The organism is Streptomyces pratensis (assembly GCF_037137275.1).
Classification (GTDB): domain Bacteria; phylum Actinomycetota; class Actinomycetes; order Streptomycetales; family Streptomycetaceae; genus Streptomyces; species Streptomyces pratensis_B.
The window spans coordinates 57,672-114,708 of sequence record NZ_JBBBEN010000100.1 but is presented as its reverse complement, the minus strand read 5'-3'; the positions used below and the strand labels follow the sequence as shown (position 1 = coordinate 114,708).

General features: G+C 72.3%; 51 protein-coding genes, 1 tRNA gene and 1 pseudogene (2 of these 53 only partly in view). 32 read left to right on the top strand and 21 right to left on the bottom strand.

Annotated features, from left to right (window positions below; translation table 11 throughout):
• A protein-coding gene (gene dnaN / locus V9U70_RS25950) for a DNA polymerase III subunit beta (RefSeq protein ID WP_336679070.1) crosses the window boundary here: on the bottom strand, positions 1–749 show its 5' portion. 469 nt of this gene lie to the left of the window's left edge; the window shows 749 of its 1,218 coding nt (coding positions 1–749); it begins with the start codon at positions 747–749; the stop codon falls past the left edge of the window.
• Between the two features lie 415 nt (positions 750–1,164).
• Between dnaN and V9U70_RS25945 the strand changes: the two genes are divergently transcribed.
• The 4 genes and pseudogenes from V9U70_RS25945 to V9U70_RS25930 form a co-directional block, all read left to right on the top strand.
• Positions 1,165–2,769 (top strand): helix-turn-helix domain-containing protein, encoded by a 1,605-nt coding sequence (locus V9U70_RS25945; protein WP_336679226.1) that lies wholly within the window; start codon positions 1,165–1,167, stop codon positions 2,767–2,769.
• 344 nt (positions 2,770–3,113) lie between these two features.
• Positions 3,114–3,581, top strand: a complete 468-nt coding sequence (locus V9U70_RS25940) for a nuclear transport factor 2 family protein (protein WP_336679068.1) — start codon at positions 3,114–3,116, stop codon at positions 3,579–3,581.
• A 133-nt stretch (positions 3,582–3,714) separates the two neighbouring features.
• Positions 3,715–4,269: a TetR/AcrR family transcriptional regulator gene (locus tag V9U70_RS25935; protein WP_336679066.1), complete on the top strand. Its 555-nt coding sequence runs from the start codon at positions 3,715–3,717 to the stop codon at positions 4,267–4,269.
• A gap of 305 nt (positions 4,270–4,574) precedes the next feature.
• Positions 4,575–4,892: pseudogene (locus V9U70_RS25930) on the top strand (transposase); the annotation flags it as partial.
• 32 nt (positions 4,893–4,924) lie between these two features.
• Here the strand turns inward: V9U70_RS25930 and V9U70_RS25925 are convergent.
• From V9U70_RS25925 to V9U70_RS25910, 4 genes are all read right to left on the bottom strand, one after another.
• Positions 4,925–5,326, bottom strand: a complete 402-nt coding sequence (locus V9U70_RS25925) for a thiol-disulfide oxidoreductase DCC family protein (protein WP_336679064.1) — start codon at positions 5,324–5,326, stop codon at positions 4,925–4,927.
• 9 nt (positions 5,327–5,335) lie between these two features.
• Complete coding sequence (locus V9U70_RS25920) at positions 5,336–5,512, bottom strand: DUF397 domain-containing protein (protein WP_336679225.1); 177 nt, start codon at positions 5,510–5,512, stop codon at positions 5,336–5,338.
• A gap of 36 nt (positions 5,513–5,548) precedes the next feature.
• Entirely contained in the window at positions 5,549–6,169 is a 621-nt protein-coding gene (locus V9U70_RS25915) for a GNAT family N-acetyltransferase (RefSeq protein WP_336679063.1), read from the bottom strand.
• A gap of 94 nt (positions 6,170–6,263) precedes the next feature.
• Positions 6,264–6,818: a TetR/AcrR family transcriptional regulator gene (locus V9U70_RS25910; protein ID WP_336679062.1), complete on the bottom strand. Its 555-nt coding sequence runs from the start codon at positions 6,816–6,818 to the stop codon at positions 6,264–6,266.
• Between the two features lie 270 nt (positions 6,819–7,088).
• On the opposite strand from V9U70_RS25910, the gene V9U70_RS25905 reads away from it, so the two are divergent.
• Positions 7,089–8,471, top strand: coding sequence for an MFS transporter (locus V9U70_RS25905; RefSeq protein ID WP_336679060.1), 1,383 nt, complete (start codon positions 7,089–7,091; stop codon positions 8,469–8,471).
• An 11-nt stretch (positions 8,472–8,482) separates the two neighbouring features.
• Here the strand turns inward: V9U70_RS25905 and V9U70_RS25900 are convergent, their stop codons facing one another.
• Positions 8,483–10,576, bottom strand: a complete 2,094-nt coding sequence (locus V9U70_RS25900; RefSeq protein WP_336679058.1) for a serine/threonine-protein kinase — start codon at positions 10,574–10,576, stop codon at positions 8,483–8,485.
• Positions 10,577–10,894: 318 nt separating this feature from the next.
• On the opposite strand from V9U70_RS25900, the gene V9U70_RS25895 reads away from it, so the two are divergent.
• The 3 genes from V9U70_RS25895 to V9U70_RS25885 all read left to right on the top strand — a co-directional run bounded on the left by V9U70_RS25895 (position 10,895) and on the right by V9U70_RS25885 (position 14,271).
• On the top strand, positions 10,895–12,268 hold the full coding sequence (locus V9U70_RS25895; protein WP_336679056.1) for an aspartate aminotransferase family protein: 1,374 nt from the start codon (positions 10,895–10,897) through the stop codon (positions 12,266–12,268).
• Between the two features lie 399 nt (positions 12,269–12,667).
• Positions 12,668–13,423, top strand: a complete 756-nt coding sequence (locus V9U70_RS25890; RefSeq protein WP_336679055.1) for a GntR family transcriptional regulator — start codon at positions 12,668–12,670, stop codon at positions 13,421–13,423.
• 197 nt (positions 13,424–13,620) lie between these two features.
• The gene (locus V9U70_RS25885; protein ID WP_336679054.1) at positions 13,621–14,271 is read left to right on the top strand and encodes a hypothetical protein; all 651 of its coding nucleotides are present in this window, start codon (positions 13,621–13,623) and stop codon (positions 14,269–14,271) included.
• A 45-nt stretch (positions 14,272–14,316) separates the two neighbouring features.
• Here the strand turns inward: V9U70_RS25885 and V9U70_RS25880 are convergent, their stop codons facing one another.
• Entirely contained in the window at positions 14,317–15,132 is an 816-nt protein-coding gene (locus V9U70_RS25880) for an SLATT domain-containing protein (RefSeq protein ID WP_336679052.1), read from the bottom strand.
• A gap of 577 nt (positions 15,133–15,709) precedes the next feature.
• Between V9U70_RS25880 and V9U70_RS25875 the strand changes: the two genes are divergently transcribed.
• From V9U70_RS25875 to V9U70_RS25835, 9 genes are all read left to right on the top strand, one after another.
• Positions 15,710–16,051: a YbaB/EbfC family nucleoid-associated protein gene (locus tag V9U70_RS25875; RefSeq protein WP_336679223.1), complete on the top strand. Its 342-nt coding sequence runs from the start codon at positions 15,710–15,712 to the stop codon at positions 16,049–16,051.
• A gap of 96 nt (positions 16,052–16,147) precedes the next feature.
• Positions 16,148–16,747, top strand: a complete 600-nt coding sequence (recR, locus tag V9U70_RS25870; protein ID WP_336679051.1) for a recombination mediator RecR — start codon at positions 16,148–16,150, stop codon at positions 16,745–16,747.
• A gap of 65 nt (positions 16,748–16,812) precedes the next feature.
• Positions 16,813–17,472: a DUF5063 domain-containing protein gene (locus tag V9U70_RS25865; protein WP_336679050.1), complete on the top strand. Its 660-nt coding sequence runs from the start codon at positions 16,813–16,815 to the stop codon at positions 17,470–17,472.
• A 109-nt stretch (positions 17,473–17,581) separates the two neighbouring features.
• On the top strand, positions 17,582–18,103 hold the full coding sequence (locus V9U70_RS25860) for an SgcJ/EcaC family oxidoreductase (RefSeq protein ID WP_336679049.1): 522 nt from the start codon (positions 17,582–17,584) through the stop codon (positions 18,101–18,103).
• A 331-nt stretch (positions 18,104–18,434) separates the two neighbouring features.
• A complete protein-coding gene (locus V9U70_RS25855) occupies positions 18,435–19,541 on the top strand; it encodes a hypothetical protein (RefSeq protein ID WP_419724032.1) in 1,107 nt (368 codons plus the stop codon).
• A gap of 324 nt (positions 19,542–19,865) precedes the next feature.
• A complete protein-coding gene (locus tag V9U70_RS25850; protein WP_336679047.1) occupies positions 19,866–21,137 on the top strand; it encodes an aspartate kinase in 1,272 nt (423 codons plus the stop codon).
• Positions 21,134–22,288, top strand: coding sequence for an aspartate-semialdehyde dehydrogenase (locus V9U70_RS25845; RefSeq protein ID WP_336679045.1), 1,155 nt, complete (start codon positions 21,134–21,136; stop codon positions 22,286–22,288). Before V9U70_RS25850 ends, V9U70_RS25845 begins: the two co-directional genes overlap by 4 nt.
• Before the next feature lie 365 nt (positions 22,289–22,653).
• The gene (locus V9U70_RS25840) at positions 22,654–23,229 is read left to right on the top strand and encodes a SigE family RNA polymerase sigma factor (protein WP_336679043.1); all 576 of its coding nucleotides are present in this window, start codon (positions 22,654–22,656) and stop codon (positions 23,227–23,229) included.
• 596 nt (positions 23,230–23,825) lie between these two features.
• Complete coding sequence (locus V9U70_RS25835) at positions 23,826–24,968, top strand: hypothetical protein (protein WP_336679041.1); 1,143 nt, start codon at positions 23,826–23,828, stop codon at positions 24,966–24,968.
• A 1,040-nt stretch (positions 24,969–26,008) separates the two neighbouring features.
• Here the strand turns inward: V9U70_RS25835 and V9U70_RS25830 are convergent.
• Entirely contained in the window at positions 26,009–26,887 is an 879-nt protein-coding gene (locus V9U70_RS25830) for an SURF1 family protein (RefSeq protein WP_336679039.1), read from the bottom strand.
• Between the two features lie 297 nt (positions 26,888–27,184).
• The gene (locus V9U70_RS25825; RefSeq protein WP_336679037.1) at positions 27,185–29,002 is read right to left on the bottom strand and encodes a S9 family peptidase; all 1,818 of its coding nucleotides are present in this window, start codon (positions 29,000–29,002) and stop codon (positions 27,185–27,187) included.
• A gap of 131 nt (positions 29,003–29,133) precedes the next feature.
• On the opposite strand from V9U70_RS25825, the gene V9U70_RS25820 reads away from it, so the two are divergent.
• On the top strand, positions 29,134–29,976 hold the full coding sequence (locus V9U70_RS25820; RefSeq protein WP_336679036.1) for a class I SAM-dependent methyltransferase: 843 nt from the start codon (positions 29,134–29,136) through the stop codon (positions 29,974–29,976).
• A 168-nt stretch (positions 29,977–30,144) separates the two neighbouring features.
• Positions 30,145–30,513, top strand: a complete 369-nt coding sequence (locus V9U70_RS25815; protein ID WP_336679221.1) for a nuclear transport factor 2 family protein — start codon at positions 30,145–30,147, stop codon at positions 30,511–30,513.
• 134 nt (positions 30,514–30,647) lie between these two features.
• Here V9U70_RS25815 and V9U70_RS25810 read toward each other — a convergent pair whose 3' ends face one another.
• Entirely contained in the window at positions 30,648–31,457 is an 810-nt protein-coding gene (locus V9U70_RS25810; RefSeq protein ID WP_336679034.1) for an SGNH/GDSL hydrolase family protein, read from the bottom strand.
• A gap of 1,163 nt (positions 31,458–32,620) precedes the next feature.
• On the opposite strand from V9U70_RS25810, the gene metG reads away from it, so the two are divergent.
• A complete protein-coding gene (metG, locus tag V9U70_RS25805; protein WP_336679032.1) occupies positions 32,621–34,342 on the top strand; it encodes a methionine--tRNA ligase in 1,722 nt (573 codons plus the stop codon).
• Between the two features lie 527 nt (positions 34,343–34,869).
• On the opposite strand, the gene V9U70_RS25800 is transcribed toward metG, so the two are convergent.
• Positions 34,870–36,159, bottom strand: coding sequence for a helix-turn-helix domain-containing protein (locus V9U70_RS25800; protein ID WP_336679030.1), 1,290 nt, complete (start codon positions 36,157–36,159; stop codon positions 34,870–34,872).
• A gap of 189 nt (positions 36,160–36,348) precedes the next feature.
• Between V9U70_RS25800 and V9U70_RS25795 the strand changes: the two genes are divergently transcribed.
• Both V9U70_RS25795 and V9U70_RS25790 read left to right on the top strand, forming a co-directional pair.
• A complete protein-coding gene (locus tag V9U70_RS25795) occupies positions 36,349–36,813 on the top strand; it encodes a glycine-rich domain-containing protein (RefSeq protein WP_336679028.1) in 465 nt (154 codons plus the stop codon).
• 107 nt (positions 36,814–36,920) lie between these two features.
• On the top strand, positions 36,921–37,622 hold the full coding sequence (locus tag V9U70_RS25790) for a class I SAM-dependent methyltransferase (RefSeq protein WP_419724031.1): 702 nt from the start codon (positions 36,921–36,923) through the stop codon (positions 37,620–37,622).
• 475 nt (positions 37,623–38,097) lie between these two features.
• Here the strand turns inward: V9U70_RS25790 and V9U70_RS25785 are convergent.
• Positions 38,098–38,171 (bottom strand) — tRNA-Pro (locus V9U70_RS25785).
• A 324-nt stretch (positions 38,172–38,495) separates the two neighbouring features.
• Positions 38,496–39,434 (bottom strand): metallophosphoesterase, encoded by a 939-nt coding sequence (locus V9U70_RS25780; protein ID WP_336679025.1) that lies wholly within the window; start codon positions 39,432–39,434, stop codon positions 38,496–38,498.
• A gap of 79 nt (positions 39,435–39,513) precedes the next feature.
• On the opposite strand from V9U70_RS25780, the gene V9U70_RS25775 reads away from it, so the two are divergent.
• Positions 39,514–39,978 (top strand): GatB/YqeY domain-containing protein, encoded by a 465-nt coding sequence (locus tag V9U70_RS25775; protein ID WP_336679023.1) that lies wholly within the window; start codon positions 39,514–39,516, stop codon positions 39,976–39,978.
• 85 nt (positions 39,979–40,063) lie between these two features.
• Here V9U70_RS25775 and V9U70_RS25770 read toward each other — a convergent pair whose 3' ends face one another.
• A complete protein-coding gene (locus V9U70_RS25770; RefSeq protein WP_336679021.1) occupies positions 40,064–42,304 on the bottom strand; it encodes a transglycosylase domain-containing protein in 2,241 nt (746 codons plus the stop codon).
• 185 nt (positions 42,305–42,489) lie between these two features.
• On the opposite strand from V9U70_RS25770, the gene V9U70_RS25765 reads away from it, so the two are divergent.
• Both V9U70_RS25765 and V9U70_RS25760 read left to right on the top strand, forming a co-directional pair.
• Positions 42,490–42,807: a hypothetical protein gene (locus V9U70_RS25765; protein ID WP_336679019.1), complete on the top strand. Its 318-nt coding sequence runs from the start codon at positions 42,490–42,492 to the stop codon at positions 42,805–42,807.
• Positions 42,808–43,264: 457 nt separating this feature from the next.
• Positions 43,265–43,615 carry a WhiB family transcriptional regulator gene (locus V9U70_RS25760; RefSeq protein WP_336679017.1) on the top strand — a complete coding sequence of 117 codons (351 nt, stop codon included), beginning with the start codon at positions 43,265–43,267 and terminating at the stop codon, positions 43,613–43,615.
• Positions 43,616–43,840: 225 nt separating this feature from the next.
• Here the strand turns inward: V9U70_RS25760 and bagB are convergent, their stop codons facing one another.
• Positions 43,841–45,439 (bottom strand): ATPase BagB, encoded by a 1,599-nt coding sequence (gene bagB, locus V9U70_RS25755; RefSeq protein WP_336679015.1) that lies wholly within the window; start codon positions 45,437–45,439, stop codon positions 43,841–43,843.
• Entirely contained in the window at positions 45,436–46,410 is a 975-nt protein-coding gene (gene bagA, locus V9U70_RS25750; protein WP_336679013.1) for an ATPase BagA, read from the bottom strand. Before bagA ends, bagB begins: the two co-directional genes overlap by 4 nt.
• A gap of 72 nt (positions 46,411–46,482) precedes the next feature.
• On the opposite strand from bagA, the gene V9U70_RS25745 reads away from it, so the two are divergent.
• From V9U70_RS25745 to V9U70_RS25730, 4 genes are all read left to right on the top strand, one after another.
• Positions 46,483–46,641: a Sp36 family protein gene (locus V9U70_RS25745; RefSeq protein WP_019992579.1), complete on the top strand. Its 159-nt coding sequence runs from the start codon at positions 46,483–46,485 to the stop codon at positions 46,639–46,641.
• Complete coding sequence (locus V9U70_RS25740; RefSeq protein ID WP_336679004.1) at positions 46,641–47,111, top strand: RidA family protein; 471 nt, start codon at positions 46,641–46,643, stop codon at positions 47,109–47,111. The genes V9U70_RS25745 and V9U70_RS25740 overlap by 1 nt, the downstream gene beginning before the upstream one ends.
• A 296-nt stretch (positions 47,112–47,407) precedes the next feature.
• Positions 47,408–48,304: an NUDIX hydrolase gene (locus V9U70_RS25735; RefSeq protein WP_336679002.1), complete on the top strand. Its 897-nt coding sequence runs from the start codon at positions 47,408–47,410 to the stop codon at positions 48,302–48,304.
• Entirely contained in the window at positions 48,301–49,149 is an 849-nt protein-coding gene (locus V9U70_RS25730) for an MBL fold metallo-hydrolase (protein ID WP_336679000.1), read from the top strand. The genes V9U70_RS25735 and V9U70_RS25730 overlap by 4 nt, the downstream gene beginning before the upstream one ends.
• Before the next feature lie 299 nt (positions 49,150–49,448).
• On the opposite strand, the gene V9U70_RS25725 is transcribed toward V9U70_RS25730, so the two are convergent.
• On the bottom strand, positions 49,449–50,123 hold the full coding sequence (locus V9U70_RS25725) for a Crp/Fnr family transcriptional regulator (RefSeq protein ID WP_018958851.1): 675 nt from the start codon (positions 50,121–50,123) through the stop codon (positions 49,449–49,451).
• Between the two features lie 370 nt (positions 50,124–50,493).
• On the opposite strand from V9U70_RS25725, the gene nth reads away from it, so the two are divergent.
• From nth to V9U70_RS25710, 3 genes are all read left to right on the top strand, one after another.
• A complete protein-coding gene (gene nth / locus V9U70_RS25720; RefSeq protein WP_336678998.1) occupies positions 50,494–51,363 on the top strand; it encodes an endonuclease III in 870 nt (289 codons plus the stop codon).
• 145 nt (positions 51,364–51,508) lie between these two features.
• The gene (locus V9U70_RS25715; protein WP_419724030.1) at positions 51,509–52,387 is read left to right on the top strand and encodes an NUDIX hydrolase; all 879 of its coding nucleotides are present in this window, start codon (positions 51,509–51,511) and stop codon (positions 52,385–52,387) included.
• 91 nt (positions 52,388–52,478) lie between these two features.
• Positions 52,479–53,684 carry a MarP family serine protease gene (locus V9U70_RS25710; protein WP_336678994.1) on the top strand — a complete coding sequence of 402 codons (1,206 nt, stop codon included), beginning with the start codon at positions 52,479–52,481 and terminating at the stop codon, positions 53,682–53,684.
• Between the two features lie 249 nt (positions 53,685–53,933).
• On the opposite strand, the gene V9U70_RS25705 is transcribed toward V9U70_RS25710, so the two are convergent.
• The 4 genes from V9U70_RS25705 to nhaA all read right to left on the bottom strand — a co-directional run.
• Entirely contained in the window at positions 53,934–54,137 is a 204-nt protein-coding gene (locus V9U70_RS25705; RefSeq protein ID WP_336678992.1) for a hypothetical protein, read from the bottom strand.
• 115 nt (positions 54,138–54,252) lie between these two features.
• On the bottom strand, positions 54,253–55,350 hold the full coding sequence (locus V9U70_RS25700; RefSeq protein WP_336678990.1) for an alpha/beta fold hydrolase: 1,098 nt from the start codon (positions 55,348–55,350) through the stop codon (positions 54,253–54,255).
• Entirely contained in the window at positions 55,347–55,874 is a 528-nt protein-coding gene (locus V9U70_RS25695) for a phage holin family protein (RefSeq protein ID WP_336678988.1), read from the bottom strand. The genes V9U70_RS25700 and V9U70_RS25695 overlap by 4 nt, the downstream gene beginning before the upstream one ends.
• A 40-nt stretch (positions 55,875–55,914) precedes the next feature.
• Positions 55,915–57,037 carry the 3' portion of a Na+/H+ antiporter NhaA gene (gene nhaA, locus V9U70_RS25690; protein WP_336678986.1) on the bottom strand. Its footprint extends 281 nt past the window's final position, so only the last 1,123 of its 1,404 coding nucleotides appear in the window; its start codon lies off the right edge, out of view; it ends in the stop codon at positions 55,915–55,917.

Here is a 57,037-nt window from a genome sequence, read left to right as displayed (position 1 = left end):
TCCCTCATCGCGAACAGCTTGTCGTGGCGCGGCAGCCGGCCCTCCAGCAGCCGCACGGTGGTCCGCGTCCCGGCGTGCTCGAAGCCGGCGGAACCGGTGTCCAGAGCGACGCTCACCTCTCCGGACCGGGCCAGCGAGCGGGCGATCTCGGTGAGCCGGCGCGCGGAGACGATGACGTCGGCCGGCCCGCCGGGGGCCGTCGGCCGCCACGGGATCGTCCGCACGGCGAAGCGGTACCGGTCGGTCGCGGCGAGCGTCATCGTGTCGCCGTCGAGCTCCAGCCGGATTCCGGTGAGCACGGGCAGCGTGTCGTCGCGCCCGGCGGCCACGGCGACGTCGGTGACGGCCGCCGCGAACCGCCGCGCGTCCACCGCCCCTCGTATCGGCGGGAGCGGGGGCGGTGCGGGATAGTCGTCCAGGGGCAGCACGGAGAGCCCGAACCGGGCCCCGTCACCCGACACCGTGAACCGTGGGCCCTCGACGGCGCATTCCACCGGCCCTTCGGGCAGCACCTTGCAGATGTCCAGCAGCCGGCGCCCCATGACGAGCACCTTCCCGGGCCGGGGGACGTCGGCGTCCACGTCGATGCGCGCGGACGCCTCGTAGTCCAGCCCGGAGATGCGCAGCCGGCCGCCCTCGGCCTCCAGCAGCAGGCCGCCCAGCAACGGGACCGGCGATCTGACGGGCAGGACGCGGGCGGCCCAGGCCACGGCGTCGGCCAGAGCACTGCGCTCGATGCGGAACTCCACGGCGGGGACCTCTCCTCGAAAGCCGGTGCCGGTTCCACCGGCTTCGACCGAGCCTAGGAGGCGCCACTGACAACCGGCCCCGACCACCGCCCCGCACACCCGCGGGGGCGTGGAGGGGACGCGGCGACAGCGACCACCCCCGTGAGCCGCTGCCGCCCCGTCCCCCGCGCTCCGGCGCCGCCCCCCGTCGTCCCCCGGAAGACCTCGGCGCCCCCGTCGTCCCCGACGTGCCGGAACAGTTGGGACCTTAGATCGACGGGTGGGGGGTCGGGGAGATTCAATACGCCCAGTGGAGCGGTCAGAGCGGTATCAGTCCGCACAGTCGCCCCGCGCGGCCCGGCCGCGCCGGGTGGTGCGCGGGGACGGGAGCGGGATACGGGTGCGAGCACGCGATCGGGCGGACGACCTGCTGCGGATGCACCGCGTGGCGCGGAACGGCGGTACGGCGGAACTGCTGCGCTGGCTGTCCGGCCGGGCCGAGGGCTGGGCCGGGCTCGTCCGGCCCGACGGGACCGTGCTGCACGCGGCGTCCCGCACGGCGTGGGAGGCGGTCCCCGACGTGGCCGGCCTGCTCGCGGAGGGGGCGACGGCCCTGACGGAGCGCGGGGCCCAGGCCTACTCCCTCGACACCGGCGCGCACACCGCCCTGCTCTTCCCGCTGCCCACCGGCGACGGCGCGCCCGTGCTCACCGTCGTCGCCCCCCGGCCGGTGGCCACCGGGCTCGCCACCCTGCTGGCCGACGTGGTGCTGCCGCTGGCCCTGTGCTGGCAGGCCGAGACGCTGGAGCGCAGGCGGCGCCGGGTGGACCTCGCGGAGGCACGGGGCCGGGAGGCGGTGCTGCACCTGCTGATGACGGGCCAGCTCTCCATCGCCCACCAGGTCGCCGGCGCGCTGCGGCCCCGTCTGCCCGATCCGGTCCGGGTCTGCGTGGTGGAGTGCTCCGCCGATGACCGGGACGAGGTGGCCCGGGTCTGCGCCGAGGCGGACGGCGGCCGGTCCTGGATCGTGCGGTGCCCCGTCTACGCCCGCCACCTCATCCTGGTGATGCCCGCGCCGGCGGTGCCCGGGGCGCGGGGGAGGAACCAGGACGGGGCGAGGGGGCAGAAAGGGAGCCGGGGGCCGGTGGCCGGGGGCGCGGACGAGGGCGTCGCCGTGGACCCCGGGGGCGCCGGGGACGCCGTGGGGACCGACGAGGCCGTCGCGGCGGCGGTGGGCGACTGCGTGGTGGGCGTCAGCGAACCGGTGCCGCTCTCCGACACCGCGACCGGCTACCGCCAGGCCTTCCACGCCCTGGCCGTCGCTCGCGAACTGCCCGACCGGCATGCCCGGTTCGGGGTCTCGCCGGAAGCCGCGCTCGTGGTCGGGCCCGCCGGGCGGCGATGGGCCGACGCCCTGCTGGCCCCGCTCCTGACCCATGTGCCGCGCCGCGCCCAGGACCCGGGGAGCCAGGAGCTGGCGGCCACCGCGGTGTCGTGGCTGGCGTTCTCGTCGCACGCGACCGACCACCTCAAGGTCCACCGCAACACCCTCGCCGCCCGCCTGAAGCTGATCGGCGAACTGCTCGGCCTCGATCTGCACCGGCTCGCCGACCAGGCCGCGCTGGACCTGGCCCTGCGCATCCGCGCGACCCCCGCCCCGGCGTGCACCCCGGCGTGCACGGACGCCCCCGCGCCCGTCGCCGTCGATGCCGCCCCCGGCGGGGGAGAGGCGGTGCGGGGCCTCGACGCGCTCCTGCGCCGCCCGGCCGTACGGGAATGGGCGGAGCAGCAACTGGCCCCGGTCACCTGCCCGGACGCGAGCCCGGCCGACCGGGCGGAGGTGGCCACGGAGACCCTGCGCACCTGGCTGGAGTGCGAGGGGCGGCTTGGGCCGACCGCCGCCGCGCTGGGCCTCTCGGTCCCCGGCATCCGCAAACGCCTCGCCCGGCTGGAGACCGTGCTCCAGCGCTCCCTGCTCCGGCCCCCGAGCGCCCGTTACGACCTGTGGCTGGCGCTGAGGTCCCGGGACCTCACTCCGTGAGCACGGGGCGATCGCTGCGGCCGCGCGCTTCGGCGACAGACCCCACCACGCCGCCGCCCCGGTCCCGGCGCGCCGGGAGGGGCGCCGGCTGGGTCCGAGTCGTGATCGACGCCCATGAGATGGGCCGCGAGAGCAGTACGCCCGAGGTCGTGCGCGTGCGCGGACGTGGGTGACTTCCCGGGACACAGCCGTCATCCAAACGGGGCCGCTCCTGCGCTGCACCTCCCAAACCGGAGTCGGACTACCGACGTCTGTCCTGGCTGGGCCGTGACGGCCCTCGGCCTTGCTCCTGGGAGGTCTCCCCGTACGTTTGTTATTGTTCAACCACTAACAAAGGAGTACTCATGAGCGTCAACCCGACCCGCGAGCTCACCCCCGCACAGCACGCACTGGCAGAGCACCTTCGGCTGGTGTCGTCCGGCCAGATCGACGAGTGGATCGAGCTGTACGCCGCGGACGGCACGGTCGAGTTCCCCTTCGCCCCCGCCGGTGTGCCTACCCTGGTGCGGGGACGCGAGGCGCTGATCGCCCACATGCGCGGCTTCCCGCAGACCTTCGACGTGAAGTTCGTCGACGTGAAGTTCATCGAGACGGCCGACCCCCGGACCGCGGTCGCCGAATACCGCTCGGAGGGAATCGCCCTCAGCACCGGCAAGCCGTACGAGCAGACAGTCATCACGGTGATCCGCCTCGACGAGGCGGGCCTGGTCGAGCAGTTCGTCGACTACTGGAATCCTCTCGTGGTCATCGAGGCCATGACCCCCGACGAGGCGGCCAGCGGCCAAGACGTGTCGTGGCCCTCGGAGCGTTGATCCCGGTTCGACGGGGTGAGACGGGGCACCCACCCGTCTTGCCCCGTCGCGCCCTGTCCCACTCCGCAGTGAGAGACTGGGAGGCATGCCCGCCCCTGGCTCCAGAGTGAAGAGCGATCAACGCCGTCGAGTCGTGCTGGACGCTGCCGTGGCCTGCTTTGCGCGCAAGGGTTACTACGGCACGACCACTGGTGAGATCGCCGAACGGGCCGAAATCTCTCAGCCCTACGTCTACCGCCTGTTCGCCAGCAAGGAGGCGTTGTTCGCCGGTGCCATCCTCCACGTGTCCGAGCTGATCTCGGATGCTCTGACCGGTGCCGAAGCCGGTGCTGATGAGGCCGGGCCGCACCGGCAGCCGGAGGCGGTGATGCGTGCGATCCGGTCCGCCTACAGCACCCTGATCGAGGACCGGGACGTCATGCGGTTCCTCATGCAGGCCAGTTGCGCAGCCGATGAGCCGCTCGTGGCTGAGGCGTTGCGCACGTGCTATGCCAGGCAGGTCGAACTCGTCAGTGAGCTCCTGAACCACGACGACGCTGCGGTCCGGCACTGGTTCGGCGCCGGTATGCTCGAAAATGTCACGCTGACCCTCGGCCTGGCCGACGTCGACGAGCCCTGGGCGCGGACCCTCAGCGGACAACGGTCTCGTGCGGACGGCGGTAGCTTCGCCCACCGGGAGTCGCCGTAGCTTCCGCCGAAAAACAGGCGGCTATGTAGGCGGCCGGCCAGGCCGTCCCACTTCCTTGGAACTGGGACGCCGTCCGACGCCGTCCGACGGTGTCGACATCGATCGACACTGCCCAGGTCAGGACCGCCCCAGAAGTTGTGCCACAAGTGCGTCCCGGATGAGTACTCCAGTCCGGTTTCGCGATCTTGTCGCGGACCCGGCTGGGCACGGATGCGGCCGCCGAGTGACCATCGGGGGTTGTGTGGACTCCTGAAGATCGTGCGGTGGCCGCGGGCCATAGCGGAGACCCTGCTCGCTGGCGGACGATGTTCTACCAGGTCATGGCCCGGGTCACGGGCCGCTTCGGGAGAGTTGAGCCGCGGGCCGCGGGCCGTGCCACCTGCTCTGGCTACTGTCGAACGTCGAGCGCAAGAACTGCTGGCAGCCGGCCGAACAGGCCGGCCACAGCCGACCCGGGCCGGATGCGGTGCCTGCTGCGCTACGCCCGCTGGGACGCCGATGCGGTCCGCGACGACCTGCGCGCGTACACCGCCGAACACCTCGGCGCCGACGGCGCCGTTCTCGTCGTCGACGAGAACGGCTTCCTGAAGAAGGGCCGGGCATCGGCCGGTGTGCAACGGCAGGCACCGTTCGACGGCGCACGTCAAAGATCGCGCTAGGGCACGGAGTGTGCGCCGGGCCTGCGGTCCGGGGGCAGCGCGCAGGCCGGGGAGCCGCCCGGCAGCCGGTGGCGATGGGTCGCGACGAGCCGGTAGACGCCGTGGGCGGCCCACCGTGCGGGAGGCAGGGTGAGCAGGCCGCCCAGCCACGCCCAGACCCCTCCGGCGTTGAGCAGCAGCTTGGCGACGGCCTGCGCGCCCCCGTACACCGTGCCGAGCGGCGAGACCCACAGCACCTCGTACTGGGCGCGCTCCGACGTCACGCCGAGCGCGTCCAGGTCCGCGAACTGCCACGGCGTGGCTGTGCAGTTCGGCCGCAGCAACCGCGTCAGGAAGGTCACCGAGGTCGTGCAGAACGCGCAGTCGCCGTCATAGACGAGCACAGGGCGGTGCGGCATGCGGCGCGCTCACTCCGCCCAGGTGAGGAACGTCGTCCAGGCGCCCGGCGCGACGGCGAAGGCGGGGCCCTCGGGCGCCTTGGAGTCCCGGACGTGGACGGCGTGTGGGCAGGCGGCGACCTCGACGCACTCGCCGCCGCTGGAGCTGCTGTAGGAGGACTTGTGCCAGTCGAAGGCGACCTCGATGCACTCGCCGCCGCTGGCTGTTCCGTTGAGGGGCGGTCAGAGGTCGACGGTCCGCCCGAGGTAGGTCACGGGCCCGGCGTCCGGGACCGCGATCTCGTGGAAGCCGACCCGGTCGTAGAAGGCGCGGGCCGCGGTGTTGCCGGTGGACATGCCCAGGTGGACCGCCGGGACGCCCCGCCCGTGCAGGGCGGCCAGGAAGGTCTCCATGAGCCGGCGGCCGTACCCGTGCCGCTGGTGGGTGGGCAGGAGGTCGATGTGGAGGTGGGCAGGGTAGGGCTCCAGCTCCGGCAGCACCATCCGCTCCGGGCGGTGCATCAGGTCGGTCATCACCTCGGCCGGGGTCGACGGGGGCTGTACGGGGGCCGGGTAGCGGTCCGCCAGGCCGGGGAGCCACTCGCTGCGGTAGCGGGAGACGAAGGACGCGGTGTCGGCCGTGCCGACGATGTAGCCGACCGCCCGCCCGCCGTTCTCCACGACGAAGGCCAGGCCCGGTTCGAGGACGGCATAGGGGGCGGCGAAGATGTTCGGCAGCAGCTCGGGGTCCGCGTAGAGGTGGCGGGAGTCGCCGCCTTCGTGCCCGGTCCGTACACAGATGTCGAAGAGGGCGTCGCGGTCCTCGGGACGGTAGGGGCGCAGGGGTGCGGCGGTCGAAGTCATGGACCCGATCCTTGGGGGTGCGGGAGCGCTCTCGCAAGAGTGTTCCCCGGTGGCGCCGGTGTTCCGGTGTTCCGGTGTTCCGGTGTTCCGGAGGCTACGAGCGGTCCGCCGCCGCCGTGATCCGGGCGATGGCCTCGGCCGTCAGGGCGCGCTCGTGGGGCTCGGTCTCCAGCGCACGGTGGATGGACAGGCCCTCGATGAGCGCGTCGAGCTGGCGGGCGGTCGCGGCGTCGAAGTGCCATTCCAGGGCGCGGCGGCTGCGGCTCATCCAGGCGCGGGTGAGCTCCCGGTAGGCCGGGCGGCGGGCGGCGAGGGTGTACAGCTCGTGGGTGAGGACCAGCTCGCGCTGGTTGCCGCCGGAGAGGTGGTGGACGAGGTCGGTCACCGCCTCGCGGGCCTCCTCTGGGTTGGCGGCCGCACCGAGGCGGTCCTCGAAGACGGCGACGATCGTGCCGGAGAAGCGGGCGAACGCCTCGTGCAGCAGTTCGTCCATGCCGGAGAAGTGATACGTCATCGAGCCGAGCGGAACGCCCGCGCGGGCGGCGACCTTGCGGTGGGACAGGCCTGCCACGCCCTCGTCGACGATGAGGTCCAGCGCCGCGTCGATGATGCGGTCCCGCCGCTCGGGGTCGGTGTGCCCTGTCGCCACCCGGCGCCTCCTGGTTCGGCCTGTTCCTCCTCGCAGCATAGAGCGCCGGTGCGGGGCGGGATCAGCCGCGACGGTACGGCCTCGAAGCCGCACGGGCCGCCCGGCCTCCGGGCCACCGGGGCGGCGTGGAGGGCGAGGGGGCGCGACGGGTGACGGCGGGCGACGGGGCGCGCCGGGCGCGCGGAGGTGAGGGCGTATACGCGGGCGGACGAGGAGCGTACGATCGTACGCTCCACTGGTTCCCACTGTGTCTGCCGAGGCGTTGCTCTCATGGAAGTCCCGCCGGTCCTGGATGCCCGCACCCGACGCTGGCGTGCGGCCCTCTTCCTCTTCATGCTCGCCACGGGCGTCAGCATGGCGTCCTGGGTCGCCCGCACCCCCGCGGTGCGGGACGCGCTGGACGTGTCCACCGGCTCCATGGGCCTGGTGCTGTTCGGGCTCTCCGTCGGGTCGATGGCGGGGGTGCTGGTCTCCGGCGGTCTCGTGCGTCGGCACGGCGGGCGGCCGGTGATCGCCGTGGGGGCGGGGCTGCTCGTCGCCGGGCTCCTGGTGGTCGCCGGGGGTGCGGCGCTGGAGGTGTCCGGCGGGGTGTTCGGCGGTCTCGCGCTGTTCGGGGCCGGGATGGGGCTGGCGGAGGTGGCGTTCAACATCGAGGGCGCGGCCGTCGAACGGACCGTCGGCCGCCCCGTCCTGCCGGTGCTGCACGGCTGCTTCAGCCTGGGGACCGTGGTCGGCGCACTGCTCGGGATGGGGCTGACGGCACTGCGGTTCCCGGTCGGCTGGCACCTCGCGGCGGTGGCCGCGGCGGTCGCGGCGGCCGCGGTGTGGACCGTACGCGCCGTCCCGGCGGGCACCGGCCGGCAGGCGGCGGACGGTGGGGTGGACGCGGGCGGCGAGGCCGGAGCCGGGGGGCTGCGCGCCCAGGTGGCGGTCTGGCGGGACCGGAGGCTGGTGCTGATCGGCCTGATCGTGCTCGCGATGGCCTTCGCGGAGGGCTCCGCCAACGACTGGCTGCCGCTGCTGATGGTGGACGGCCACGGGACGAGTGCGACGGCCGGCTCGCTGACGTTCATGCTGTTCGCCGTCGCGATGACGACGGGCCGGTTCGCGGGCGGGCCGCTGCTGGTGCGCTTCGGCCCGGCGGCCGTGGTCCGGGCCAGCGCGGTCGTGGCGGCGGTGGGCGTGGCGTTGGTGGTCTTCTCCTCCAGCGCGTTGCTCGCGGGCGCGGCGGTCGTGCTGTGGGGGCTCGGGGCCTCCTTGGGGTTCCCGGTCACCATCTCGGCGGCGGGGGAGGGGGCGAAGGACGCCGCCGCGCGGGTGAGCGCCGTGGCCACCGCCGGGTACGTGGCGTTCCTCGTCGGACCTCCGGCGCTGGGCTTCCTGGCCGACCAGGTGGGGCTGCGCAAGGCGATGGTGGTGGTCCTCGTGCTGCTGGGCGGCGCGGCTCTGATCACCCGGGCGCTCCGGCCGCCCGAGCCGCGGCCTGCCGCGTCGTCGGCGACCCGGGCGGCTGCCGAGGAGACGGGCGGGGAGATGGCCGAGGAGACGGGTGAGGAGACGCCGGAGGAGACGGCAGACGGGACGGTCGAGGGGACGGCCGTGCGAGTCGTCCGTTCCGAGCGGAGCGGCGGGGAGCGGCCGGCCAGAGGCTGATCGGCCTCTCGTCAGCCGGACTTGGTGTAGGTCAGGCTCTTGCCCGACCCGGTCGTGGACCGGCGCAGGGAGCCGTCCGGGAGCAGGGTCAGCTCGGTGGACTGCCCGGGGGCGCAGGAAGAGGCCGGCCGGCCCACGGAGACCGTGGAGGGGCCGATGCGTATCGGCCCGCCCGCGGAGGGCCGGGCGGCCAGACGTGCGGTGAACTCGCAGTGGTACGTGGAGCCCGCGCCGAGAGGGCCCTCGGCGATGAGGGAGAGGACCGGATCGCCGACCTCGCCCTGCCGGATCGTCAGCGTGCGGGAGGACGAGCCCCGGTCGCCGGGTAGGGAGCCGGTCCACGTGCCCACGTAGCCGCCGGGGATCGCCCCCTCGCTGTCGTCCGCCGTTTCGTCGGCGCCGCCCGTGCGTTCGCCGTCTCCCTCTCCTCCGTCTCCTTCGGCCCCTTCGCGCTCCTCGCCGTCCTTCTGGCCGCTGTTGCTGACCGGTGCGTCGGCAGAGGCGGACGGGACCGGCGCGGCGTTCCTGCCCTCGGCCCCGCCGCTCATGAACGCGTACACGGACCCGCCCGCGCCGAGCGCGACGGCCACGGCGACGGCGATGAGCGCGAGGGTCGGACCGAGGGGGCGGCGTTCCCGCGCGAGCGGCGACACGGGCGCGAAGTACGCCGGGGAGAAGGTCTGTTCGGCGGTACCGCTGTAGTGCTGCGGGTGCCCGGACGGAGAGACGGGGCCGTACGGGGGGTGGGGCTCCGCGTACGAGTGGGGCTGGGCGTACGGGTGGGGCTGCGGCGCGACGACGGGCCGGGCGCTCGCCGGAGCGACGGGGGCTCCGGGGGGCGGGGCCGCGGCCGCTGTGGGCGCGGAGTGCGGGCCCGAGTCGGTCGGCGGGCCTGGGACCGGGGCAGTGGGCGGTGAGGCGGCCGGGGCGGAGGCCGGGCCGGGGAGCGCGGGGGCCGGGGCGTCGAGGGGCCGGCCGGGCGGGGCGTGGCCGTCGGCGGCCGGCGTGCCCGGTCTCACGGCGTCCGCCGGTCTCGGGGCGGCCGCGGTGACCGCCGTCTGCGCCGGTCCTGCGGGCCCCGTCGGGCTTTCGCGGTCCGCCGGATGCGCGGGGCCCCGGGCCTCCTTTGCGCCCGGCGGCGCCATCGAGGCGTCGGGGTCCTCGGCGTCGAGCAGCCCCACGGCGTGACGGCCCAGTTGGGCGAGGAGGGACGCGGGCAGCCAGGGCTCGCCGCTCTCCGCCTGCGTACCGGCCTTTGCCCCTCCCAGCCGCTCCAGGATCTCGTCCGTGCCGGGGCGGGCCGCCGGCTCCTTCGCCAGGCAGTCCCCGACGAGGCCGGCCAGCTCCCCGGGCACGCCGGTCAGGTCCGGGTCCTCCTGGGCGATCCGGAACATCAGGGCATGCGCCCCGCCGCTCTCCGCCGAGCCGAAGGGCAGACGGCCGGACGCGGCGTAGGCGAGGACCGAGCCGAGACAGAACACGTCGCACGCGACGGTCACCCGCTCGCCGCGCACCTGCTCCGGCGCCATGAACCCAGGCGAGCCGATCAGCGCGCCGGTGCGGGTCAGGTCGCCGTCGGGCACGGACTCCAGGGCGCGGGCGATGCCGAAGTCGATGACCCTGGGGCCGTCGATGGTCATCAGGACGTTGGAGGGCTTCAGGTCCCTGTGGACGAGCCCCGCCCCGTGGATGTGCTGGAGGGCGTGCGCGAGGCCGGAGCCGAGGAACCGGACGGACCGCGTCGGCAGCGGCCCGTACGCCCCGGAGGCCGTGACGGGGGCCCCGGGGCGGCCGGACACGACGCGCTGAAGGGAGGGGCCCGCGACGTAACCGGTGGCGACCCAGGGCACCGGGGCCTCGGTGTCGGAGTCCAGCACGGGGGCGGTCCACGCGCCGCCGACGCGGTGGGCGGCGCGGACCTCCTGGCGGAAGCGGGCGCGGAACTGCGGCTGCTCCGCGAGCTCGGGGCGGACGAGCTTCAGGGCGACGGTGCGGCCACGGTCGGAACGGGCGAGGAAGACCTGTCCCATGCCGCCTTCACCGAGGCGGCCGAGGAGCCGGTACGCACCGATGCGGTGCGGGTCCCCGGACCCGAGCTCGTCCATGGCGCTTCCTCCCCCGGTCGGTGTCCCCCGCAGCCCGCACGAGGATAGCGCCGCCCCGGGGCGGGCCACCGGCTGCGGGCCTCCCGTCTACGACTCCGTGGTCCACGCTCCGGTTCCCTCCGCCCGCGGCGTCGCCCCTCGGCCCTCCCCGGGCCCGGCGCCCTCCTCCCCGAGCCCGGCGCCCTCCTCCCGGAGCCCGGCGCCCTCCTCCCGGAGCCCGGCGCCCTCCTCCCGGACCCGACACCCTGCCGATCCGTACGCCCCACGCCGTACAAGGTGGCCATGGAGGCGGCCCCGACCAGCGCCTACGCTCGCGGCATGACCCCTCATGCCCCTCGTGCCCCGTACGCCGACCCCGCGGCCGGTGCGGCCGTGAAGGCCGCGGACCGCGCCCACGTGTTCCACTCCTGGTCCGCCCAGGGCCTCATCGACCCGCTCGCCGTCGCCGGCGCCGAGGGGGCCTACTTCTGGGACTACGACGGCAACCGTTATCTGGACTTCACCAGCGGGCTCGTCTTCACGAACATCGGCTACCAGCACCCGACCGTGATCGCCGCGATCCAGGAGCAGGCGGGCAGGCTCGCCACCTTCGCGCCCGCGTTCGCCGTCGAGGCGCGTTCCGAAGCCGCACGCCTCATCGCCGAGCGCACCCCGGGCGACCTGGACAAGATCTTCTTCACCAACGGCGGGGCAGAGGCCGTCGAGAACGCCGTCCGCATGGCCCGGCTGCACACCGGCCGCGCGAAGGTGCTCTCCGCCTACCGCTCGTACCACGGGGGCACCTCCACCGCGATCAACCTCACCGGCGACCCCCGCCGCTGGGCCTCCGACAGCGGCTCGGCGGGCGTCGTCCGCTTCTGGGCCCCGTTCCTCTACCGCTCCCCCTTCCACGCCGCGACGGAGGAGGAGGAGTGCGCCCGCGCGCTCCAGCACCTGGAGGACACCCTCGCCTTCGAGGGGCCGGCCACCATCGCCGCGATCATCCTGGAGACCGTCCCGGGCACGGCGGGCATCATGCCCCCGCCGCCCGGCTACCTGGCCGGAGTGCGCGAGATCTGCGACCGGTACGGGATCGTCTTCGTGCTCGACGAGGTGATGGCCGGGTTCGGCCGCACCGGCGCCTGGTTCGCCGCCGACCACTTCGACGTGGTGCCGGACCTGTTGACCTTCGCCAAGGGCGTCAACTCCGGGTACGTTCCGCTCGGCGGCGTCGCGATCAGCGCCGAGATCGCCGCGACCTTCGAGACCCGCCCCTACCCCGGCGGCCTCACCTACTCCGGCCACCCGCTGGCCTGCGCCGCCGCCGTCGCCACCATCGGCGTGATGGAGGACGAGAAGGTCGTCGAGAACGCGGCCCGCATCGGTGAGCAGGTCCTCGGCCCCGGCCTGCGGGACCTCGCCGAACGCCACCCCTCGGTCGGCGAGGTCCGTGGCCTCGGCGCGTTCTGGGCGCTGGAGCTGGTCCGCGACCGGGAGACCCGTGAGCCGCTCGTCCCCTACAACGCCTCGGGCGAGGCCAACGCCCCGATGGCGGCCTTCGGCGCGGCGGCGAAGAAGAAGGGGCTGTGGCCGTTCGTGAACATGAACCGCACCCATGCCGTCCCTGCCTGCAACGTCACCGAGGCCGAGGCCGCGGAGGGGCTCGCGGCCCTGGACGCCGCTCTCTCCGTCGCCGACGAGCACACGGTGTAGGACGAGCACTCCGTACGGGGTGCGTCCACGGCCGCGGGGGCGCCTCCACGACCGTGAGGCGTCTCCACGGCCCAGGCGAGTCCAGGGCTCGCGGGGACCACGGCCGGGAGGCCTGTCCAGGACCGCGCGGGGAGTCCACGTGCGCGGGGGCCCTCGGTCACGCGGGGGCCTCGGCCGCGCCGGGCCCCGGACCCACGGGCCGTGCGGCGAGCGTGCCGGATCGGAAGGGGTGCGCACTCCGGGTAACCGGACGGTCTTGCTCCGTGTGCGTCGAGCCCCGGATATGCCCCCGCTGTGCCCGGAAACGGGCACGGCGGGGGCCCTGGCTTAAGGTGACCCGAACTGAAAGTGACCCTGCCGGAGGCAGCCGGCCGGCGGGGACGAACGGGAGGGGCCGACATGAGCCGGGGCGGAGGTGTGACCCGCAGTACCCTGCGCCAGCAGATCGCCGACGCGTTGCGCGACGAGGTGCTCGCTGGGCGGCTCCCGCCGGGCCGGGAGTTCACCGTCAAGCAGATAGCCGAGCAGTACGGGGTCTCCGCGACGCCCGTCCGTGAGGCCCTCTTCGACCTCTCCGCCCAGGGGCTCCTCGCCTCCGACCAGCACCGCGGCTTCCAGGTCAGGGAGTTCACCGTCGGCGACTTCCGGGCGATGGCCGAGGCCCGCGCCCTCATCGTCGAGGGCCTGTTCCGCAACCCCGCCGACCGGGTGGCGGTCCGGCCCGAGGGCCTCGCCTCGATCCGGCGGCGGGCCGCCGAGGCGGTCCGCGCGGCGAAGGGCGGCGAACTCGACGTCCTGATCGGGTACGACCTGCGGTTCTGGCGGGAGCTCGGCGGATTCGTTCGCAACCCCTACATAGCCGACTTCCTCACCAAGCTCCGTGTGCAGGCATGGGTCTTCGCCGTGCACCGGCTGCGCGGTGAGGACCCCGACGAGAGCGTGCTGTGGTTCGGGCACGAGGAGCTGGTGGAGGCCATCGCCTGCGGCGACCACGAGCGGGTCCACGCTCTCCTGTGCTCCTCCTACGCCCACGCGCTCGCCTGGGCCGACCGACTGGAGGCGAGGGAGACCGGTGCGGCGGGCGAGACCCGGGGGCTCCGGACGGCCCGGACCGAGGACCCCGAGCCCGGCCCCGGCCCCGCCGCCACCGCCTGACGGCGGCCCCGGCCCCGAACCTGTCTGCGACCCCGTCTCCCGCCCCGCCGCGACCGCCTGACGGCGGCCCGGCGTCCGGTCGGGGAGGGGCGACGGCACCCGTCCCGCGCTCCCCGCACGCACGGGCACTGTGCGCGGGGTCCCGCCCGCATTACGCTGGCCCGACGATCGCCCGAACCGTTGGAGAGCGAGACTTCGTGGCCTGTGACCTGTGGCTGGTCCCCCTCGTCGACGTGCTGTGCCACAGCGCCGACAATCCGTTCGCCGAAGAGATCGCCGTCTACGACAAGGCGCTGTACGACGCGGGGCTGCCGCCCGTCCCCGTCTACGCGTACATGCCGGGCCTCACCGGAGACGTCGCCCCCGTGGCCGGCTTCGACTACGAGGCCCTGCACTTCCTGCGCCGCGCCTACCTGCTCCGGATGAGCGGCCTCGCCGTCACCCCCGTCGAGGGCCTCGACGGTGAGTACGAACAGTTGCTGGAGATGTTCGAACAGGGTGCGCAGCAGTCGCACCTGGTCTGGCACTACGACCACGCCGGAGCGTACGTCCCCGTGGACTTCCCGGTGCCGCTCTCCGACGACACGCTGCTGGCGGGCGGCGGACCGCTGGGTTCCGCGCACGGGCTGCTGCGGGAGCTGACCTTCGTCGCCCCGTCCATCGGCATCGACCCGGCCAATCCGCCGGCCGCCCCGCAGCCGCCCCCCCGCCCCACCGACCTGGAGGAACCGGCGATCCCGGTCCCCTACGACGGCGGCCCGTTCGCCCGGGAACGCCATGTCTGGCTCGGCCTGCACGCGGCGGCGACCCGCAGCCTGGCCCAGGGCTCAATGATCATTTTCAGCTGAACGGAGCGGGGCCGGGGGCCGGTGAGCGGCCCCCGGCCCCGCCCTTCACCGCGGCGGCTCCGGCGGACGCTGCCGCGGCATGTTCGGGCGGGCCGCCACCGACGGCATCGAGTAGCGCCCCGGCGCGGCGGCCGAATCGCCGCGCCCCCCGGCGCTCCCGGACACCAGGGCCTGCGTGCCCATCGGAGCGGGCCCGGCCCGGAACTCCACCATCCAGTCCGCCGTCTCCGACCGCACCAGCTCGGTGACGTCCTCGGAGAACCGCCGCAGCACCCCCAGGCACCGCTCCGCGGCCTCGCTGGCCGTCCCCTCGGTCGGCCCGAGCATCTCCCGTACGCACTCAGAGGCCCAGTCGAACTGGAGCACCTGAAGCCGCCGCTGCACCGCCTGGGCCGTCGCCAGATTCCTTATCCAGCCGGAGGTGAGACCGAAGTACCGGTCGCAGGCCATGCAGGCGGCGCCCAGCAGCAGTGACAGATAGCCCCAGCCGGCCGACCCGCTCAGCGCCCCGGTCAGGTCGAGCAGCGGCAGGGCGGTCCCGACGACGACCCCGGCAGCGGTGCCCATCCGCAGGGCCCTGGCCCCTCTGCGCTTGCGGACGCGGTCGTGGAGATACCAGTCCGCGGTGTTCAGGGCGCCGGCCTCCACCCAGCGGTACAGCTCGTCGAGCCGCTCGGCCGGCTCGCCCCAGTCGCCGAGGGGAAAGTGCCGCCCGGTCAGATCGCGGCCCCCGGAGCTGCCTCCGCCGCCTCTGGGCCCGGCCCCGGGGCCGGGGGCGGAACTCTCTGCTCCGTTTTCACCGGAACCCGCGTCGGACTTCTTGCGGGGCGGCCCCTCGGGCTGCATCTCCGGCTGACTCACCGGGGCACTCCTCTGCTCTGCACTCTGACGGACGGGACGAACGGGCTGGACGGGACGGGGCGAAGGTATGGGGCGAAGGGGCGGGACGGGGTGACGGGCTGGACGTGGGAGAACGGGAGAACCGGGACGGACGCGACGGTACGAGGTGAACGAAAGGGATGAGCGGGATGGACAGGTGGTGCGAACAGGGTGAACGCGGCAGACGGGAACCGGAACCGGAGTCGGGGCTGACAGGGACGGACGGAGGTGGACGGAGGGGCGGGCGGACTTCCCGGGCTGGCTCGGGGAGGGCGGGGCGGCCCGTACGGCCGACGGCCCCCATGGGTAACTCTGCGTCACCGGTCAGGTGCTCACGCGTACCGGTGCCCACGCCCTTCCTACCGCCGAATGGTGGGCCGCGGGGTCGGAATCGCGGGATTCCCGTCTGTGCGGGGCCGCTGGTCAGGTATAGGAGTCCACACCTCGGTTCCCGAATCTCACCCGAAAGAGTTGGTCCCCGGTGGGTGAAGCGCGGTGACGAAGGAGCACGTAGGCTCGGCGTACCGAAACATCTGTCGTCGAAATGCCAGGAGTGACCGTGATTCCCGGTGGTGGCCAGCCCAATATGCAGCAGTTGCTCCAGCAGGCCCAGAAGATGCAGCAGGACCTTGCCGTGGCCCAGGAGGAACTCGCCAGGACCGAGGTCGAGGGACAGGCGGGCGGTGGCCTCGTGAAGGCGACCGTGACCGGTTCCGGAGACCTGCGCGCCCTGGTGATCGATCCGAAGGCGGTGGACCCGGAGGACACCGAGACGCTCGCCGACCTCGTCGTCGCGGCGGTGCAGGCGGCCAACGAGAACGCGCAGGCGCTCCAGCAGGAGAAGCTCGGCCCTCTGGCCCAGGGCCTGGGCGGCGGTGGCATGCCGGGTCTGCCGTTCTGACCCGGCGGCCGGCCGCCGGGGGCTGACTCCGGGGGCCTACTGGTACCGACCCGTACCCACTACGGTACGGAGCAGGAAGCGAAGAGAGGCGTTCCGTTGTACGAAGGCGTTGTTCAGGACCTCATCGACGAACTGGGCAGGCTGCCCGGCGTCGGTCCCAAGAGCGCGCAGCGGATCGCCTTCCACATCCTGCAGGCCGAGCCGACGGACGTCCGTCGGCTCGCCCACTCCCTCCTGGAGGTCAAGGACAAGGTCCGGTTCTGCGCGGTGTGCGGCAATGTCGCGCAGCAGGAGCAGTGCGGGATCTGCCGGGACCAGCGCCGTGACCCGAGCGTCATCTGTGTCGTCGAGGAGCCCAAGGACGTCGTCGCGATCGAGCGGACGCGCGAGTTCCGTGGCCGCTACCACGTCCTGGGCGGGGCGATCAGCCCCATCGAGGGCGTCGGCCCGGACGACCTGCGCATCCGTGAGCTGCTGGCGCGCCTCGCGGACGGCTCGATCACGGAGCTGATCCTGGCGACCGACCCCAACCTGGAGGGCGAGGCCACCGCGACGTATCTGGCGCGGATGGTCAAGCCGATGGGGCTGAGGGTGACCCGGCTGGCCAGCGGCCTGCCGGTGGGCGGCGACCTGGAGTACGCCGACGAGGTCACCCTGGGCCGCGCCTTCGAAGGGAGGCGGCTGCTGGATGTCTGACGCCCGCGCAGTGCTTCTTCGGCCCCACTCACCGTTCGAGACCGCGCCTACGGGAGGTCCCCCCGATGTCTGACGCCACGCTGAACTCCGTCACGCAGGACCCGGGCGACTTCGCCGTCCAGATCGCGGACCAGATCAAGACGTTCATCGTCGCGGTCACCGAGGTGTCCAAGGTCGAGGAACCGGAGGAGGCCGTCCCGGTGCTGCTCCTCCAGGTCTCGCAGCTGCTGCTCGCGGGCGGCAGGCTCGGGGCGTACGAGGACGTCGTGCCCGACGAGCGCTATGAGCCGGACCTCGGCCCCGAGCCGGACGCGGACGGCCTGCGCGAGCGGTTCGCGGTGCTCCTGGAGCCGATCGACGTCTACTCCGAGGTCTTCGACCCGTACGAGCCCCGCAAGGCCCCGGTCCCGCACCGGATCTCCGACGACCTCGCCGACCTCGTCACCGACCTCGGTCACGGCCTGGCGCACTACGAGGCCGGCCGGACCGCAGAGGCGCTGTGGTGGTGGCAGTTCTCGTACTTCTCCAACTGGGGCTCCACCGCCTCCGCCGCGCTGCGCGCCCTCCAGTCCCTGGTGGCCCACATCCGCCTCGGGCAGCCCCTGGCGGAGCTGGACGGCCTGGACACCGACCAGGACCCGGGCGAGGCCGACCTGGCGGAGGAGGCGGGCCGCGTGATGCTCCAGGAGATCGCGGGACCCCTGGGTCTGCGCCCGGTGAACTAGGGAGGGTCCGACGGGTCAGGGGCCGCACCCTTGACCTCGACCTCGCTTGAGGGGCGAGGCTCCTGGGGAACGGCCGACGCAGCGGCCGCGTTCCCCCAAGAGATCCCGCATGAGCGCCTCGACCCCCGCCTCCCCTCCCACCGTCATCGGCGTCCCCGCGCCGCAGTCGGACGTCGACGCCATCGTCGCGTTCGTGGCCGGAGTGCAGGACGCCCAGCAGAGGGCGCTGCCCGACGCGTTCCTCAGCGGTTTCCGCGAGGACGCCATCTGGACGACGGCGCACGGCAGGGGGCTGACCGGGCTGCCGGAGATCAGTGCCTTCACCCGCAGGGCGCTGCCCCCGCAGGCGGACTCCCCGGTGACCGCCGCCTACACCGTCGACCTGGTCCTCTTCATCCGCTCCGACGTGGCCGCGGTCAAGATCCGCCAGCGCCCGGTCACCCGTGACGGGGGCCGGTTCCTGGACGAGGTCTTCCGCGGTCAGGAGGACCCCTCCGAGCTGGTCGCCGCCCACCTGGAGGCGCTGCCCGGCACACCGACGTACGTCCTCGCCAAGGACGACGGCGTCTGGCGTCTCGCGGCCGGACAGAACACCTTGGTCATCGACGCGGAGACGTTGACGGCGGGCTGACACCGCGGCGCCGCCCCCGGGCCGCCGCTGTGTGTTCCCGCAGGTCTCTCCGGGGCTCAAGCCCCGAGCGGCGAGCCTCGTGCCCCGAGCTTCTTCTTGAAGGAATGGGTGGTCGGGTTCAACCCACCCTCCCTCCCTACCTGGCTCCGACCTGCCCGAATCCGACCGAAGGTGACGTTAAGCGATCGGCTTGCGCCGGAGCGTATGCAGGCTCTAGGTTCGCGATCAGCAACCCACTATCTATCCGTAAAACGGACAACCCCGGTGGTGCTCACAACACCGACCGGGGTCTGACCGTAAGAGATCGCACACCTTTAGAAAGACGATCCCCATGGCTGTCGTCCACTTTAGTGCCGCCCTGCGCCCGCCCGCCCATCCCATGGCGAAAGCCGGGTACGGAAAGCGCCACGTCCCCGACCAGGCCCCGCCCCGCGCCACCGACTTCGCCGGCCTGGCACCCCGCGAGGCGGCCATCGCCGCGTACGTCGACCGGCTCCCCGAGGGAGCGGCGATCGGCTACAAGGTGCTCGCCGAGGAGCTGCCGGACTACGGGCAGCAGGCGTGCCGCAGCGCCCTGGACCGGCTGACCCGGGCCGGGCACCTGCGCCGCATCAGGGTGCACATCACCGTGGCGGACGGTCAGATGCGCTGGGTGACGCGCACGTACTTCTCCCGGACCGCCCGCGACGCCGCCTGGTGGGCCGCCCATGTGCGGTTCGTGCGCGGCATGGACGCGCCGGGCCAGCCGCCCGCACCCGCCCCGGGCACGGCCGCCGCCGGTCCGGGCCAGGTCCCCGCCGCCCCGGGAACGGGGCCGGAAGCGATCGGGAGAGCAGCCGGGGCAGTGGCCGCGGCCCCGGCGGGGAACGCGGTCGCGGAACCGGAACCGGAACCGGAACCGGAACCGGAACCGGGCGTCCGGGCTCCGCGCTCGGAGGCGTACCGCGTCCTGGCCGGGCTCGGCGCCCGTGAGCCCCGGCTCCAGCTGTCCGACGGCGAGTGCGTGGAGCTGGAACACCTGGTCGAGGAGTGGCTGGCGCGCGGCGTCGGCCGCGAGCAGATCACCCAGGCCCTGACGTCGGGCCTGCCGACGCCCGTGCACTCCGCCGGGCCCTTCCTCCGTAGACGACTGGAGACCAAGATGCCGCCGCACTCCGCCCCCCTCCCGGAGAGGGACCACCCGCGTGAGCAGATCGCGGGGGCCGTGATGATGTGCCTGTTCTGCGACGAGGACGAGACCACGACCACGCTGGACCACGGGGTCTGCCGCGCCTGCCGTGCCGACATCGCCCGCGACGAGGCGATGGGCCTGACCGGCGACGTGCCGGACACCTTCCTCGCCCGGCCGCGGGCCGAGGTGGACATCGCCGCCCGCATGGCCGAACTCCGCTCCGCCGCCGCCCGCCCGGTCCTCCCGGCCCCGAGGCCCCGGCGCTGAGCGTGCCGGGCGTCCCGGCCGGGCCGCCACGGAGTCGGGGAGACGACGCCATGGCGGCCCGGGACGGCCTCCCCACCACGGGCGAGGGCCGAGGAGTACGCCGACTGAGCGCCCCGGCTCGCGCGTCATGCCCCGAAGGTGTGGGCTGGGACACAAACGGGAGTGCTCTGGGGATGGGTGGGCAACAGCCACCTACGAGCGGTTCGGGGCGACACGCTGTACCGGACGGTGAGCGGGACATCTCACCATCTGGTAGAGACGGGTCGCTTCCGGGCTGCTCGTTAAACTGAGCCGACCGCAGTAATGACTGAGCGAGGAGCGCACGTGGGCCTTGTCGTGCAGAAGTACGGAGGCTCCTCCGTAGCCGATGCCGAGGGCATCAAGCGGGTTGCCAAGCGAATCGTGGACGCCAAGAGGAACGGCAACCAGGTGGTTGTCGTGGTGTCCGCGATGGGCGACACGACGGACGAGTTGATAGACCTCGCCGAGCAGGTGTCACCGATGCCTACCGGCCGTGAATTCGACATGCTGCTGACCGCCGGTGAGCGGATCTCCATGGCCCTGCTGGCGATGGCGATCAAGAACCTGGGCCACGAGGCCCAGTCGTTCACGGGCAGCCAGGCCGGTGTCATCACCGACTCGGTCCACAACAAAGCGCGCATCATCGACGTCACGCCGGGCCGCATCCGGACCTCGATCGACGAGGGCAACATCGCCATCGTCGCCGGGTTCCAGGGCGTCAGCCAGGAGGGCAAGAACATCACGACCCTCGGCCGCGGCGGGTCGGACACGACCGCCGTCGCGCTGGCCGCCGCGCTGGACGCCGAGGTCTGTGAGATCTACACCGACGTCGACGGCGTCTTCACCGCCGACCCCCGGGTCGTGAAGAAGGCGAAGAAGATCGACTGGATCTCCTTCGAGGACATGCTGGAGCTGGCCGCGTCCGGCTCCAAGGTGCTGCTGCACCGCTGCGTCGAGTACGCACGTCGTTACAACATCCCGATCCACGTCCGCTCGTCCTTCTCGGGGCTGCGCGGAACCTGGGTCAGCAACGAGCCGCAAGGGGACCAGAAGGTGGAGCACGCGATCATCTCCGGAGTCGCCCACGACGTCTCGGAGGCCAAGGTCACCGTCGTCGGCGTCCCGGACAAGCCGGGCGAGGCGGCCGCGATCTTCCGCGCCATCGCGAACGCCGAGGTCAACATCGACATGGTGGTGCAGAACGTCTCCGCCGCCACGACCGGGCTGACGGACATCTCCTTCACCCTGCCCAAGGCCGAGGGCCGCAAGGCCATCGACGCCCTGGAGCGGACCAGGGGCGCCATCGGCTTCGAGTCGCTCCGTTACGACGACCAGATCGCCAAGATCTCCCTGGTCGGCGCTGGCATGAAGACCAACCCGGGCGTCACGGCGGGCTTCTTCGAGGCGCTGTCCGACGCGGGCGTGAACATCGAGCTGATCTCGACGTCCGAGATCCGCATCTCTGTGGTCACCCGCGCCGACGACGTCAACGGCGCCGTGCGCGCCGTGCACACCGCCTTCGGCCTCGACAGCGACTCCGACGAGGCTGTCGTCTACGGAGGCACCGGGCGATGACCGCACACCGCCCTTCGCTCGCGGTCGTCGGTGCGACCGGGGCGATCGGCGGTGTCATGCTCCAGATCCTCTCGCAGCACGCGGACGTCTGGGGCGAGGTCAGACTCGTCGCCTCGCCGCGCTCGGCCGGCCGCAAGCTGGTCGTGCGCGGCGAGGAGAGCGAGGTCCTCGCGCTCGCGGAGGACGTGTTCGACGGCGTCGACGTGGCGCTGTTCCTGGTGCCGGACGAGGTGTCCGCCCACTGGGCCCCGATCGCCGCCTCCAAGGGCGTCGTCGTCATCGACGACTCGGCGGCCTTCCGGCTCGACGACGACGTTCCGCTCGTCGTCCCGGAGATCAACCCCCATGCCGCACGGCTCCGGCCGCGCGGCATCGTCGCGTCCCCGAACTGCACCACGCTGTCGCTGATCGTCGCGGTCGGCGCGCTGCACGCCGAGTTCGGGCTGCGCGAGCTCATCGTCTCCTCCTACCAGGCGGTCAGCGGCGCGGGCCGGGACGGCGTCGCCGCCCTGCGCGAACAGCTCTCGCTGGTGGCCGGCACGGACTTGGGGACCCGGCCCGGCGACGTACGCCGCGCCCTGGGCGCCAGCCCCGGAGGCCTCGGGTCCGCCACCTCCGACACGTTCGGCGACGGGCGCGGCGGCAGACCGCGGGACGGCTTCGGCGGGGTCGGGACGGCCGTGGAGAGCCCGTTCGCCGCACCCGTGGCCCTGAACGTCGTGCCGTGGGCCGGTGACGACGCCGGGGACGGCTGGTCGTCCGAGGAGCTCGCCATCCGCGAGGAGAGCCGCAAGATCCTCGGCCTGCCCGGCCTGAAGACCACCGCCACCTGCGTCTACGTTCCCGTCATCGCGACGCACTCCATGTCCGTCCACGCGCGCTTCGAGAACGAGGTAGCCGTCGACCGGGCCCACGAGATCCTCGCGACCGCGCCCGGCGTGGTGCTCTTCGACAGCCCGGCGTCCGGCGACTTCCCCACCCCTTCCGACGTCGTCGGCACCGACCCCACCTGGGTCGGCCGAGTGCGGCGGTCGATGGACGATCCGCATGCCCTGGAAATGTTCCTTTGCGGTGACAATCTCCGAAAAGGGGCGGCTTTGAACGTGGCTCAGATCGCCGAAACCGTCGCCGCCGAATTTCCCCGGCCGTGATCGAACCTGTTTTGTAGGATCTGTGAACGCCCTATGAGCAATTCGCTGGTCTGTACCTCTTGAGCTGGGGCGTTGTCGTATCCGACGATGATCTCCCGGCCTCCTGCAACCATGCGTCGGCCGGGCGGCGTCTATGCCCTCACGTCGTGCGTGGGTGGACGCTATTACGGGGCATTTGGGGAAGAGCAGGTGTGTATGAGGGCATCTCGCACAGCGTCGAACATGGCGCCGTCCGCGTACAACCCTGACGGGGGGAAACGTGTCCAACAGGCGTGGCAGAGGTTCTCGATATCACAGTGGTGGGCCCGTTGCGAGGCGCTTCGGTGCGCCCGTTCCGGCGGCCCCGCGCACCCGGCGGTGGTGGCATGCCGGTGATCGCGCCCATGCCCGCTGTGCGCGCCGCCCAGCTGCCCTCCCAGCGCGGGGGCGCTGAGGAGACGGTGGCAGCTGGAACCACGGTCGACCACCTCACCGAGACCTACCGCGCCCACTACCGTTCCCTGCTCGGCCTCGCGGCCCTGCTGCTGGACGACACCGCGTCCTGCGAGGACGTGGTGCAGGAGGCGTTCATCCGCGTCCACTCCGCTCGCAACCGGGTCCGCGAGCCAGAGAAGACTTTGGCGTATCTCCGCCAGACCGTGGTCAACCTCTCGCGCTCGGCGCTGCGCCGCCGCATCCTCGGGCTGAAGCTGCTCTCGAAGCCCATGCCGGACATGGCGAGCGCGGAGGAGGGCGCGTACGACCAACTGGAGCGGGACGCGCTGATCAAGGCGATGAAGGGGCTCCAGCGGCGTCAGCGCGAGGTCCTCGTGCTGCGGTACTTCGCCGACATGACGGAAGCCCAGGTCGCGGAGACGCTGGGCGTCTCGCTGGGGTCGGTCAAAGCCTACGGCTCCCGCGGCATCGCGGCGCTCCGTGTCGTGATGGAGGCTCAGGCGTGACCGGGTCGGAGCGCCGGCGCGAGCGCGGCCACGAGAACGACCCGACGGGAGACGCGATGGCGAACGGCGGACCCGAGCCGACGCCGCCCCCCGGACTCGACCCCGGCCGCCCGCACCGCGAGCTCGCCCTCCCCGCGCCCGAGGGCGACCCGCGGCCCACGCCGCCCGCACGGCCCACCGAGGAGACCGACGCCGCCGACGTCTCCGGGACGGGAGGGAACCCTCCGGGGGAAGCGCGCGCCGATGCCGCTGATGTCTCCGGGACGCGAGGGACCACCCCTGGGGGAGCGGGCGCCGACGCCGCTGCGGCACCGGGCGTGGCGGCGGGCGCGGGTCCTGCCCGTGAGGCTGGGGCGCGTGCCGAGGGCGGGACGGCCCGAGCAGCGCGTACGAGTGCGCGCCCTGTCCCCGAGGCGCGCACCGGCGGCCTGGCAGGGGGAGGGGCGCGTACGGGCTCGGGTGCGGGGCTGGGCACGGGTGCAGGGCTGGGCACGGGCACGGGTGCAGGTACGGGCTTGGGCCTGGGGGCGGGCGCTGGCTCGGGCGTGGGCCCGGGGGCGGGCGCTGGCGCGGCTCCTGAGGCGCGCGCCGAGGGCTTGAGCTCGACGGGGCGGGAAGCGCGTACGGGCGCGGGCGGGGCCTTCGAGGTACGCGCCGACGGCCTGACGGGCACGCTGACCGACCTCTTCGCGGGCGGTCGTGGCGGGCCGGCCACGACCGAGCTGGACGAGACGGCCCTGCGCCGCATGCTGCACGGCGCCGTCCGGGGGCTCGAACCCGCCCAGGGGAGCCTCGACCAACTCCAGCGCGCCGTGCCGGCCCGCCGGGCCAAGCGACGGCAGGCCGTCGTGGGGGCCGCGGCGGCTGCCCTGCTGATCGGCACCGCCGTCCCCGCGTTCGTCCACGTCGCGACCTCCGGTGGCTCGACCACGGCCCGCCCCGCCATCGTCGGCCACGGCGAACAGGCCCAGGGTGGCAACGGTGTCGAGACCGGACCGGAGGAGCGCCGCCAACAGGCCGTGGAGCCCAGCCATCGGGAGAGCGAGGGGGGCATGGGCGCGCCCGAACCGCACCGGAGCGCCTCACCGGGGATGGGCGCCGACCCCGAGGCCACCGCCACGGGCCAAGCCTCCGCAGCCCCGCGCGACGAGCCCGCTGCCCCGACCGTCTGCGACCCGAGCCAGCTCGGGGTCGACTCCGCCGGTGTAGACGCGCCGGAGGCCGACGGCACGGTCTACGGCCGCTTCAGGATCGCCAACGTGTCGGGCACGGACTGCACGGTCACCAGCAACGGCACCGTGGGCTTCACCGCTCTCGGCGCCGCGGACCCGCTCAAGATCGACGTCGTCCAGCACGCGCCGGGAGACGCAGCGCCCGGTTTGCCCGATCCAGGGCAGGAGCCGGAGAGGGTGCTGTTGAAGCCGGCCATGGCGTACGAGGTCCGGTTCGCCTGGGTCCCCACAGAAACCTGCCCGACCGTGGCCCCCTCGCCCAGCCCCAGCCCGTCGGTGGACGGCGCCGGAGGAACGGTGGGCGAGGGCGCCGAGACATCGGCTGCGCAGACCCAGATGCAGCCCCAGATGCAGGCGCAGTCGCTGGGCAAGGACGGCGGAGGCACGGCGGACGGCGGCATCACCGTGACGCACACCCCGGAGTCGGGCGCGCCCACCGCGGAGGCGAAGATCAACAATGCCTGCGCGGGCACGATCTACCGCACCGGAGTCCTGGCCACGTCCTGACCCGCCCCGGGGCCCGCGCCTCAGGGCCCTGTTCCCGGAGTCCTGTCGCTGGAGCTCTGTTCTCGGTGCCCTGTGGCCCCGACCCCTGCGTGCGCTCCAGGTGCTACGGGCCGACCCCGGGGCGCTGCGGGGGGCTCCGGGTGCTGCGGTCCCGGGGTGCTGCGGAGGCTCCAGGTGCTACGGGTCCGGGGCCCTGCGGAGGCTCCAGGTGCTACGGGGCTGCGGGCTCTGCGTGGCCGTGCGACACGGTGGCGGGCTATGCGCGACTGCGGGGCCGTGCGGCACGGTGGGGCTCTGCGTGAGCGTGGGGCCGTGCGACACGTCGGGGTTCTGCGTGAGCGCAGGGCGGCCCTGCGACACGTCGGGGTTCTGTGTGACCGCGGGTCGGCCCTGCGACACTTCGGGGCCCGGCATGACCGCGGGGCCCCGCGACACTTCAGGGCCAGGCATGACTGCGGGGCCTCGCCCGGCCTCGGGGCCCGGCGCGACTGCGGGGCCCTGCGCGGCCTCAGGGGTTTCGTCCCGCCTCGGGTCCGGCGCGACTGCGGGGCCCTGCGCGGCCTCACAGGTCTTGCCCGGCACCGGAAACCTGAGTGACTTCGGGGGCCCTGTAGGGCTCCGGCCTGTGCGAGCTTTGCGACGCCTCCGGACCCTGCTGCGAGACCTGCCGCCGTCGGGCCCTACGAGGCCCCGGGCCTTGCTGCGAGGTTGCCCGAGCGGCTGGGGCCGGGACCGCGCCTTTCCGGAGCCGTCGCGTCGTCCGGGGCCGAACCGCGCTCTCCCGGACCGTCATGTCGTCCGGGGCCGGGGTCGCGTCCTCCCGGACCGTCATGTCGTCCGGGGCCGGGGTCGCGTCCTCCCGGACCGTCATGTCGTCCGGGGCCGGGGTCGCGTCCTCCCGGACCGTCATGTCGTCCGGGGCCACCGTGTCGTCGGGCGTCGCGGGAGCCGACGGACACCTGAGGCTACGGAGGCCGACGATGCGTCAGGCGGCGACCGACCGTCCGCGGCCCGTGGGTCGTCCGGGGCCGTGCGGCCGCTCAGGCCTGCCGGGCTGTGTCCGGGGCCGCAGGGCTGTCCGGGGCTGCGGGGCCGCCTTGAGCCGGCAGGCCCTCCGGGGTCGCCGGGCCGCCCTCAGCCGGCAGGCCCTCGGGGGCGAGGCCGAGCGCGAGGTCGCGGGCGGCCTCGGCCTCGCGGCGGACCAGGCGGAACCACATGAAGAGCACGAAGCCGGCGAAGACGAACCACTCGCCCGTGTACCCCAGGTTCTGGAACGCCTTGAGGTCGAGGCCACTGCCCTGCGGAGCCGCTGCGGGCACCGGCTCCATCGCACCGCCCGTACCGCCCGCCTCGCCCTCTGGCAGTGTCACCCAGGCGTCGTACACGTCGTACGGGACGAGGTTCACCAGGGTCGCCGCGCTGATCATGCCGAGCTGCCCCGCGGGCAGCCCGCCTCTGACGTCGACGCCATCGCTGTGCATGTTCTCGGACGCCTGGAGGTCGCCGGTCACCGTGACCTCGCCCTGCGGCGTGGCGGGCACCCGGGCGCCGCTCGCGGAACCGGGCATCCACCCGCGTACCACCGGAAGCGCCTTGCCGCTGTCCGTGCGCAGCAGGTTCAGGACGTAGAAGCCCTCCCGGCCGTCCAGCTCACGGCCGGGCACCAGGAACTGGTCGGCGTACGTTCCCGTCGCGACGGCCGGACGGCCGGACGTCACCTTGTCGACGGGCAGCAGCTCGTCCAGGGGTTTCGCGGCCCGTGTGCCGGGGTCGGGTCGCTCCTCCGCCTGCTCGTGCGACTGCACACGGTCCTCGAAACGGCCGAGCTGCCAGGTGCCCATGAACACGCAGAACGGGATGGCCAGCACGACGAAGAGGTTGATCCCCCACCATCGCGGGGTCAGCAGGAACCGGTACACCCCTCCACGGTACGGTTCCCCGCCGCGGTGGCCCGGAGCGGGGTCGGCGATTTATCCCCCTCTTACGCCGGAACCGGCCCCATACCCCGTCGGCGACCCCGCCCCGCCGAGCTCTGCCGGCCCGCCCCGCCGAGCCCCGCCGACCCCTGCCGGCCCGCCCCGCCGAGCCCTGCCGGCCCCTCCCGCCGGGCCCAGCGAGGCCCCCGTCCCGCCGGGCCCAGCGAGGCCCCCGTCCCGAGATCGACGAGGCCGCCGCGCCGGTGCCTGGCACAGCCGGGAAGCGCGCCCCTCTCCCCCTCAGCGCTCCGGGGCGGTGCCTCCTCCCAGGTGCTTCAGCGCGAACTCCAGCTCCAACCGGACCTGCTTGATGCGCTCCTCGACCACGAGCGAGCCGTGCCCGGCGTCGTACCGGTACACCTCGTGCACCGCGCCGCGTGCCGCCAGCCGGTCCACGTAGTTCTCCACCTGGCGGATGGGGCAACGCGGATCGTTGACGCCCGCCGAGATGTAGACCGGGGCGCGCACCGCGTCGACGTACGTCAGGGGCGACGAGGCCGCGAAACGCTCGGGCACCTCCTCCGGCGTGCCGCCCAGCAGCGTGCGGTCCATCGCCTTCAGGGCCTCCATCTCGTCGTGGTAGGCCGTGACGTAGTCCGCGACCGGCACCGCGGCCAAGCCCAGCGCCCAGGCGTCGGGCTGGGTGCCGAGGCCGAGCAGGGTCAGATACCCGCCCCACGAGCCGCCTGCCAGGACCAGGCGCCGCGGGTCCGCGAGGCCGGACTCCACCGCCCAGTCCCGAACGGCGGCGATGTCCTCCAGCTCGATCAGCCCGACCCGGTGCTTCAGCGCGTCCGTCCAAGCGCGGCCGTACCCGGTGGAGCCCCGGTAGTTGACCCGGACGACGGCGAAGCCGTGGTCCACCCAGGCGGCCGGCCCGGAGGCGAAGGCGTCACTGTCGTGCCAGGTCGGACCGCCGTGGATCTCGAAGACGGTGGGGAAGGGGCCGTCACCGGTGGCGGGCGTCTGCACAAGGGCGTGGACGCGGCCTCCTGGCCCCTCCACCCACGCGTCCTGCACGGGCACCGACTGCGGGGCCTTCGCCCCTGGCGGGTCCAGGACCACGGCGCCGCTCGTCGAACGCACCTCGGGCGGCTGCGCGGCCGAGGACCAGAGATACTCCACTTCGCCGTCCGGGCGGGCCGTGGCGCCCGACACCGTGCCGGCGGGGGTCTCGACACGGACGGGCTCCGCCGCCCCCGGGACGTACCGCCACAGCTCGCTGCGGGCCTCGAAGCTGTGCTCGATGAGCAGCGCCGAACCGTCCGGATACCACTCGGCCCCCACATCTCCCGGCAGGTCGATGGGGAGAGCGGTCTCCGAGCCCGTGACCGGGTCCCAGATCATGGGCTCCCAGCGGCCCCGGCGCTGATGTCCGACCAGGAGCCGGCTGTCACCGGCCACCGGGGCGAAGCCCAGCACCGCGAGCCCCAGCTCCTTGGTGCCGCCCTCCGTGTCGTCCAGCTCGGCCACCGTGGAACCGTCCGGCCGCACCACGCGCAGGGCCGAGTGCATCGCGTCACCGTGCTCCGTGTGCTCCAACGCGATCAACGTGCCGTCGTGGGAGAGGTCGCCGACCCCGGCGGACTCCCGGTGGCGGTAGATCTCCACAGGGGCGCCGCCCGGCTGGGGCACCAGGTGGACCGTCGTGCCCTCCTCATCGGTCGAACGGCCGACCACCGCCGAGCCGTCGCGGCCGATGGCGAGTCCCGCCGGATACGAAGGCGCGAGTCCCGGGACGGCGGGCTCGTCCTCCCCGCCGCCGAAGGGCTGGCGCATCCATACCCCGAACTCGTCGCCGTCGGTGTCGCTGAACCACCAGATGGCTTCGCCGTCGGGCGTCAGCACCCCGTCGGTCGTTCCGTTCGGCCGGTCGGTGACCTGCCGCTGCTCGCCGCTCACCCGGTCCCATGCGTACAGCTCGTAGGTCCCGGTGGCATTGGACACGAACAGAGAGCGGTCAGGCGCGTCCTCGGCCCAGTCGGGCAGGGACACCCGGGGCGCGCGGAACCGCTGCTCCCACTCCGGCATGGTCGAGGCGTTCTGTGTTTCGCTCATGCCCCCATACAACCCGATCGGCCACCTCGGCGGGGACCCTGTGGATAACCTGTCCGCGACCCCGCCGACCGTCTCCCCGGCTGTGGATATCCAGTCGCACCCCCGACCCTCGTGCGGGTACGTTCCCGCCCATGTACTCCCCGACACCGGACGACTGGCAGGACGCCAACCGCGCGCGCTGGGACGAGCGCGTGCCGATCCACGTGGCAAGCGACTTCTACGAACTGGACGCCTTCCGCGCGGGCAAGGACGTCCTGCGCGCCTTCGAACTCGCCGAGGTCGGAGACGTCACCGGGAAGACTCTGCTGCACCTCCAGTGCCACATCGGGGTGGACACCCTGTCCTGGGCGCGCCGAGGTGCGGCCCAGGTCGTGGGGCTCGACTTCTCCGAGCCCGCCGTCGAGGCCGCCCGCGACCTGGCCGCGACGCTGGGCCTGGGCCCGGACCGGGCGGCGTTCGTCACGGCCGATGTGTATGACGCGCCGACCGCCGTTCCCGATCCCGCGTACGACATCGTCTACACGGGCATCGGGGCGTTGAACTGGCTCCCCGACATCCCGCGTTGGGCCGAGACCGCCGCCTCGCTGGTCGCCCCGGGAGGTTTCCTCTACCTCGCGGAGTTCCACCCGCTGACCGACTCGATGGACGATGCGACGGGTTCGGTGGTCACCGATGACTACTTCAGCAGCGAGGCCTGGGTGGACGAGACCCCGGGGACGTACGCGGACTCCGACGCGCCGACGGTGCACAACCGCAGCGTCGAGTGGCAGCATCCGGTGGGAGAGGTGGTGACGGCGCTCGCGGCGGCGGGCCTGCGCATCGAGTTCCTCCACGAACACGACGTGTCGCTCTTCCCCAGGTTCGGCGCGCTGGAGCGTCACGCGGACGGCTGCTACCGCTTCCCGGCCGACCGGCCGCGTATCCCGCTGATGTACTCGATCAAGGCGTCGCGCCCTGCACCACATGAGAGGTAATGCCAGGTCAGGGCGGTGTGCCCCGGCTCTCCCGGCCGATTGTCAGTGGCAGGGGTCACACTCGTTCCCATGACCGACATGACAGGCGGAACGACGGGTGGGGCACAGGGCGGGGCCGTGGGCAGGGCCGGAGCCGGTGGTATCGGCGCGGCCGGTCTGCGCGCGGTGGTGGAGGCGTACTGGGCGGCGGCGGACGTCCGTGACTGGAGCGCGTTCGCCGAGACCCTCGCCGACGATGTGGTGTACGACCTGCCGCAGACGAGGGAGCGGATTCGCGGCAGCGAGCGGTACGTCCGGTTCAACCAGGAGTATCCGGGGGACTGGCACGTGCGGGTCGAGCGAATAGTCGCCGACGCGGAGGGCAGGCAGGCCGCCGCCCGGACCGAGTTCACCGCGCCTGGGGAGGAGCCCGAAGAGATGGACGCCATCCACTTCTTCACCTTCGACGAGCGCGGACGGATCACCGGGGTGACGGACTTCTGGCCCGAGGCGTACGAGCCCCCGGTGGGCCGCGAGCACCTGGTCGAGCGCTACTGACCAGGTGCCGCAGGCGGCGTCATGGAGCAGGCGGCGCTGAGGGGCGTGGCGGGGGAGCGGCGGTTCACCCTACGCACCGTGCACGGGCACGTGGTGAACCGCCGTGGACCCAGATCCTCTTTCTTCTCCTTCTGCTACACGGCCGAACGGAACGCGGGCAGGTAACCACCCGACTGCCCTGCCGCCTTGGGGTGGTAAGAGTTGTGGATCGGCACGGTCACACTGTGGAGCCAGGCATCACCGGAGCACAGTTCATGGCCGGTGAACTCGTCCACCACGCTGGAGAAGGTGAACCCGGCGTCGGCGGCCCGCTTGGCGAGGACGTCGTTCAGCACGTCCGACGCGTTGTTGATCGCGGACCGCTCGGTGTCGGTGAGGCCGACGATGCAACGGCCCGGCAGCTGGTAGAAGCGGGGGTATCCGAGCACCACCACCTGAGCCTGCGGGGCGCGGTCGCGAATGCTCCCGTAAAGAGAATCGAGGGCGCCGGGAAGCGAGTTGTTCATCCGCGCGACGGCGGCGTTCACGCTGTTGACGCAGACGGCCTCACTCGAAAGCACGCAGTCCGTCATGACGTCGGCGAACCCGACGTCGTTGCCCCCGGCCGTGACGCTGACCAGCGACGTCGACGCGTTGAGCACACCGAGCTGGTTGCCGGCCACGGACGAGGTGGTCGCTCCGGAACAGGCGACGAAGTCGAACGAGGCGGGGGAGTTCGCCCTCGCCCACAGATGGGGATAGGCGTTGGCGCTGCGTCGGCAGTCACCGCTGTCGGGGAGGTAGTTTCCGGCGCCGACTCCCGAGGAATAGGAGTCGCCCAATGCGGCATAACCGCCCGCGGCTGCGCCCGAACCCGCCGCGGATGCCGGCCCGGCAGCGCCGAGGGAGATCGCGGCCGCGACGGCGAGCGTGGAGACGGATGCCCAGAACCTGCGTACTGACATGGCTGCCAGCCCTTCGAAGTGTGGGGGGTGTTGAGGCGTGGGGGAGCGCACCAGTTTCTAGCAGCTCGCGGTACCCGCGGGTAATGCCTCAGCGAGAAGTCGTCTGATATGCCCGAATGGTTGTTCGGCTGGTGATGCTTCGCGCGTAGATAAACCCGCAACTAGCAATCGCGAAGGGGGACTTGGCGTGCCAAAACTGTGCGCAGACGTAGCTGGATCGGCGGAGATCCGGGGCGCGTGCAGCGAGATACCGGCACAGGGCGCTGGGCAAGTTCAGCCGAAAGGGGCAACGTGCCCCGCGCCTGCCGGGCGCTGGGTCCGGCGGGACCTCGGCCATTCGCTGACGCGTGGTCGCTCGGGAAGTCGAGGGCGACGCGGCGGAAGCACAGAACCCGTCGCAGTGTGGCCCCGGCAGGTCTGCCGCGTGACCGGCGTGATGTACGAGAGTGGTGATGCGCGCGGACGTCTCGGCGGAGCGCAGGCTCAGGGGCGACAGCAGCTCTGCAGCAGGCCGAGTTCACCGGCGGTTCGGCGGGGATCGGCGCAGGCGACGGAGAGGTGAGCCGGACAACCGACTGAGATGTGCCAGCCCGCGCCCGACCGTGAAGGCCATCACCCGGCCGTGTGGCCAGTGGGCTGGCCGCGAAGACGACGTACTGCGGGCCCCGGCGTGAAGCGGGACTCAGACCAAGGCCGCGTGGGACCTTCGCCCGGAGGGGCGTCGCCAGTTCGGCCGGTTAGGCCAGGTCATCGGGGAGCTGTCCGACTTCAGCGCGGCAGAGAGCCGGCCGACCGCGCACCCACGGTGTCCGTGCCGACGTCGGACGATGGCGCTGAACGTTTCCACCAAGGCGTCCATGGCGACCCCGAGGCCGCCCGCCGGCTCCGCCGGCCCACTCGACGGCTCCGGGGCACATGGCTTCACCAACGACGAGGGAGAACACCGCCTGCCTCAAACGGCCGAGAGCCTTTCCCCGCGAGCCCCGCCGCCGGTAAACGACCCGGCGGTGTGGCACCCGGGTGCCATACGATTGCGGCGGCTCGCAGATCCGGCCGACACCATGCGTGACACGGCTGAGCGACCTTGCGCGGTCGCGTCCTCCCGACTTCGGCCCGCCGTGGCACTGCCGCCGGCGTCAACGTACGAAACGGAGCATCCAAGGATGGCTCGACACCTGGTAACCAGCGCGCTTCCCTACATCAACGGGATCAAGCACCTGGGCAACATGGTCGGGTCGATGCTTCCGGCGGACGTGTACTCCCGGTACCTCCGCCAGCGTGGTCATGACGTCCTGTACATCTGCGCTACTGACGAGCACGGGACGCCCGCCGAGCTGGCGGCCAAGGCGGCCGGCACGTCGGTGGCGGAGTTCTGCGCGCAGGCTCACGACGCGCAGAAGGCCGTGTACGACGGTTTCCAGCTGGCCTTCGACTACTTCGGGCGTAGTTCTTCGCAGCAGAACGTCGAGATCACTCAGCACTTCGCGCGCAAGCTGTGGGAGAACGGCTTCATCGAGGAGCGGTCGATCCGCCAGGTGTACTCGCCGGTCGACGGCCGTTTCCTCCCCGACCGGTATGTCGAGGGCACCTGCCCGCACTGCGGCTACGACAAGGCGCGCGGCGATCAGTGCGAGAACTGCACGCGCGTTCTGGACCCGACCGACCTGCTGGACCCGCGCTCGGCGATCAGCGGCTCCACGGAGCTGGAGGTTCGCGAGACCAAGCACCTGTTCCTGCTCCAGTCGAAGCTCCAGCACGAGGTTGAGGCGTGGGTGGCCCGGCACGAGGCCGACTGGCCGCAGCTGTCCTCCTCCATCGCCCGCAAGTGGCTGACCGAGGGCCTGCACGACCGGGCGATCACCCGCGACCTGGACTGGGGGGTGCCGGTCCCGGCGGACACCTGGCCGGAGCTGGCGGCCGAGGGCAAGGTCTTCTACGTCTGGTTCGACGCCCCGATCGAGTACATCGGCGCGACGAAGGAGTGGGCGGACGCCGCCCCGGACGGCGAGAGGCGCGACTGGAAGTCGTGGTGGTACGAGGCCGACGACACCGTCCGCTACACCCAGTTCATGGCGAAGGACAACGTCCCGTTCCACACGGTGATGTTCCCCGCCACCGAGCTGGGCGTGCGCGAACCGTGGAAGAAGGTCGACGTCGTCAAGGGCTTCAACTGGCTGACCTACTACGGCGGCAAGTTCTCCACCTCCCAGAGGCGGGGCATCTTCACCGACGCCGCGCTGGAGACACTCCCGGCCGACTACTGGCGCTACTTCCTGATCGCCAACGCCCCCGAGTCGGACGACTCCTCCTTTGCCTGGGAGCACTTCGCCGCCACAGTCAACAAGGACCTGGCCGACACTCTCGGCAACTTCGTCAACCGCGTGCTCTCCTTTTCCCGCAAGCGCTTCGGCGACGAGGTCCCCGCAGGCAACGAGGCAGACGAGGCGGAGACGCGACTCGGCGAGGAGATCGCCCACCTCCTGGCCGAGTACGAAGAGCACATGGACGCCCTCCAGTACCGCAAGGCGGCTGCCGCGCTGCGGGCTCTGTGGTCGGCGGGCAACTCCTACCTGGAGGAGAAGGCCCCCTGGCTGGAGATCAAGACCGACCCGGTGGGCGCGGCCCTGACCTTGCGCACGGCGATGAACCTCATCCACCTCTACGCGATCGTCTCCGAGCCGTTCATCCCGGCCTCGGCCGCCGCCATGCGGAGTGCCTTCGCCCTGGAAAGCGACACCGCGACCTGGGTGACCGCCGAGCAGGCCAAGTCCCTGGACGCTGTCCCGGCCGGTACAGCCTTCACCGTGCCGCCGGTGCTCTTCGCGAAGATCTCCGAGGAGGACCTGGAGTCCCACCGCGAGCGCTTCGGCGGCGCTGATGCCTGAGCCAGGGACCGGTCACGATGGGCTGAGGGCTTCGAAGGGCTTTCAGCCGTCGAGGAGGTGCCGGAGCTCGTCCTGGCGCAGGCGCTGGTCCGGGTCGGCGGTGTCCCCATCGAAGCGCACGCCTTCCCTGATCAGGAGGGATGCGGCGGTGTCCGTACGCGATGGGTCGGGCCACTGGAAGCCGGGGCTGACCTTCCCGGCGGCCGTGAGGACGCGCCAGGGGGTGGGGCATCGACCGCAGGTGGCGAGGTGCTGACCTATGGGGACGGCATGGCTCCCGACCGCCGCCGCCAGGTCGCCGTAGGTGGCCCACCGCCCCGCCGGGACGCCGCTGAGCAGAGTGTGCAGCCCGGTTCAGGTTGGGGGGTGCAACGGTGGGGCTGCCCCCGACACCCGGGTGTTGCCTGCAGAAGTGGGTGTCGCACCCAGGCGAGCGCCGACTCAGGCCGGGTCGACGGCTGGCCGGGACCCCCTGGTGCCGGGACCGAGGCATGTCCGGACCCGGTGGGGCCCGACGGGCGGCGGTCTCAGCTCGCCGGGGCGGACACGGCGGCGTGCAGCTTCCGCACGCCAACGGCATGAGGGTGCCGCTGCGCCAACTCGGTCACGATGCTGCGGATCGCGGGGCGGTCTCTCACCTCGCCGGGGCTTGCACGGTGGGCGTCGAGCAAGGCGCGGGCGGTCTGCTCAGGGCGGCCCCACGCCCACCAGGCACGGGCCATGTCTGTGCCCAGGCGTGCCTTCCGCTCAGCCGTGGGGAAGTGCTCGGGCCGAAGGTTCCGCCCCGCCTCCAGGGCGGCGCCGGCGTCGCCAAGGGCCCAGTGGACGCCGACGGCGTAGAGATCCACGGCGGCCGGGCTGATGGGGAGGATACGCCCGGCAGGCGCCTGGAGCGGCAGGCGCCGTGCGGCCCGCCGTGCCTCCTCGGCCATGGCCAGGGCCTCCCCGCGCCGGCCTCCCCGAGCGGCGGTGTAGGCCAGGGTGCACAGCGTCTGCGCGTAGGCCGACGAGGCCGCGTCCGTCCGCAGCCCTGTCGCCTCCACCCGGGCCGCGGCCGACTCCATGAGGGTTTGGGCTTCCTCGCCCCGGTCCTGGTGGCGCAGCACGATTGCGAGCTCGCGGTAGGCAGCAGCGGCGGCGAGCGGGGACCCGGACACCTCGGCCCAGGTGCGCGCGCGGTCGGCGGTGAGGCGAGCCTGCTCGTACGAGCCGAGCTTGATCAGCAGGGCGGCGCTCAGGCTGTAGACGGAGGACATTCGGGCCTGGTCCAGCTCGCGGCGCGAGGAGGCAGCGGCGTGCCCGTCGGCCAGGAGGCCCGGCAGCAGACCGAGGAGCTGTGTGTGGGCCCCCTTGTCGTAGAGGTCGCGGGCGGAGGCCAAACGGGCGTCCAGGGCACCCCTGCCCGTGGGCGGCGGGGTGTCGGCCAAAGCCCGGTCCATGCCGAGCAGCATGGCGGCCGGTACGGTCGCCGTGGCGGCGAGCAACGAGCGGCGGCGCATCGGGTCCTCCTCGGCGTGCGGACTGGCCGACACTCTAGTGCTGGCCAGTCCGGAAGGAGCGGGGGGTGCCAGAGAACTCACCAGGACGTGTCGAGGAACGCCCACCGTGGCGGCGGCCCGGTGAATGAGCGTCAGGTCGGTGACCCGGGTGCGGCGTTCCATCCGCGAGACCGTCGCCGCCGAGCACCCCAGGTGCTCGCCGAGTTCGGCGAGCGTCCATTCTCGGTGCTCACGGCCCAACCGTACGAGTCCGCCCGGTTGTCGCCGGGCGACTAACTCCCTGACCTTCGCGCTGTTCCAGAGCGGGTCACCGGGCACTGGTCCCTCCCCCTGCTACACGACCGGGGGCCACCACGGTACGGGCGCGGGACGGCGTCCGTCGAGACCGCTTGCACGACGTGCAAACACCTTGCAAGGAAACCCAGTTGGTCACCGGCCGGGTGCCGGATGCGGTGTTCTCGTTACATCGCCCCCATACCTCGTGGGGCACCATCCAAGGGAGGCACCATGGCAACCGCAGTCGACACCCCCGTCGCCACCGACCCGGTGACCGGACCGGCCCGCTCCCCCCGTGACATCGTGCCGGCGGACCTCTGGGAGAAGCAGGTCGGCCTGCTGATGCGGGACTACCCGTACGACTCCGTCATGGCCACCCGCGTCCTCGGCCAGGGCTACGCCTACCTGCTCACTGCCATGTCCCTCCGGGGCCAGGGCCTGGGGCTCGCCCCGAGCAAGCTGGTCGACATCGGCGCCCACACGATCATCCTGGACACCGTCGCCTACGCCGAGCTGTGCGACAAGTACAACGGCGGGTACTTCCTGCACCACGTGCCCGAGGTCGAGATGAAGGACGACGGGTCGGTCATCAAGACCGCCCACCTCGTCGCCCGCGCCGGTTGGGAGGTGGACCTCCCGCTGTGGGAGGACGCCGCCGACTGCGGCCCCTGCCACCCGGGCAACGACTCGCACTGAACCTCACCTGAGGCCCTCGTCGGTCCGGGCCCACGGCTCGGGCCGCCGAGGCACGCCCGGGTGACTTTCGCCCGGACCGGCAGCAGCCTCCGCGCGGTGTCGCCAGGATGACGCGGGTGACGACCACGACCACAGACCTATGGCACCACTACGGCCGGGCCCGCGCCGCTCAGGACCACGCCGTCCCCGACTCCTTCCGCTGGACCTGGGATCAGCAGGACGGGCCGGGCCCGGAAGTCCTCGGCGACCTCACCGGCAAGACCGTGGCCGACCTCGGCGCTGGCGCCGCCCGCCACGCCGCGCACCTGGCCGTGCACCACGCCCCGAACCGGATCGACGCCGTGGACGCGTCCACGGCCCAGCACAGTATGGCCACCGCCCTGTACGCTGACCTCGCTCCGCCCCTGCACTTCGTCCACGCGGACGTCGTCGCCCACCTTCGCGTGAACCCGGGCGCCTACGACGTGCTTTACAGCCTCTTCGGGGCGGTGGACTTCACCGACCCCCGCGAGCTGCTCCCGGCCGCCGCTGACGCGCTCCGCCCCGGTGGACACCTGGTCTTCTCCACCCTCGCCCACTACCTGTCCGGCAAGCCCGGGCAGCCGGATGTCACGGCCGCCGAGGTGCCGGCGAAGGCCCCGGGGGGTGAGAGCGCCACCATGCACCGGTGGGTGCTGCAGGAGCACGTGTGGACCAAGGTCCTGGCCCAGGCCGGGTTCACCGACATCCGCGTCGAGGAGTTGCCCGCTGGCGACGGCCCCCGGCCCGCCGCCACCCTCCTCGTCACGGCCGAGCGCCCCGCCACCTGAGGCCGGGCCGGGGAATGCCGCTGCCCCGGGCCCAGTTTCCCGGGCTCCGGGGCCGCGGTGCGTTCGCGCTGAGGGTCAGCTGAGGCGTGCTGGCTGCCGATCAAGGGCCGACTGACCCGTCACGGGCTCCGCCACGGCCACCGCACGCTCCCGGGGGGCTGGGTTGCCCGAAGGTTCTCGCGGACGAGCGCCTGGGCCACGAGGACAGATCGGTCAACGCCCGGTACACCCCCGTGACGGACACCATGCGCGCGCTCCTCATGGACCAGCTCACCGAGGTCTGGCACGAGCCCCTGGACGACCGGCTGCTCCTCCCCCGCGCTCCCCGGCCCCGATCCTCGACCGGCTCTTGCAACAGCGCGCCGCCGAGCGGTGACACCTCGTTTCAAGATCACACCCAGATGACACCCAGATACAACGCAGTCAGGGCCGGTCTCCCTAAGGGGAAACCGGCCCTGACCTGGTGTTTCAGCTGTCGGGGTGGCGGGATTTGAACCCACGACCTCTTCGTCCCGAACGAAGCGCGCTGCCAAGCTGCGCTACACCCCGATGTCCACCGGTCTCCCGGCGACATCGATTACTCTAGCCCACCGGTGGCCGGAGGCGAAATCCGGTTTCTCCGGTGCTGGGACCAGCCCGTCACACGCGGCCCGAGGCGGCCCATGACGGCGATCAGGTTACTCAGGGTGACGGAGGAGGGCTGAGGGGTGGGGCCTGAGAGGGAGGGCTTCCGCGCAGCCGTATGTGCCGACGCTTCCCGCGCCCACCGCGTACGCCGAGACCTGCTTGCCGAGCGGGGCGCCCCCGCCATGCACCTGCCTGCCCCCGCCTGCGCCTGCGGGGGAGCCCTGCCGGGAGCCCCGCGGGAAGTCCTCAGGCCTTGGGCGCCAGGGTCAGCAGCGTGGCCTCCGGCGGGCAGGCGAAGCGGACCGGGGTGTAGCGGTTGGTGCCGCAGCCCGCGGAGACGTGGAGGTAGGCGCGCCGGTCGCCGACCGTGTGGGTGGACAGGCCCTTGACCCGGTCGGTGTCGAGGTCGCAGTTGGTGACCAGGGCCCCGTAGAACGGGATGCACAGCTGGCCGCCGTGTGTGTGGCCGGCGAGGACCAAGGGGTAGCCGTCGGCCGTGAAGGCGTCCAGGGAGCGCAGGTACGGGGCGTGGACCACGCCGATGGAGAGGTCGGCGGAGGTCTCCGGGCCGCCCTGGACCTCGGCGTAACGGTCCCGCTTGATGTGCGGGTCGTCCAGACCGGTGAACGCCAGCTCCAGACCGTCCAGCGTGAGCCGGCCGCGGGTGTTCGACAGGTTCAGCCAGCCCGCCTCGTCGAAGGCGTCGCGCATCGGCTCCCACGGGTTGTGCACGACGCCGACCGCCGGGGCGTTGCCGTTGAGGCCGTGCTTGCCCTGGGCCTTCTCCAGGAGGTAGCGGGCCGGGTTGCGCAGCTTGGGGCCGTAGTAGTCGTTGGAACCGAAGACGTACACCCCGGGGAACTCCATCAGCGGGCCGAGCGCGTCGAGCACCTCCGGCACGGCCTCTGGGTCCGAGAGGTTGTCGCCGGTGTTCACCACGAAGTCGGGGCGCAGCCCGGCGAGCGACTGGAGCCAGGCACGCTTCTTGCGCTGGCCGCTCACCATGTGGATGTCGGAGACCTGGAGCACGCGCAGCGGGCGGGCCCCGTGCGGGAGCACGGGAACGGTGACCCGGCGCAGCCGGAACGAGCGGGCCTCGAATCCGGCGGCGTAAGCGAGGCCGGCAGCACCGACCGCTGCGCCGACTGCCGTGACTTTCAGGGGTACTCCGAAGCGTGCGCGCATGTGCCCATCGTCGCAGACCCGGCGGGGCCAGCGGAAAACCGGCGGGCGGCGCAGGCGCTGTACCTGTCACAATCGCCGCATGACCACGCTCAAGTCCAAGCTCAAGGAAGACCTCCACACGGCCATGAAGGCGCGTGACGAGCTGACCTCGTCCACCCTTCGGCTCACCCTCACCGCGATCACCAAGGAAGAGGTCAGCGGCACGTCGGCGCGTGAGCTCTCCGACGACGAGGTGCAGAAGGTGATCGCCAGGGAGGCGAAGAAGCGCCGCGAGGCGGCCGAGGCCTTCGCCCAGGGCGGCCGGACCGAGCAGGCCGAGCGGGAGCGGGCGGAGGGAGCACTGCTCGACGGCTACCTGCCCCAGCAGCTCAGCGACGACGAGCTGAACGCCATCGTCGCGTCCGCCGTCGAGGAGGCGAAGGCCGCCGGGGCCGAGGGGCCGCGAGCGATGGGCGCCGTCATGAAGATCGTCAACCCGAAGGTCGCCGGGCTCGCGGAGGGCGGCCGGGTCGCCACCGCGGTGAAGAAGCTGCTCGCCGGCTGAGTCCGATGAGCGCGCGGTTCGCCACCGCGGAGACGGCGAGAGGGTGGGGCGCCCCACCCTCTTGTCGCCTGTGGCTCCGGGCCGGTCAGGGGCCGTTCGTCGCGCCGCCGCGCCGACCGCGCGGGCCGCCGTCGCCGTCGCCGGTCCTGCCCGGGAGACCGAGGCCGGGGAACGGGTCGCCGTCGCCGGGCTTGGCGTCCTCGTCGCCCCGGTCGCGGTTCCGGCCGCCCTCGTCCCTGTCCTTCTCCTTGTCCTTCGCCCGGGGGACGGAGACGGAGTTGAAGGAGGGGGTCTCGGACGCGTCCAGCGCGCCGGTCATCGCGATGCGCCAGATCGGGCCGGGGAGGCAGCCGCCGCAGACCTTGGGGTAGTACTGGCCGCCGATGGTGACGTCGAACATCTTGCTCTTCTCGCCGATGTCGTCACCCACCCACACCGCCGTGGAGAGGTTCGGCGTGTACCCGACGAACCAGGCGTCCTTGCGGTCGTTGGTCGTACCGGTCTTGCCCGCGTTGTCCCGGTCGCTGAGTCCGGCCCGGGTACCGGTGCCGTCCTCGACGACGCCCTTGAGCATCTGGTTGATGGTGTCCGCGGTCTTCTCGCTCATCGCCCGCGAGCACTTCGTCTCGGGGACCTTCAGCTTCTTGTCGTTCGGGTCGGTGATCGACTCGATGGCGATCGGCGTGCAGTACGTGCCCCGATTGGCGAACGCGGCGTACGCGCCGGCCATGGAGAGCGGGGTGCTCACCTCGCCGCCGAGGGTGATCGAGGGGTACTCGCCGATCTTCTCGCCGTCGCCGCGCTCGTAGCCGAGCTTCTTCGCCATCTCCACGGTCTCGCATAGACCGGCCTGCTGCTCCAGCAGCGCGAAGTAGGTGTTGATGGACTTGCCGAGCGCGCTCGTCATGTCCCAGGTGCCCTTCTCGGACTCCAGCTCGTTCTGGAGGGGCCAGTCCGCGTATCCGGCGGGGGAGCCGGAGCAGTTCGTGAAGTCCTCCTCCTTCAGGGTCATCTTCCAGTCCGTCGTGAACGACGTCGCCGGGCTGATGCCCTTCTCCAGTGCCGCCGCCGCGGTGAACGGCTTGAAGGTCGAGCCGACCTGGAAGCCGTACGTGCTGCCGCCCATCTTGTTGCTGACGGCCAGGTTGAGCACGGTCTCGTTCTGGCTCTGGTCCAGGCCGTACGGGCGGGACTGGCCCATGGAGAGGATCTTGCCGCTGCCCGGCTCCACCTGCACCACGGACGCCGCGAACTTGTCGTCCTTGTTGACCTTCGCGGTCGCCGCCTCGTTGGCGGCCTCCTGGGCCCGCGGGTCCAGCGTGGTCCTGACGGTCAGCCCGCCGAGGTTCCAGAGCTTGGCGCGCTCCTCTTCGGTCTCGCCGAAGGCGGGGTCGGTCAGGATCGTCTTGCGCACGTAGTCGCAGAAGAAACCGGAGCCGCTGACGGCCGTGATGCAGCCGTTCTTGGGCCGTGAGACCTCCAGTGCGAGCGGGGTCTCCATGGCCTTCTCGGCCTCGGCCTTCGAGACGCTGCCGACCGCGGCCATCCGCTGCAGCACGATGTTGCGGCGCTTGGTCGCTTCCTCGATGTCGTTGACCGGGTCGTAGCGGCTCGGCGACTGGACGAGGCCGGCGAGCAGCGCGGCCTCCTCCAGCTTGAGGTCCTTGGCGTGCTTGGAGAAGTAGCGCTGGGACGCTGCCTCGACGCCGTACGCCTGCTGCCCGAAGAACGTGATGTTGAGGTAGTTCTCCAGGATCTTCTTCTTGCCGAGCTCTTCCTCGACCTGGATCGCGTACTTCAGCTCGCGGATCTTGCGGCCGAGCGTCTGCTGCGTGGCCTCCGCGACCTTCTCCGGGTCGTCGCCCGCTTCCTCGACGAACACGTTCTTCACGTACTGCTGGGTGAGGGTGGACGCGCCCTGCGCGGTACCGCCCACCTGTACGTTGCGGTTCATCGCCCGCAGGATGCCCTTGAGGTCGACCGCTCCGTGCTCGTAGAAGCGGGAGTCCTCGATCGCGATGATCGCGTCCTGCATGTACGGCGAGATGTCCTTGAGCGGGACGACCGTACGGTCACGGGAGTAGACCGTCGCGATGGGGCCGCCCTCGCGGTCCAGGATGGTGGTGCGCTGACTGAGCGGCGGGGTCTTGAGGTTGGAGGGGAGCTCGTCGAATCCTTCGACCGTCCCCTTGGCAGCGAGCCCCAGTGCTCCGGCTGCGGGCAGCGCGATGCCTGCCAGCACAGCTCCGGAGAGCGCGGCGACACCGAGGAACTTGGCGGCCTGCTGGGTCGTGGTGAGACCTCCGCCCGAGCGGTTCTTTGGCATGGGGGCAGCCTAATCCGTAATTATGAGCGTTCCGCAGGAGCATGGGCTTCTCGGAGCGTTCGAGTACCAGACCGTGACATCCAGGTGCAGCCGGGCCCCACGGAGGCCCCAACGTAGATCGGTGCGCGGTCTGGTGCGAGTGGTGGTGGCGGTCACGTAGGACGAAGGCAGCCGATCATTCGTCCATGAGAGCCGAAGTGCAGACGTTCGTCGCCGACGGCCCACTCCCCGACGGCCCACTCCCCGATTGGGACGCGAGCGAAGAAGACATCGACAGACGTGACCAGCAGCTCCGCGCGATCGCCAGGCCGGTCACGGGAGAGGAGGCGAAGGCGCTCGTTTCCTGCTTCGGCCGCGACGACTGCTACGGCGTCGCCTGGACACTCCTCCACCTCATCGAGACCGGCCCGAACCCTGTCCTGACCACCGGCCCCGGACCGGACTCCAACGAGTGGCACCAGCGCCTCTACGACCGAGCGGTGAACGGAGGCCTCGCCCCCTGAACTTGACGGCGTAGCAACGTGAGGTGTCTACGTTTCCATTCGCCGGACAAGCGTATAGGCCTTGGCCTAAGCTGCTCTCAACTGTCACAGCAGTCCGGCGTCGTATCAAGCCCCGCGCAACCCCATGCGCTTCTTCTGGTCATTCTTCACCCGGCCGACGCGCAGCCGCATGGCCCTTCCCGCATGCGCTACGGCGTCCCCGAAAAGCCCGGTATGGCATGGAAAGTCCCTTGCGACTTGAGTGGACTGTCCCGTTTTGATGGTGATGGTCGCGCATGTCCTCGCATCACTCCCCTGGGTGATCTGCCGCATACGCATAGTCCGTTCGGACCATTCAAGATTGGGCCCGAAGGGGGTGTTGTGGTGTTCCCCCCTTCCGTAACGTCCTCAACTGGCAGCGGTGAATATGCCGCTACCGCCGTGGGGGAGCCTCGATTCGGGAGAGGACGGCGCCGGGATGGGCTGGGTAACCGACTGGAGTGCGCAGGCAGCCTGCCGCACTACCGATCCGGATGAACTATTCGTACAAGGGGCAGCGCAGAACAGGGCCAAGGCGGTGTGCACCGGATGCCCGGTGCGGACCGAATGCCTGGCCGACGCGCTGGACAATCGCGTCGAGTTCGGTGTGTGGGGCGGCATGACGGAACGGGAGCGCCGCGCGCTCCTGCGCCGTCGGCCGACCGTCACGTCCTGGCGTCGACTGCTGGAGACCGCGCGTAGTGAGTACGAGCGGTCCACCGGCATCCTGCCCGGCGTGATCGAGTTGGAGGGCGAGGAGCTGCACGAGACGTACGCCGCCGTGGGGTAGGCGGGTGCTCGGCGGAGAGGCAGACCGGAGCGGGGTGCTGTGGGAGGTGCACCGCTTCGGACGGCGTCAGCCGTACAGGGCCGGCCCGGCCGCCGTCCGCAAGCTCCGGAAGGCGATCACGCGGGCCGGGCGAACCGCGGAAAGCGTGCGTACGCCTGCCTGTGCCTCGTAGGCCTACGGGTGACCGCGCCCTCCGGGAGGTTGAACGGCTCCTGCGCCAGGGGCTTACGCTCCCGCCGGAGTCGGCCCGGAACCGGCCGCGAGGCGGGTGCCGATGGCCCGGAGGCCGTCCAGATCGTGCACGTCACCGGCCAGCGCCGCCACGGTGGTCACCGGCACCTCCGGATGCTGTGCCGTGAACCGGTCGCGGGTGCGGTGCTCGCGGGCGACGACCTGCATGCGCTCGGCGTGCAGCCGCAGCAGGCCGGCCGTCAGTTCCTCGACGCCGACCCCCCCGGCGTCACTGATCCCGGTGTCACTGATCCCGGTGTCCCTGGTCTCGGTATCGACGCTCTCGCTGTCGACGTCCTGTGCATCGGGGGCACTTCCGTCGTCCCTGACGGAGCTGTCGCCGTCGGCAGCGGCACCGTCCCGGGCAGTGGCGTCACCCGCATGGGTGCTCGGGCCGTCCTGACTGGTCTCGTCCTGGTCGCTCTCGGGCGTGGTCGCGGGGCGGTCGGTCGTCTGTTCGGGCCGGGGCGCGTGCTCCGCTTCGAGCTGACGCCCCTTCGCGGCGGAGCGTGGCGGATCGGTCGTTCCGGGGGCGGTGACCGCCGGGTCGGGGGCCACCCGGTCACCAAGGTCAGCCTTCCCTGTCCCCTGATCCACCATGCGGGCGGCGTCAAGATTTTCTGCGGCCGTCAGGGCCTGCTCGGCGGAGAGCCGTGATGCCTCGCTCCCATGCACCCGGTTGAGGACGAGGCCGGCCAGCGGCATGTCCTCCGCGGCCAGCCGTTCCACGAAGTAGGCGGCCTCGCGCAGCGCGTCCTGCTCCGGGGTCGCCACCACGAGGAAGGCCGTGCCGGGCGCCTGGAGCAGCTTGTAGGTGGCGTCGGCGCGGCTGCGGAAGCCGCCGAACATGGTGTCCATCGCGGCGACGAAGGTCTGGACGTCCCCCAGGAACTGGCCGCCCAGCAGTTTGCCCAGCGTTCCGCTCATCATCGACATACCGACATTGAGGAACTTCATGCCCGCCCGGCCGCCCACCTTGGCGGGGGCCGTCAGCAGCCGGATGAACTTCCCGTCGAGGAACGAACCGAGCCGCTTCGGCGCGTCCAGGAAGTCCAGCGCGGAGCGCGAGGGAGGGGTGTCGACGATGATCAGATCCCACTCGTCGCGGGCCCGCAGCTGCCCGAGCTTCTCCATCGCCATGTACTCCTGCGTCCCGGCGAAGCCGGAGGACAGCGACTGGTAGAAGGGGTTCTCCAGGATCGCGCGGGCCCGTTCGGCGTCCGCGTGCGCCTCGACGGTCTCGTCGAAGGTCCGCTTCATGTCGAGCATCATGGCGTGCAGTTCGCCGTCGCCCGCGATGCCGTCGACTCTGCGGGGGATGTTGTCCAGCCGGTCGATGCCCATGGACTGGGCGAGCCGGCGGGCCGGGTCGATGGTGAGGACGACGACCTTGCGGCCGCGCTCCGCCGCCCGTACGCCGAGCGCGGCGGCGGTCGTGGTCTTGCCGACCCCGCCGGAACCGCAGCACACGACGATCCGGATGCCCGGGTCGTCCAGCAGCGCGTCGGTGTCCAGCCCGTCGTCCGCCGACCGAGCGGCGGGCGACGGGTCGGCGGACGTGCCGCGGGCCCTGCCGGGCGTGACCGGTGTCATACGTCCCTCTCTTCCGCCGCGCCCTGTTTCCGGAGCTCCACGGCCAGATCGTGCAGCGCGGCGAGGTCCATCCCGTCGCCGACCAGCGGCAGCTCGGCCGTCGGCAGCCCCAGGCCGGCCAGCACGGCCCGCTGCTCCCGCTCCAGGCCGACCCGCTCGGCGTGTTCCGCCGCCTGCTCGACCAGCGGGCGCACGAGAGCGGCGGAGCCGGTCACCCCTGCCCGGGTCAGCGTCTTGGCGATCTCCTTGCGACGCCCGCCCGCCGCGGTGCGCAGGGCGTCCTCGTCCAGCACGTGCGGGCGCACCATGTTCACGATGACGCGGCCCACGGGCAGTTCGGCGGCGCGCAGTTCGGCGATGCCGTCCGCGGTCTCCTGGACCGGCATCTCCTCCAGGAGCGTCACCAGGTGGACGGCGGTCTGCGGGGACTTCAGCACCCGCATCACGGCCTGGGCCTGGTTGTGTATCGGGCCGATCCTCGCGAGCCCGGCCACCTCGTCGTTGACGTTCAGGAAACGGGTGATGCGGCCGGTCGGAGGGGCGTCCATGACCACGTGGTCGTAGACGAACCGGCCCTGCTTGTCCTTGCGGCGTACGGCTTCGCACGCCTTGCCGGTCAGCAGGACGTCCCGGACGCCGGGGGCGATGGTGGTGGCGAAGTCGATCGCGCCGAGCTTCTTCAGCGCCCGGCCCGCTCCGCCGAGCTTGTAGAACATCTGGAGGTAGTCGAGGAGCGCGCGTTCGGCGTCGATCGCCAGCGCGTACACCTCGCCGCCGCCGGGCGCGACGGCGAGCTTGCGCTCCTCGTAGGGGAGTGCGTCGGAATCGAAGAGCTGGGCGATGCCCTGCCTGCCCTCGACCTCGACGAGGAGGGTGCGCTTGCCCTCGGCCGCGAGGGCGAGCGCGAGGGCGGCGGCGACCGTGGTCTTACCGGTACCGCCCTTGCCGCTGACGACCTGGAACCTGCTCACGTATTCGAGCCTAACCAGTCGAGCCCCGGCCTACGCACGGGACCGTACGTGCCAGGCATTACAGTCGGGCCCATGACCAAGTGGGAATACGCGACCGTGCCGCTTCTCGTGCACGCGACCAAGCAGATTCTGGACACCTGGGGCGAGGACGGCTGGGAGCTGGTCCAGGTCGTCCCCGGCCCGAACAACCCCGAACAGCTCGTGGCCTACCTGAAGCGGGAGAAGCCGTAGTGGCGGGCGCCGTCGAGGCGCGGCTCGCCGAGCTCGGCCTGACCCTGCCCGCCGTCGTGCCGCCGCTGGCCTCTTACCAGCCGGCTGTGCGGTCCGGGGTGTACGTCTACACCTCCGGTCAGCTGCCGATGGTGGACGGCAAGCTCGCCGTCACCGGCAAGGTCGGCGCCGAGGTCACCCCGGACGAGGCGAAGGAGCTCGCGAAGACCTGCGCGCTCAACGCCCTGGCCGCCGTGAAGTCGATCGCCGGCGACCTGGACCGCATCGAGCGTGTGGTGAAGGTCGTGGGCTTCGTCGCCTCGGCCTCCGACTTCACCGGCCAGCCCGCCGTGATCAACGGTGCCAGCGAGCTGCTGGGCGCGGTCCTCGGCGACAAGGGCGTGCACGCCCGCAGCGCCGTGGGCGTGGCCGTACTGCCCCTGGACGCGCCGGTCGAGGTTGAGGTCCAGGTCGAGCTGGTCGACGACTGAGCTGACAGCCGGCGAGCGGGGACCTGAGCCGACAGCCGGCGAGCGGGAAGCGGTGGGCGGCGCCCGGCAGGTGGCGCGGGCGCTCGGCCGACTGCGCCGACCGCAGCCGCTTAGGCCTCCGCCGAGATCCCGCCCGGATCTGTGACCGGGCGGGATCTCGGCGTGTACGGGGCCACCGGACCCGGGTGACCGGGGCGGGGCGGGCGACCGGGTGGGCCGGGCGCGGAGGGCCTCAGGGGCGCGCTGAAGCCCCTGTGCCCCTCGAACATCGGCGCGGTTCCGGATAACCTCCGGCCATGTCTCAAGGTCAGTGGTACCCCCCGGAATGGCCCGAGCGGATACGGGCCCTGGCCTCCGGTGAGCTGACGGCCGTGGAACCCCGGCGGGCCGCCACGGTGATGCTGCTCCGCGACCCGGGGGAGCGGGGCGGCGCGGGCGGGCCCGTCGTGCACATGCTCCGTCGCCGTGCCTCCATGGCCTTCGCCGGGGGCGCGTACGCCTACCCGGGCGGCGGAGTGGACCCCCGCGACGACGACCGGCTGATCGGGTGGGCCGGGCCCTCCCTGGAGCACTGGGCCGGCCGGCTGGGCGTGGCGACCGTCACCGAGGCGCAGGCCGTCGTCTGTGCGGCGGTGCGCGAGACGTTCGAGGAGGCGGGGGTGCTGCTCGCCGGGCCGACCGCCGGGACCGTGGTCGGCGACACGACCGGGGCCGAGTGGGAGGCCGACCGGGAGGCGCTGGTGGCCCGTGAGCTGTCCTTCGCGGAGTTCCTGGACCGGCGGGGCCTCCTGCTGCGCTCCGACCTGCTGGGGGCGTGGGCGCGATGGATCACGCCGGAGTTCGAACCGAGGCGGTACGACACCTGGTTCTTCGTCGCGGCGCTCCCCGAGGGGCAGCGGACCCGTGACGTGTCCACAGAGGCCGACCGTTCGGTGTGGATCACCCCGGCGGAGGCGGTGCGCGGCTACGACCGGGGCGACCTGTCGATGATGCCGCCCACGGTGTCGACGCTGCGGGCGCTCACGCCGTACGGGACGGCCGCGGAGGCCCTCGGGGCGGCCGACGACCAGGACATGACCCCCGTACTCGCGCAGGCGCGCCTGGAGGGTGGGGAGCTGGTGCTGACCTGGCCGGGACACGACGAGTTCACCCGGCACGTCTCCACGTCCGACGCCCGGGGCGGCGCCGTATGAGCGACGCAGCAGCCCTGCCGGGGCAGCCGCGCGGAACCGTGGTCTCCGGGCCCGCGACCGCCCGCGCGGTCAACGTGCTGGCGCCCAACGCCTCCGCCATGACGCTGGACGGCACGAACACCTGGGTCGTGGCGGAGCCCGGCTCCGGCCTCGCGGTCGTCATCGACCCCGGGCCGCTCGACGACGTACACCTCCGTGCCGTGATCGCGACGGTGGAGCGGAGCGGGCGGCGCGTCGGGCTCACGCTGCTCACCCACGGACATCCCGACCACGCGGAGGGCGCCGCCCGGTTCGCCGAGCTGACGGGGACGAAGGTACGGGCGCTGGACCCGGCGCTGCGGCTGGGGGACGAGGGGCTGGCCGCGGGCGATGTGATCACGACCGGCGGCCTGGAGCTGCGCGTCGTGCCCACCCCGGGGCACACCGCGGACTCGCTCTCGTTCCATCTGCCCGCCGACCGGGCGGTGCTGACGGGCGACACGGTCCTCGGCCGCGGGACGACGGTCGTCGCGCACCCGGACGGGCGGCTCGGGGACTATCTGGACTCGCTGCGGCGGCTGCGTTCGCTGACGGTCGACGACGGCGTCCACACGGTGCTGCCGGGCCACGGGCCGGTGCTGGAGGACGCGCAGGGGGCGGTGGAGTTCTACCTGGCCCACCGCGCTCACCGGCTGGCCCAGGTGGAGACGGCGGTGGAGGCCGGGCACCGCACCCCGTCGGCAGTGGTGGCCCAGGTGTACGCCGATGTGGACCGGTCCCTCTGGCCGGCCGCCGAGCTGTCCGTACGGGCGCAGCTGGAATACCTGACCGAACACGGGCTGATCGAGAAGCACGGGCGGCTGTAGGGGCGCGGGCCTGGCCGCTGGGGCCGCACAGCGAAAGCGCGGAGCCTCAGGGCCCTCGACGCACGCGGAGCCGGCCGCGGGCGTCCGGTCGGCGGGGCCGGCTCCGCGCGTCGGCGCGGCTCACCGGGGCGCGGCGCTGCCGCCCGGGCCGCCGGAGGCCTGGGCGCAGCGCCGGAGGCCGGGGGCGCCTGGGCGACCGTCCGGCTCACCCGGGTGAGCACGGCCTCTCGGCGTGCGTGGGCCGGGGCGCGGCCCCTGCCTGCTCCGGGCCGGTCAGCGGGGCCCGGCCTCGTGCGGGGTCAGCGCGAGCGCTTCGCCAGCCGCTCGACGTCCAGCAGGATGACCGCGCGGGCCTCCAGTCGGAGCCAGCCGCGGCCCGCGAAGTCCGCCAGTGCCTTGTTGACCGTCTCGCGGGAGGCTCCGACCAGCTGGGCCAGCTCCTCCTGAGTGAGGTCGTGCACGACGTGGATGCCCTCCTCCGACTGGACGCCGAAGCGGCGCGACAGGTCCAGAAGGGCGCGGGCGACACGGCCCGGCACATCGGAGAAGACCAGGTCGGACATCTGGTCGTTGGTCTTGCGCAGCCGCCGGGCGACCGCGCGCAGCAGGGCGGTGGCCACCTCCGGCCGGACGTTCAGCCAGGGCTGCAGGTCTCCGTGGCCCAGGCCGAGGAGCTTGACCTCGGTCAGGGCGCTGGCCGTCGCCGTACGCGGGCCCGGGTCGAAGAGCGACAGCTCCCCGATCAGCTCGCCGGGGCCCAGGACCGCCAGCATGTTCTCGCGCCCGTCGGGCGAGGTGCGGTGGAGCTTCACCTTGCCCTCGGTGACCACGTACAGGCGGTCTCCCTGGTCGCCCTCGTGGAACAGCGCGTCTCCGCGCGCGAGGGTCACCTCACTCATCGAGGCGCGGAGCTCCGCGGCCTGCTCGTCATCGAGCGCCGCGAAAAGCGGGGCGCGCCGCAGAACGTCGTCCACGAGTTCTCTCCTTGTCGGCCTGTCCAGGGAACCGTGGTCCCCATCATGCCGGACGGTAAAACAGTGCGATCAATCACAAACCAGTTTGACGCACGGGGGCACCGGTCCCTACGGCAGGGGGCCGATCGGGGGTGGATGTGCGGTGACAGGCGTGGTTGTCGGCGGCTGGCTCTAGGCTGGACGGGTGCCCAGAACGCCGGGGAGAACGCAGGTCGAGGGGGTTCGCGAGCCATCGGAAGGCCGTGATTCCGCTGTGGGCGAACAGCCTCGGACGGACCCGAAGAGTGCCGCGAATGGCTCCCCCAAAGACGTGTCCGGTCCCCCCGGAGAGCCGGTGGGGCCGCTTCGGAAGACGCCCAGGAGGTCCACAGTGTCATCGTCAACGCCCGGCACACCCGAGCCCGGCACGTCGCCCGGCACACCCGAGCCCGGAACCGGTGCCGGGTCGCGGTCGCGGTCACGCAGGACGCCGAAGGCGGAGTCGCGCCTCGCGATGGTCCGCAGGGCGCGCCGGATCAACCGCGAACTCGCCGAGATCTATCCGTACGCCCACCCCGAGCTGGACTTCCGCAACCCCTTCGAGCTCCTCGTGGCCACGGTCCTCTCCGCCCAGACCACCGACCTGAGGGTCAACCAGACCACCCCCGCGCTCTTCGCCGCCTACCCCACCCCGGAGGACATGGCCGCGGCCGTGCCGGAGGAGATGGAGGAGATCATCCGGCCGACCGGCTTCTTCCGGGCCAAGACGAAGTCGCTGCTGGGCCTGTCGGCCGCGCTCCGCGACGAGTTCGGCGGCGAGGTGCCGGGCCGCCTCGACGACCTCGTCAAGCTGCCCGGCGTCGGCCGCAAGACCGCCAACGTGGTGCTGGGCAACGCGTTCGGGGTACCCGGCATCACGGTCGACACCCACTTCGGCCGGCTGGTGCGGCGCTGGAAGTGGACGGAGGAGGAGGACCCGGTGAAGGTCGAGGCGGTGGTCGCCGACATCTTTCCCAGGAGCGAGTGGACGATGCTCTCGCACCGCGTGGTGTTCCACGGCCGCCGGATCTGCCACGCCCGCAAGCCGGCCTGCGGCGCCTGCCCCATCGCCCCGCTCTGCCCTTCGTACGGGGAGGGCGAGACCGACCCGGAGAAGGCGCGGAAGCTTCTGAAGTACGAGATGGGCGGCCAACCGGGCCAGCGGCTCAGCCCGCCCCCGGACTACCCGGGCCGTCCCGCTCCCGCCTTGGGAGCCGCGTGAAGGCCCTACGGCTTCGAACGGCGGCGCGGAGCCGTGCGGGACGCATCCGCACGGGTGTGCGTCCGTACGCGACGCACCCGCACGGCGCGGAACGGCGCGGAACGAAATGACCGATGACAGGCGTTGTGAAACGACGGGGGTGCCTATGACACACACGCACACACAGGGCACGACACGGGCCCGGAGCGTTGCTGCTGACGGCCTGGGGGACGGCCCCGGGGCAGGCCGGGGAGACAGTTCCGGCCCTGGGCACGGGCAGGGCCCTGAAGCGCGCGGGCCGGGCGCCGGGGCCGCTCCGGGGCNCACCCCCGGAGCGGCCCCGGCGACGGTCCCCCTCGGCGCGGCCGATCCCGGGGCGGCCGTCGCTGTGACCACGGACGGCCTGCCCGCATGGCTCGACCCCGTGGCCCGTGCCGCGCGCAGCCTCCGGCCCCAGCAGCTGAGCCGCTTCCTGCCGCCCGAGGACGGGGCGGGCCGGCAGTCCGCCGTCCTGGTCCTGTTCGGCGACGGGGAGCGGGGGCCCGAGCTGCTGCTCATGGAGCGTTCGGGGACCCTGCGCTCCCATGCGGGGCAGCCGTCCTTCCCCGGCGGCGCGCTGGACCCCGGGGACGGGGACCAGGCCACCACCGGCCCGTTGCGGGCGGCGCTGCGCGAGGCAGAGGAGGAGACCGGCCTCGACCCCCGGGGCGTCCAGGTCTTCGGGGTGCTGCCCCGGCTGTACATCCCGGTCAGCAGCTTCGTCGTGACGCCGGTGCTCGGCTGGTGGCGCGCGCCGAGCCCCGTCGGGGTGGTCGATCCGGCCGAGACGGCCCGGGTCTTCACCGTTCCGGTGGCGGATCTCACGGACCCCGCCAACCGGGCCACAGCGGTGCACCCCAGCGGCCACACAGGCCCGGCATTCCTGGTCGAATCGGCTCTGGTCTGGGGTTTCACAGCCGGAGTGATCGACCGGATCATGCACTACGCGGGATGGGAACGCCCGTGGGACCGGACCAGACAGGTGCCGCTCGACTGGCGCTCATGACACGCTGGCTCCCCTGCTGCGCTGCTCCGGGCCCCGCCCGGACCCCGTCGACACCGGCGGGCCAGGTGACGAAAGTGCGAGGCTACAGACGGTGAACGTGCTGGACATCCTGCTGCTGCTCGGCGCCGTGTGGTTCGCGGTCATCGGCTACCGCCAGGGTTTCGTCGTCGGAATCCTGTCGGTGATCGGTTTCCTGGGGGGCGGTCTCGTCGCCGTCTACCTGCTGCCGATCATCTGGGACCGGGTGACCGAGGGGTCCGAGGTCTCCTCAGCGGCTGCCATCGTCGCTGTCGTGATCGTGATCGTCTGCGCCTCGGTGGGCCAGGCCTTCACCACCCACCTCGGCAACAGGCTCCGCAGGCACATCACGTGGTCGCCCGCGCGCGCCCTGGACGCCACCGGCGGCGCCCTGGTCAACGTGGTGGCCATGCTGCTGGTGGCCTGGATGATCGGCCTGCTGCTGGCCGGCACGACGCTGCCGACCCTCGGTAAACAGGTCCGCAACTCCTCGGTCCTCCTCGGGGTCGACCGGGTGATGCCCCCACAGGCGCCGAACTGGTTCGACGACTTCTCCTCGGTCCTGGCGCAGAACGGTTTCCCGCAGGTCTTCAGTCCGTTCGCCAACGAGCCGATCACCGAGGTCAAGGCCCCGGACCCGGCGTTGGTGGGCAGCCCGGTCGCCGCGCGCGCCAAGAAGTCGATCGTCAAGGTCGTGGGGACGGCCCCGAGCTGCGGCAAGGTCCTCGAAGGCACCGGCTTCGTCTTCTCCGAACGCCGCGTCATGACCAACGCCCACGTCGTCGGCGGCGTCGACGAGCCCACGGTCCAGATCGGCGGCGAGGGCCGGCTCTACGACGCGAAGGTGGTCCTCTACGACTGGCAGCGCGACATCGCGGTCCTGGACGTCCCCGACCTCAAGGCCAGGCCGCTGGAGTTCACCGACGCGGACGACGACGCGCGAAGCAGCGACAGCGCGATCGTCGCGGGCTTCCCCGAGAACGGCGCCTACGACGTGCGCTCGGCGCGCATCCGCGCCCGCATCGACGCCGACGGCCCGGACATCTACCGCCGGGGCACCGTCCGCCGCGACGTGTACTCCCTCTACGCGACGGTGCGTCAGGGCAACTCGGGCGGCCCGCTGCTCACTCCGGAAGGCAAGGTGTACGGGGTGGTGTTCGCCAAGTCGCTCGACGACCCGGACACCGGTTACGCGTTGACGGCCGATGAGATCCGCGAGGACATCGAGATCGGCCGCACGGCCAACCAGCAGGTCGACAGCCAGGGCTGCGCCCTGTAGGAGGGCGGGGCCCTGCGGGGCGGCGTCAGGGTGCCGAATCCCCCCGGGGCCCACTGTTCCGTACCGCTCCCAGAGCTCTTCCGCGCTGCTCCGAGACCTCTTGCGTACCGTCCGGCACCGCACCGCTTCGTCCAGTGATGACCCCGCCGGGTCAGGCAGGCGGAAAGACCGGCAGTCCGGAAGACCGGCAGGCAGCCGACGGGACCGGGGCGGGGTTCGGTGGACGGGTGGGGCAGGGACCAGGAGGGGTCAGTTACGGGGGTGGCGGAGTCGCGCGGAGACCCAGCGGGCCCGACGGCGGAGAATGCGCGGAATCCCGAGTCGGGGATCGTGGAGGTCGTGCACATCGCGGACCCGGCCGCTGGGGCCGCCCCCTTCATGAATGCCCACACCGGCAGTCGCGGTGGAGCGGCGGTTGCGTGCTTCGTCAGTGAAGTCGTGCGTCCAGCCCATACCCCGACGTCTGCCCCTGACTCATGGTCGGTAATCGTGCGCGCGTCAGCCAATCGGCCTATGCGGCAGGCAATTGGCTGCCCGGCGTCCACCTGTACCCGTGCGGGGCCGAGCGCTACCGGTCGGGCTCGGGGTCCTTGAGCCAGTTGATGAGTTCGGTGGAGAAACCGATCGGGTCCTCCTCGTGAGGGAAGTGCCCGACACCGTCGAAAAGTCGCCACCTGTAGGGCGCCTCGACGTACTCGCCGGACCCCGCCGAACTCCGGGTGCGGATCGCCGGATCGAGTGACCCGTGGAGGTGCAGGGTGGGCACCCGGACCGGGCGCTTCATCCGCCGGTTGAACTGGGCCCCGTCCGGTCGCGCCATCGACCGCACCATCCAGCGGTACGGCTCGATCGAGCAGTGGGCCGTGGAGGGGATGCTCATCGCCCGCCGGTAGACGTCCAGGGTCTGGTGATCGGGGAAGTCCGGGGTCCGGGGCCCGGCCCACTCCTCGATGAGACGGCCGACCAGGGCAGCGTCGTCCGCGACGAGCCGGCGCTCCGGCAGCCACGGCCGCTGGAAGCCCCACACGTACGAACCCGCCCGCGTCTGTGCGACGTCGGACAGCATCGAGGAGCGCCAGCGGCGTGGGTGCGGCATCGAGGAGACGACGAGCCGACGGACCAGCTTGGGCCGCATCACGGCGGCCGTCCAGGCGAGGTAGCCGCCGAGGTCGTGGCCGACGAGCGCCGCGTCCGGCTCGCCGAGGGAGCGGATCACCCCGGTGACGTCGAGTGCCAGGTTGGCGGGGTCGTAACCGCGGGGCGTCCGGTCGCTGCCGCCCACCCCGCGCAGGTCCATCGCCACGGCGCGGAAGCCCGCGTCCGCGAGCGCGGTCATCTGGTGGCGCCAGGTCCACCAGAACTGCGGGAAGCCGTGGAGAAGGAGCACCAGAGGCCCGTCGCCCGCCTCTGCGATGTGGAACCGCGCCCCGTTGGCCGCCACGTCCCGGTGCGTCCAGGGGCCGTCCAAGCGGACCGGGCCCCCGGAGGCGGCCCGGTTCACCGGTCCGGCCGGGCGGTCGGCCCCACGCGGGGCCGGCTCCCCGGCCGGGGGCCGGCCTCCCCGCGGGTCAGCCGGGCTCATGGCTGGTGAATCCGCTGGGACGGCCGGTCCCTGGGGGCCCACCGGGCCCATCGGGTCGAACGCACTGGAATCGGGAACCGTCATGTGGAGGAGCGTGCCACAGCGGCGGCCCCGTCCTGACCGGTGCGGTCCTCGACGTTCTTCGCCAGGGTGCTGCCGGAGCGCTCGATGATCGCGTCGGCACGGAGGGACGGGCGCGGGTGCGGCTTCGCGCTCTGCAGGACGGCGGCGGTCTGCTTGGCCGAGGCGATCGACTTCTGCGGCGGCTTGACCTTCTTGAACTTGCGATAGCCGATCAGCCCCAGCAGGGCCGCCAGGAGAACGAACCCGCCCGCCACGATCAGGAACGACCACGCCAGGCCCATGCCCAGGTTGTGGATTCCGTACGCCGCGGCGAAGCTCAGCATCGGCATCGTGAACAGGAGCAGCACACCGGCGACGACGAACGCCACGCTGCCGATCGCTCCGCGCTTGACGTCCTGCCGCACCTCCGCCTTGGCCAGGGCGATCTCGTCGTGCACCAGCGCGGACATCTCGGCCGTCGCCGAGGCGACCAGCTGCCCGATGCTGCGGTCGGCACTGCCCGCGTAGTTGCCGGGGTCGCTCATCCCTGACTCCCTCTCCGTCTTCGTCACATCTGGTGTCCGATCATGCCGGACCGTCCGGCTCGTCGCGCGCTGCCCCCGCCTGTTCGGCCAGGCGAACGTGTTCGGCCGCCTTCCGCTCGTGGATCGCGGCCATTCGGCGGTGATAAGCGGGATCGTCCTGCTCGTAGACGTCCGGTATTCCGGATTCGTCCTCGTCCCGCTCCTCGTCCTCGCACAGCGCCCGGTACTTGCGTACCCGCAGACGGAGAAGTACACAGGCGAGCAGGGCCGCGATCAGCGAACCGATGAGAACGGCGGCCTTGATCTCGTTCACCATCTCCGCGTCGCCCTCGAAGGCGAGCTCGCCGATGAGCAGCGACACGGTGAACCCGATGCCGGCGAGCGAGGCGACCGCGAGGACGTCCGCCCAGGCCAGGTCCTTGTTCAGCTCCGCCTTGGTGAAGCGGGCGGTCAGATAGGTGCCGCCGAAGATGCCGACGGTCTTGCCGACGACGAGTCCGAGGACGACGCCGAGCGTCTCGGGGCGGGTGAAGACGCCCGCCAGCTCCTCGCCCTTCAGCGAGACCCCGGCCGCGAACAGCGCGAACAGCGGAACGGCGACCCCGGCCGACACCGGGCGGACCAGGTGCTCGATGTGCTCGCCGGGAGAGTGCTTCTCGCCCTCACGCAGGCTGCAGCGCAGCATCAGGCCCATCGCGACGCCGGCGATGGTGGCGTGGACGCCGCTGTTGTACATCAGGCCCCAGATGACGAGGGCGAGCGGTACGTAGATGTACCAGCCCTTGACCTCGAAGCGCAGGAGGAGGTGGAAGACCACCAGACAGGCGACGGCTCCGCCGAGCGCCAGGAAGTTCAGGTCCGAGGTGAAGAACACCGCGATGATCATGATCGCGAAGAGGTCGTCGACCACGGCCAGGGTGAGCAGGAACGCCCGCAGCGCCGACGGCAGCGAGGTGCCGATCACCGCGAGGACGGCGAGGGCGAAGGCGATGTCGGTGGCCGTCGGGACGGCCCAGCCGTCCATGGAGCCGCCGCCGATGGTCGTGGTCACGGCATAGACGAGGGCGGGCACTGCCATACCGCACAGCGCGGCCACCACCGGGAGGGCGGCCGCTTTCGGGTCGCGGAGCTCGCCCGCGACCAGTTCGCGCTTGAGCTCCACG

What these genes read in the sequence shown, in the direction of transcription:
- V9U70_RS25945 (WP_336679226.1), top strand. Translation starts at nt 1,165, where the DNA reads ATGCACCGCGTGGCGCGGAACGGCGGTACGGCGGAACTGCTGCGCTGG.
- V9U70_RS25940 (WP_336679068.1), top strand. Translation starts at nt 3,114, where the DNA reads ATGAGCGTCAACCCGACCCGCGAGCTCACCCCCGCACAGCACGCACTG.
- V9U70_RS25925 (WP_336679064.1), bottom strand. Translation starts at nt 5,326, where the DNA reads ATGCCGCACCGCCCTGTGCTCGTCTATGACGGCGACTGCGCGTTCTGC.
- V9U70_RS25915 (WP_336679063.1), bottom strand. Translation starts at nt 6,169, where the DNA reads ATGACTTCGACCGCCGCACCCCTGCGCCCCTACCGTCCCGAGGACCGC.
- V9U70_RS25905 (WP_336679060.1), top strand. Translation starts at nt 7,089, where the DNA reads ATGGAAGTCCCGCCGGTCCTGGATGCCCGCACCCGACGCTGGCGTGCG.
- V9U70_RS25900 (WP_336679058.1), bottom strand. Translation starts at nt 10,576, where the DNA reads ATGGACGAGCTCGGGTCCGGGGACCCGCACCGCATCGGTGCGTACCGG.
- V9U70_RS25895 (WP_336679056.1), top strand. Translation starts at nt 10,895, where the DNA reads ATGACCCCTCATGCCCCTCGTGCCCCGTACGCCGACCCCGCGGCCGGT.
- V9U70_RS25890 (WP_336679055.1), top strand. Translation starts at nt 12,668, where the DNA reads ATGAGCCGGGGCGGAGGTGTGACCCGCAGTACCCTGCGCCAGCAGATC.
- V9U70_RS25865 (WP_336679050.1), top strand. Translation starts at nt 16,813, where the DNA reads ATGTCTGACGCCACGCTGAACTCCGTCACGCAGGACCCGGGCGACTTC.
- V9U70_RS25860 (WP_336679049.1), top strand. Translation starts at nt 17,582, where the DNA reads ATGAGCGCCTCGACCCCCGCCTCCCCTCCCACCGTCATCGGCGTCCCC.
- V9U70_RS25855 (WP_419724032.1), top strand. Translation starts at nt 18,435, where the DNA reads ATGGCTGTCGTCCACTTTAGTGCCGCCCTGCGCCCGCCCGCCCATCCC.
- V9U70_RS25845 (WP_336679045.1), top strand. Translation starts at nt 21,134, where the DNA reads ATGACCGCACACCGCCCTTCGCTCGCGGTCGTCGGTGCGACCGGGGCG.
- V9U70_RS25840 (WP_336679043.1), top strand. Translation starts at nt 22,654, where the DNA reads ATGCCGGTGATCGCGCCCATGCCCGCTGTGCGCGCCGCCCAGCTGCCC.
- V9U70_RS25825 (WP_336679037.1), bottom strand. Translation starts at nt 29,002, where the DNA reads ATGAGCGAAACACAGAACGCCTCGACCATGCCGGAGTGGGAGCAGCGG.
- V9U70_RS25820 (WP_336679036.1), top strand. Translation starts at nt 29,134, where the DNA reads ATGTACTCCCCGACACCGGACGACTGGCAGGACGCCAACCGCGCGCGC.
- V9U70_RS25810 (WP_336679034.1), bottom strand. Translation starts at nt 31,457, where the DNA reads ATGTCAGTACGCAGGTTCTGGGCATCCGTCTCCACGCTCGCCGTCGCG.
- metG (WP_336679032.1), top strand. Translation starts at nt 32,621, where the DNA reads ATGGCTCGACACCTGGTAACCAGCGCGCTTCCCTACATCAACGGGATC.
- V9U70_RS25795 (WP_336679028.1), top strand. Translation starts at nt 36,349, where the DNA reads ATGGCAACCGCAGTCGACACCCCCGTCGCCACCGACCCGGTGACCGGA.
- V9U70_RS25790 (WP_419724031.1), top strand. Translation starts at nt 36,921, where the DNA reads ATGACGCGGGTGACGACCACGACCACAGACCTATGGCACCACTACGGC.
- V9U70_RS25780 (WP_336679025.1), bottom strand. Translation starts at nt 39,434, where the DNA reads ATGCGCGCACGCTTCGGAGTACCCCTGAAAGTCACGGCAGTCGGCGCA.
- V9U70_RS25775 (WP_336679023.1), top strand. Translation starts at nt 39,514, where the DNA reads ATGACCACGCTCAAGTCCAAGCTCAAGGAAGACCTCCACACGGCCATG.
- V9U70_RS25770 (WP_336679021.1), bottom strand. Translation starts at nt 42,304, where the DNA reads ATGCCAAAGAACCGCTCGGGCGGAGGTCTCACCACGACCCAGCAGGCC.
- V9U70_RS25765 (WP_336679019.1), top strand. Translation starts at nt 42,490, where the DNA reads ATGAGAGCCGAAGTGCAGACGTTCGTCGCCGACGGCCCACTCCCCGAC.
- V9U70_RS25760 (WP_336679017.1), top strand. Translation starts at nt 43,265, where the DNA reads ATGGGCTGGGTAACCGACTGGAGTGCGCAGGCAGCCTGCCGCACTACC.
- bagB (WP_336679015.1), bottom strand. Translation starts at nt 45,439, where the DNA reads ATGACACCGGTCACGCCCGGCAGGGCCCGCGGCACGTCCGCCGACCCG.
- V9U70_RS25745 (WP_019992579.1), top strand. Translation starts at nt 46,483, where the DNA reads ATGACCAAGTGGGAATACGCGACCGTGCCGCTTCTCGTGCACGCGACC.
- V9U70_RS25735 (WP_336679002.1), top strand. Translation starts at nt 47,408, where the DNA reads ATGTCTCAAGGTCAGTGGTACCCCCCGGAATGGCCCGAGCGGATACGG.
- V9U70_RS25730 (WP_336679000.1), top strand. Translation starts at nt 48,301, where the DNA reads ATGAGCGACGCAGCAGCCCTGCCGGGGCAGCCGCGCGGAACCGTGGTC.
- V9U70_RS25705 (WP_336678992.1), bottom strand. Translation starts at nt 54,137, where the DNA reads ATGGGCTGGACGCACGACTTCACTGACGAAGCACGCAACCGCCGCTCC.
- V9U70_RS25700 (WP_336678990.1), bottom strand. Translation starts at nt 55,350, where the DNA reads ATGACGGTTCCCGATTCCAGTGCGTTCGACCCGATGGGCCCGGTGGGC.
- V9U70_RS25695 (WP_336678988.1), bottom strand. Translation starts at nt 55,874, where the DNA reads ATGAGCGACCCCGGCAACTACGCGGGCAGTGCCGACCGCAGCATCGGG.